This is a genomic window from Rhizobium sophoriradicis (assembly GCF_003939025.1).
In the GTDB taxonomy this organism is placed as follows: Bacteria; Pseudomonadota; Alphaproteobacteria; order Rhizobiales; family Rhizobiaceae; genus Rhizobium; species Rhizobium sophoriradicis.
Genome location: NZ_RQIH01000003.1, coordinates 113,275 through 170,945, shown reverse-complemented (window position 1 = coordinate 170,945; position 57,671 = coordinate 113,275). Strand labels below are relative to the sequence as shown.

The window sequence follows — 57,671 nt, the reverse complement described above, 5'->3', positions numbered from 1 at the left end:
TGGAAGAAGCTGGTGGCGGCAAAGGATGCCGAGATTGCGCGGCTGGAAGGGCTCTACAAGAAGGGGCTCGCCGGCGCCAATGCCGAAATCCTGGAAACGCGGGCCGAACTGGTCGATGCTCATACGGTCAGGCTTGCGAAAACAGGGCAGACGGTGACCGCAAAAACGATCGTCATCGCCACCGGTGGAAGGCCGAATCCGCATGTCGCACTTCCCGGTCACGAGTTCTGCATTTCCTCCAACGAGGCCTTTCATCTCGAGGAGCTGCCGAAATCAATCGTAATCGCCGGCGGCGGTTATATCGCCGTCGAGTTCGCCAATATTTTCCATGGTCTCGGCGTCGAGACGACGCTGATCTATCGCGGCGCCGAAATCCTGTCGCGTTTCGACGAGGATCTGCGGCGCGGACTGCACGAGGCGATGGTCGCCAAGGGCATACGCATTCTCTGCCACGACACGCTGCAGAAGGTCTCCAAAGGCGAGGGCGGGCTCACTCTGGAGACGATGAATAATGGCACGCTGCAGGCAGGCGTTGTCCTGCTGGCGCTCGGGCGCGATCCCAACACCGAGGGGCTCGGTCTGGAGGCGGCCGGCGTCGCTGTCGACGAGCGTGGCGCCATCATCGTTGATGACTATTCCCGTACCAATGTCGAAAACATCTATGCCCTCGGCGATGTCACCAACAGGGTACAGCTGACGCCGGTGGCAATCCATGAGGCGATGTGCTTCATCGAAACCGAGTACAAGAACAATCCGACGCGGCCGGACTACGAGTTGATCCCGACCGCTGTCTTCTCGCAGCCGGAGATCGGCACCGTCGGCCTTGCGGAAGAGGAGGCGGGCAAGCGTTACGGCGAACTCGAGGTTTATCGCGCTCAGTTCCGGCCGCTGAAGGCCACGCTTTCGGGTCGGGCCGAGCGGATGATCATGAAGCTGATCGTCGATGCGGCGAGCCGGAAGGTGGTCGGTGCCCACATCCTCGGCCATGATGCCGGGGAGATGGCGCAGCTGCTCGGCATCACGCTGAAGGCCGGCTGCACCAAGGATGATTTCGACCAGACGATGGCGCTTCACCCGACGGCGGCCGAGGAGCTCGTCACCATGTATGCACCGAGCTACCGCATTCGCGAGGGAAAGCGCGTCTAACTTCAGCTGGTGATCCGTGGCGCGCGGATGACCTTGAGGAAAAGCGCCTTCATCGCATCGGTGATACCTTCGGTCGGCGACACCTCGAAATAGAAACCGGGCGAAGCGCATGCTTGCATTTTCGTCGGGATCTCGCCCTGGAAGGGCTTAATCCAGGTATTGTACCAACTGTTGCTCGGCAACGGCAGATAGGTGGTATAGAGCACGGCGATCTTGACGCCGCGATCCTTCAAGGGTTTGCAAAAAGAGGTGTCGATCGGCTCCTGACAGCGGCCACCGGTCGTCTTCTTGGTGCATGTGGACGGCTTGTAGCTGTCGCCGACGCCATCGGATACGAAGAACAGGATTTTTTCGGCGCTGATATTCGACGTGCCGTCACCGGCCTGGTCGATGATGGTGTTCATCTGCGTCATGGCGCTGTCAAAGTTGGTGATCTGGTCGTTATTGTAGTTCTGATAGGGAATGGTCATCAGATCGACCGCGTCGGTATAGTTCTTCACCTTTGTCAGGTCGGAGGTAAGGCCGGAGATCGTCGTCAGCTTCGCGTCCTCGGCCTTGGTGCCGAAGGTGTAGACGCCCATACGGAACTGGTCGCTGCTGACGCGCTCGGTCTTGGCCGTGTCGGTCAGCGCTTGGGTCGCCTGGCGCACCACGTCGATGCGCATGGCGACACCGAGGCTTTTGGCTATGGTGTAGTTGTTGATGGTCTTGTCCATCTGGTGGCAGGCAAAGGCGCAGCCTGCCTTGGCCTCCAGCTTGGAAACGTCGTCCGGGGTCGCGCCGACGCCCATGGACGGCGTATTGTCGAGCAGAATATAGAAATCCATGAAGGCGGCGGTCTGGTATTCGGCAGTCGCCGTGCCGGAAATGGTGATCGAGTCCCGGCCAAGAATCTGCATGAAGGTCGTTGGCACCGTCGCAGTGAATGAAACCTGCGAATTCAGCTTGTTGGCGGTCTTGGTGACGTCGATGCCGAGATCGACCTGGACCTCGGCCAGTTCCCCTGACATCTGCGACATGAAGATGTTGCGCGCGTCGGTCTTGCCGAGCGAGACCGTGCCGTTACTGTTCATCGCCATCGCTGCTGCGACCGCGCCGGATTTTTCGGCGATCGAACCGACGGCGGCGGCATCGGCAGCGGCATAAAGCTGGGTTCTCAGGCTCAGCGCATGGGCGAAATCCACCGCCATGCCTGCCGTCCCGAGAAGCGGCACCATCAGCAATGCCGTCATGATGCCGAAATTGCCCGAGCGGTCCGATATGAAACCGGACGGAAGGATCGCCATGCCATGTCCCCGATGTGAAACTCCTTTCGGTTCTACCTGCAAAGTCTAAAATATGGGGAAAGCGACATGGTATATGCCGGTTTAACCGGGAAATGGCCGACTGCGGCGGCCAGACGAGACGCTTTGGGCGATTGATCTTTGCAAGCCGGATCTAAAGGTCTATAAGCCGCCGGATTATCAAGGGTAGGCCGCATTCCAGGAACTGGGGCGAGAACAGGTGAGTGAGATGGCAGAGAATTGGACCCCGAGCAGCTGGCGGCAGAAACCGATCCTGCAGGTTCCCGAATATCCGGATGCAGCCGCTTTGGCGGCAACGGAGGCCACGCTCGCCAGCTATCCGCCGCTCGTTTTTGCCGGCGAGGCGCGCCGCCTGAAGAAGCATCTCGCCAGTGTCGCCGCAGGCGACGGCTTCCTGCTGCAGGGCGGCGACTGTGCCGAAAGCTTCGCCGAACACGGCGCCGACAATATCCGCGACTTTTTCCGCGCTTTCTTGCAGATGGCTGTTGTCCTGACCTTCGGCGCACAGTTGCCGGTCGTCAAGGTCGGCCGCATCGCCGGCCAGTTCGCCAAGCCGCGTTCGTCGAATGTCGAGAAGCAGGGCGACGTGACGCTGCCGGCCTATCGCGGTGACATAATCAACGGCATCGAGTTCACCGAGGAGTCGCGCATTCCGAACCCGGAACGGCAGGCCATGGCTTACCGCCAGTCGGCCGCGACTCTGAACCTTCTGCGCGCCTTCGCGATGGGCGGTTACGCTAACCTCGAAAACGTGCATCAGTGGATGCTCGGTTTCGTCAAGGACAGCCCGCAGGGTGAGCGTTACCGCAAGCTTGCAGCCCGCATCAGCGAAACCATGGATTTCATGAAGGCGATCGGCATCACCTCGGAAAACCACCCGAGCCTGCGCGAGACCGATTTCTTCACCAGCCATGAGGCGCTGCTGCTCGGCTACGAGGAGGCGCTGACCCGCGTCGACTCCACCTCGGGCGACTGGTACGCCACATCAGGCCACATGATCTGGATCGGCGACCGCACGCGTCAGGCCGACCATGCGCATATCGAATATTGCCGCGGCATCAAGAACCCGATCGGGCTTAAATGCGGCCCCTCGCTGCAGGCCGATGATCTGCTGCAGCTGATCGATATCTTGAATCCGGCTAATGAAGCCGGGCGGCTGACGCTGATCTGCCGTTTCGGCCATGAGAAGGTCGCCGAAAACCTGCCGCGCCTCATCCGCGCCGTCGAGCGCGAAGGGCGCAAGGTGGTCTGGTCCTGCGACCCGATGCACGGCAACACGATCACGCTCAACAACTACAAGACTCGTCCCTTCGAGCGGATTCTTTCGGAAGTCGAAAGCTTCTTCCAGATCCACCGCGCCGAAGGCACGCATCCGGGCGGCATCCATGTCGAGATGACCGGCAAGGACGTGACGGAATGCACTGGTGGTGCGCGCGCCGTCACCGCCGACGACCTGCAGGATCGATACCACACCCATTGCGATCCGCGCCTCAACTCCGACCAGGCGCTCGAACTGGCCTTCCTGCTTGCCGAGCGCATGAAGGGCGGCCGCGACGAGAAGCGCATGGTCGCCAACGGCTGAGACAGCCGAAAGGAATGACAAAAACCCGGCGTGATGCCGGGTTTTTTATTGTCTTCAGATGCTGGCCTGAACGCTGTGCAGATTGGCGTAAACGCCGCCTTGCGCCATCAGATCGTCATGCGTCCCCTGTTCGACGATGCCGTCGCCCGTCAGGACCAGGATGCGGTCGGCATGGCGGACGGTCGAGAGGCGATGGGCGATGACCAGGGTGGTTCGGCCGTTCGCCAAGCTCAGCAGCGCCTGCTGCACCGCCCGTTCGCTTTCATTGTCGAGCGCGCTGGTCGCCTCGTCGAAGATCAGAATCTCAGGATTCTTGAGGAAGGCGCGGGCGATGGTGATGCGCTGGCGCTGGCCGCCGGAGAGCTTGACGCCGCGCTGGCCGATATCGGTATCATAGCCCTGGGGCAGGGCGATGATGAAGTCGTGCGCATTGGCGGCCCGGGCCGCCGCTTCCAGCTCGGCATCGCTGGCGTCGGGCCTGCCGTAGCGCAGGTTTTCCGCAACCGAGCCGGCAAAGAGGTAGACATCCTGCTGCACTACCCCGACATGGCGCCGGAGCGAGGCCAGTGTTACATCTCTTACATCGGTGCCGTCGATCCGGATCGTCCCGGCCGCGACATCGTAGAAGCGCGGGATGAGGGCGCAGAGCGTGCTCTTGCCGACGCCGGAAGGGCCGACCAAAGCGACGAACTCTCCGGGGGCGATGGTCAGCGACAGCCGGTCCAGTACACGCGGGCCATCGGCCTCGTAGCCGAAGGAGACGTCGGAGAAACTGATCTCGCCCCTTGGTGCCGGCATCGGCCGGGCGGCCGGCCGGTCGGTGATATCAGGGGCAATTTCCAGGATTTCCATGGCCCTGATGAAACCGGTATAGCCCTCCTGCCAGAGCCGCACGAAATTGGCGAGTCGCTGCACCGGATCGACCAGCACGGCGACGCAAAGCAGGAAGGTCAGCATGTCCGGAACGGTGAGATCCGCCGACAGGATACACAATCCCCCGACGATGATCACCAATATCGTCACGAGCTGGGCGAAGGTTTCCGTGCCGACCGAAAACCAGGCCTCGCTGCGGTAGCCTTCGGCGCGGCTTTGCAGGAAGCGCTGGTTCTGTACGTCGAAGCGCTGCCTTTCCAGTGCCTCGTTGGCGAATGACTGGACGACACGAATGCCTGCCAGAGCGTCCTCGACCCGCTCGTTGACGGCAGCGATCTGCCGCTTGCTGGCTTCGAGCGCGCTGTTCATGCGCCGGTTGAAATAAAGGGCATAAGTCACTGCCACAGGGGTCAGCAGCAGGATAAGGCCGGCCAATGGCGGATCGATGAAGAACAGCACCAGCATGGCGCCGCCATATTTCAGCACGGCGATGGAGAGATCCTCGGGGCCGTGGTGAAAGAGCTCTCCCAGCCAAAGGGAGTCGTTGGTGATGCGGCTCATCAGCTGGCCGGTGCGCTGGCGGTCGTAGAAACTGAAGGAGAGTTTCTGGCAGTGCTCGAAGAGCTCCCGCCGGACCGTCGCCTCGATGCGGGCGCCCATGACGTGGCCGCGATAATCGACGAAGAAGATCGCGGCGATCTGGACCGCCAGAACGGCCAGCATGACGCCGCCCATCACCAGGATCTGGGTGAAGGCCTGCGGCGCATCGGGCAGGGCCAGAAGCCGGCTGGTGACGATATTGGCGCAGAGCGGAAGGGCCACCGCCGCGCCTGCGACGAGGATGGCGCAAAGCAGATCCGCCAGGAGCAGAGGCAGATGCGGGCGGTAGTAGGATAGAAATTTTCGCATGCGCAACCAGCGCCGGCTGCGGTCGGCGGCGGGGTCGTTGAGGAGGAGTTTGAGGAAGGCGTTATGTCGTCGCGAGCTTTTCCTCGCGCGGGAGAACGGAAAATTCATGAGGCAGAATGTCCTTGTGGGCGATCTTTCCTTTCTGTTTGGACAGGGTCGCTCTCATGTCAGTCTCCCAGGCTTGAATGGTTGAGCCCTCAGTATCACCGAGAACCGGCATCAATTCAACGCGGGGACGGTTAGGAGGTCGGCGGGTGTTGTCGATGGGTAACACCAGAGGGTTGTCCCGGGACGCCAGCGAGCTTCAAGATTTCTGATCTTTCATTGAACGGAATGGATTTGACGCAGGATCCGAAGGGCGGCAACGTTCTGAAAAATGGAGGAGTGGTCATGACCGAACGGCATACAGGCGGCTGCCTTTGCGGCGCCGTGCGATATTCGATTATGGGCAAGCTCGGCCCCGTCGTCGGCTGCCACTGCTCGCAATGCCGCCGGCAGACGGGGTTCTACTATGCCGCGGTCAACGTGCCGCGCACGGCTCTTTCGGTCGAAGACGCCGATACGGTGCGGTGGTATCGGTCGAGCGGCGAAGCGCAGCGCGGCTTCTGTTCGAATTGCGGCTCGGCGCTGTTCTGGCAGGGAGACGAAGCGGTGGAGGTTTCGGTCCTGGCCGGAAGCTTCGACGAACCGAGCGGCCTTGTCTTCAGTCACCACATCTACTGCGCCGACAAGGGCGATTTCTATGAGATATCAGACGGACTGCCGCAATATGACAGGTATCCCGTCTAGGCTCAGGACCTATTCATTCCGGCCGCTCGACTGATACGTCCACACCTTCTTGTCAGCCATCCGCATCCCAGCCGCTATCGTCTGGCTGAACGAGCCCTGAACCTGAACCTTGCCCAGGTGCTTGGGCCAGAATTCCTGGTGGACTTCGGCGGCTTCGTCTTCGAGGTTTGTCGGGCCGACCACGGTGACGGTCCGCGCGCCGCTCTGCAACACCGCCCGACTGGGCACGTTCAACCCGATCCCGGCAATCTCGCCGAGCCGGGTTTCGGAGCAAGCAAACACCATATGTCCGATACCCGACCAGTAGATCGCCCCGGAGCACATGGCGCATGGCTCGGTGCTGGTGTAGAGCGTGCAGTCCGCGAGAAATGCCGGATCGTAGTGCTTCGCCGCTAGTTTAACCAGGTTCATCTCGGCGTGGTTTGTCATATCGTGGCCGGTGAAGACGCTGTTTTCGGCGCGCAGGATGACATCGCCGTCCCTTACCAGTACCGAGCCAAACGGTTCGTCGCCGTTTGCCATCGCGGATTTCGAGAGCGCAATCGCCTCGCGTAAAAACGGCTCGTGGTTTTCCATCAGAGTCCCCAAAAAGCTAGAGTGGGATGATCTTCCCCCGGATCAGATGGATTTCCAAGGGCTGCAAGCGTCCTTCTTGCTTTTTAATCAATGAGTGCCGAGCTTAGCTTCTCGCAGCAAGAGCGGCGGTCAGGCGAGCGACATCCTCGCGCAGCGCCTTCAACTCGGTCAGTACGCTCATGTCGATCTTCTGGTGTAGCGAAAGTACTTCGAGCTCGGACTTCAGATTGACTTCATAATCCTTGGCGGCCTCGAAGCGGTCGCGTTCGGCCTGGCGGTTTTGCGACATCATGATGATCGGCGCCTGGATGGCTGCGAGCATCGAAAGGATCAGATTGAGGAAAACGAAGGGGTAGGGGTCAAAGGCACCGCTTGCGAGAACGACGGTGTTGATCACGGTCCAGACGGCGAGGAAGGCGAGGAAAGCAATGATGAAGGACCAGGAGCCGCCGACACGAGCGATGCCGTCGGCGACACGCTCGCCGAACGAAGCTTCGGCGGAGAAGGCGGCATTGACGTCGGTCGAGATGATCTTGCGCTCATGCGTTTTCGCCAGCACGTGTTTTTCGACAGCGCCGAGTTCATCGGCCGGCTTGCCGAAATGATGGTGCACGAAGTTCGAAAGATTATTCATGGCCTTTTTCCGATGCCCGTTATCGATGCAGTGGATTTCGGCGCCAGTATTCTGCTCCGCCAGGAAATTGCAATGCGGATCGTTGCCGCAAGGTTTTGATGCAGCCGTTCACAAAAATTTCGTCGACGCGATGCAACGCTTTGACAGCGAACGTGTTGCGGTAACGGAAGGCGCAGGCTAAATAAATGACATGACACAGGAAAACGCTCTTTCTGGAATCTTCCGCATCGCCATCGGCCAGCTCAACCCAACGGTCGGTGATGTGGCCGGCAATCTTGCCAAGGCGCGCGAGGCCCGCGCCGATGCTGCCCGGGAGGGTGCGCATCTGCTCGTCCTGACCGAGCTGTTTATCTCCGGCTATCCGCCGGAGGACCTGGTGCTGAAGCCGGCCTTCATCCGCGCTTGCTGGAAGGCAGTTGAGAGCCTGGCCGCCGATACCGCCGACGGCGGACCTGGGGTCGTCATTGGTTTTCCCCGGCAGGACGAGACCGGGCGCTATAACTCCGTCGCTGTGCTCGACGGTGGCAAGGTCGTCGCGGTGCGTGACAAGGTCGATCTGCCAAATTACGGCGAGTTCGATGAGAAGCGCGTCTTCCATCAGGGTGCCATGCCGGGGCCGGTCAATTTCCGCGGAGTGCGCCTGGGCATTCCGATCTGCGAGGATATCTGGGGTGAGCTCGGCGTCTGCGAGACGCTGGCTGAAAGCGGCGCGGAAATCCTGCTGTCGCCGAATGGTTCTCCCTACTACCGCGGCAAGGTCGATATCCGTCATCAGGTGGTGCTGAAGCAGGTGATCGAGACCGGTCTGCCGCTGATATATGCCGCCCAACTCGGCGGCCAGGACGAGCTCGTCTTCGACGGCGCGAGTTTCGCCTTCAATGCCGACAGGTCGCTTGCTTTCCAGATGAGCGAGTTCGAGACGGCGCTTGCGGTGACGACGTGGAAGCGCGGCGAAAGCGGCTGGCACTGCGCCGAAGGGCCGATGGCGCGTATCCCCGAGGATGAGGAGGCCGATTACCGCGCCTGCCTGCTCGGCTTTCGCGATTACGTCAACAAGAACGGCTTCAAGACCGTCGTGCTCGGCCTTTCCGGCGGCATCGACTCGGCGATCTGCGCGGCCATCGCCGTCGATGCGCTCGGCGAGGAGCGGGTGCGCACCGTCATGCTGCCCTACCGCTATACATCGGAGGATTCGCTGAAGGACGCGGCCGATTGCGCCAAGGCGCTGGGCTGCCGCTACGACATCGTGCCGATCGAGCAGCCGGTGACGGGTTTCAGCAGTGCGCTTTCCGATCTCTTCGAGGGCACTGAGAGCGGCATCACCGAGGAGAACCTGCAGAGCCGCGCGCGCGGCGTCATCCTGATGGCGATCTCCAACAAGTTCGGCGCGATGGTGGTGACGACGGGCAACAAATCGGAAATGTCGGTCGGTTACGCCACGCTCTATGGCGACATGAACGGCGGCTTCAACCCGATCAAGGACCTCTACAAGATGCAGGTCTATGCGCTGGCCCGCTGGCGCAACGAGAATGTGCCGCCGAGTGCGCTGGGGCCATCGGGCGAGGTGATCCCGCAGAACATCATCGACAAGGCGCCGTCCGCCGAGCTGCGTCCCGATCAGAATGACCAGGATTCGCTGCCGCCCTATCCTGTTCTCGACGATATCCTCGAATGCCTGGTCGAGAAGGAGATGGCGGTCGAAGAGATCGTCGCACGCGGCCATGATGTGGCGATCGTTCACCGCGTCGAGCACCTGCTCTATCTGGCCGAATACAAGCGTCGGCAGTCGGCGCCGGGCGTGAAGATCACCAAGAAGAATTTCGGCCGCGACCGGCGTTATCCCATCACCAACCGGTTCCGTGATCGCTGAAGCGATCGAGACCGTTACCCAATCGAGATCGTTAGGATGATCGGGATCGCTAGCACGATCGAGAGGTCAGGAGGAGCATTGATGCGCAGCTCGGTCGAGATCTACAATGTCAGGACGGGCAGGGCGCGTGAGGTGTGGCAGACAGATCGGCTGGTGGAAGCGCCGAATTATGCTCCCGACGGCTCCTATCTGCTGCTGAACGGTGACGGGCTGCTCTTCCGGCTGCCGCTCGATGACGGCGAGGTTGTTCAGGTCGATACCGGCTTTGCCGTCAACTGCAATAATGATCACGGCATTTCGCCCGACGGGACCGAGATCGTCATTTCCGACAAGAGCGAGTTCGGCAAGTCAGCGATCTATATCCTGCCGATCGACGGCGGAACTCCGCGGCTCGTCACCCGGAACCAGCCATCCTACTGGCATGGCTGGTCGCCTGATGGCCGCCAGCTCGCCTATTGCGGCATCCGCGACGATCTCTTCGACATCTATACGATCTCCGTCGACGGCGGCGCCGAAACGCGGCTGACGCATGGCGAGGGCCGCAATGATGGGCCGGATTATTCCGCCGACGGGCAATGGATCTATTTCAACTCCAGCCGCACCGGCCTGATGCAGATCTGGCGCATCCATCCCGATGGCACCGGCCTCGAACAGGTGACCTCGGACAATTACGGCAACTGGTTCGCGCATCCATCGCCCAAGAACGACAAGGTGCTGATCCTGTCCTACGACCCCAGCGTTTTCGACCATCCGCGTGATCTCGATGTGCGGCTGCGGCTGATGGACATGGACGGCGGCAATCTGAAGACACTGTTCGAGCTTTTCGGCGGGCAGGGCACGATCAACGTGCCCTGCTGGTCTCCTGACGGCGAAGAATTCGCCTATGTCAGATACTTCCCGGCCGGTTAAGCTGCGGCCGCCGCCTTGCGCCGTTCGCGGGCGGAAACGGCGAGGTCTTCCAGCACGGCGACCGACATATCCCAATCGATGCAGCCGTCGGTGATGGACTGGCCGTAGACGAGCGGCTTGCCGGGGACGAGATCCTGGCGGCCGGCGACGAGGTTGCTCTCGATCATCATGCCTTTGATGTGGCGATTGCCTGCGGTGATCTGTGCGGCGACGTCCTTGACCACATGCGGCTGGTTCATCGGGTCCTTGTTGCTGTTGGCATGGCTGGCATCGATAAGGATGCGCGGGAGAACACCGAGCTTGACGGCTTCGCCGACGACAGCTTGAACATCGGCCGCTTCATAGTTCGGCCGCCTGCCGCCGCGCAGGATGATGTGGCAGTCCTCGTTGCCCTTTGTTGAGGCAATGGCAGCCTGCCCGTCCTTGGTGACGGCGGGGAAGTGATGCGGCTGCGAGGCGGCGAGGATGGCATCGAGCGCGACGCGTGCGCCGCCATCCGTGCCGTTCTTGAAGCCGATCGGGCAGGAGAGGCCGGAGGCGAGCTGGCGATGGATCTGGCTTTCGGTCGTGCGGGCGCCGATCGCCCCCCAGCTGACGAGGTCGGTAATGTATTGCGGCGTGATCGTCTCGAGGAATTCGACACCGGCGGGCAGGCCCATCGCATTGATGTCGAGCAGCAGGCGCCGGGCAATCCGAAGCCCTTCCTCGATGCGGTAGCTGCCATCGAGATGCGGGTCGTTCATCAGACCCTTCCAGCCGACCGTGGTGCGGGGCTTTTCGAAATAGACGCGCATGACGATTTCGAGATCACCGGAGAAGCGCTGCCTCTGTCGCACCAACCGCTCGGCATATTCGCGGGCGGCGGCAGGATCGTGGATAGAGCAGGGGCCGATGACGACGATCAGGCGGTCGTCCTTTCCCTCCAGAATCTTATGGATCGCATTGCGGTTACTGGTCACCGTCTCGCTGACGTCAGCGGTTCGGGGAATTTCCGCGAGGATATCGGCGGGTTTGGTCAGTGGGGTGATTTCGAGGATACGCAGATCGTCGATGGTATCGGACACGGTGTGGCTCCTGTTTGGTCATACCGTGCGGAAACAAAAAAGCCGCCAGGTAGACTAGCGGCTGTTCGGGTTGTCGTCGCGTCGACTTCAGTTACGCATGGACCCGCATCCGCTGGGAGCAGCGGTACCAATAAAATCGCGAGGCGTAGACGGAAGTGATCGACATGCGGCGTGTTTAGCGTGGCGGCCTCCCGTTGTCACGCAGAATCTGGCGGCCTGAAAGAGGGCTCCGGCGTGCAGCAATCCGTCTTCTGGCGGCAAGTTTCTTCAATGCATTTGCAAGCGTGGTCGTGACCAGCTGCTGGCTGTGCACTGGCCCGTCAGCGGGCAAATCGCTGTGCTGCCGGCGCTTGCCCGCGAAGTGCTTTCCTGAAATAGATGCTTCGTCAGGTGCCCGCTTTCGCGCGGGAGAATCGGGAATCCGGTGGAAGACCGGAACGTGCCCAACGCTGTAAGGCCGACGCCTGCCGCTTCATCATGCCACTGGCTTTTGCCGGGAAGGCTGCGGCAGACGGATGACGCCGAGTCAGAAGACCGGCCTGGCAAGATAGACCCAACCCGCGCGGACGGCGGGCGGTTGCGTTGTTGGGGATTTGACGATGCGACCCTTTGATGAGGATGCCATGTCGGCGGCATCCGGTTTTTCTCTGGCCGAACGCGAGGCCGTGTATCACGCGATCATGACGCGACGCGACGTGCGCAGCCAGTTCCTGCCCGATCCCTTGCCGGACGATGTCGTGGCGCGGCTCTTGACGGCCGCCCATCACGCCCCCTCCGTCGGCTTCATGCAGCCGTGGAACTTCATCCTGGTGAAGAGCGAAGCCGTGCGGGCGCGCATCCGGGACGCTTTTGCACAGGCCAACGAAGAGGCGGCACTGATGTTTGACGGCGAGCGGCGGCAGGCGTACCGCTCTCTCAAGCTCGAAGGCATCGTCGAGGCGCCGCTCGGCATATGCGTTACCTGCGATCCCACGCGCAGCGGCAGCGTCGTGCTGGGCCGCACGCACAATCCGCGGATGGATAGCTATTCGACGGTGTGCGCCATCCAGAACCTCTGGCTTGCGGCGCGCGCCGAAGGAATCGGCATCGGCTGGGTCAGCATCTTTCGCGAAGGCGAGCTGAAAACCATTCTCGGCATACCCGATCATATAGAGGTGGTCGCCTGGCTCTGCGCAGGCTTCGTTGACCGGCTGTATGACGAGCCGGAGCTTTCCGTCAAAGGCTGGCGCCAGCGCCTACCGCTCGAGGAGCTCGTCTTCCACGATGGCTGGGGACGGAGCGAGCCGTAGCGGTCACTGCTGTTGCGGCTGCGGGCCAGGTGTTGCCGGGTTGGCAAGATCGATCGAACCCTGGTCGCCTGCGAGGAATTGCGGGCCAACCTGCCGGACCTTGTTTTGCGCAGGGTCATAGGGACGCTCCGGGACTGACGGCCGGGGTGCCGTTGGCGCAGCCGCGGTATCTTTCGCCGGCGGATTGGTGCGGATCGTCGTGATCGAGCTCTGCTGCTGCGGTTCGCTCAGGGCCTGCTTGCCGCGCATCTCTTCGTAATAGGCGGCGAGATTGCAGGCGCAGGCATTTTTCTCGCCGGGCGCGCGGTTCTTATAGGCGAAGGCGTTCTGCATAGCGCTGTAGGGTGTGCCGGTTGCCACCGAAATCATGTTCGCGGCTTCCGTGCTCCTTACGTCGCGATAGAAAAGCTCGGTCTCGATGCCGGGGCACATCTTGGCGCAGGTCTCAGCATCGCGGCCGAAATCGACCGAAATGGCGTTCGAGCTGATCGGGAAGAAGCCGCCGTCGCAGCTGCGCACGCAGATGGTGCTGACCGGCGACATCATCTCGGCCCGCGGCAGGTCATAACGCGGATCGAACTCTTCACCGCCGCCGAGCGGAATGAAGGTATCGCCGCGCATCGCCTGTTCCTCGATGCTCGGGGCAGGATCGTTGGCGCTGCGATCGGACGGGGCGTAGAAATTCTCGCTGTTGCAGCCATTGCGCTCAAGAGCTGCCATCAGTTCGCGGCGCCCGCCGTCATCACCGCCCTGACTGCGCAGTTCGGCGCGACGATCCTGGAGATAGCGGATATTGTCGATCATCCGGGCTTCGGCCTGCGAGAGCTCGTCGCAATAATCGGCATTCTCGCCGCCGATCACCACCATGCTGCCCGAGGTGCAACCGTAGCTGCGCAGGTCGTTGCGGACCTTGCGCAGCTCGAGGTTCTGCTCGGCGATGGCACCAGCAAACTGGCGCGCTTCCAGACCATTGCCGTTGCCGATCGATCGCGGCAGGTCGGCGAGGCGACCGCGCAGGTCGTCGCAGATGGCGCTCGTCTGCGCGGCGACGGGCGTCGCGAAGGCAACGAGAAGCACAAAAGACAGGTTTCGGCGTTTCACGGCGTCGTCCCGGAATGAGCAAACGGTTGGTGGTCGATGCGACGTCACTTCGCCGCGCGTTTCCTCTTAGCGTGTTTCTCTTAATAAGCTCAGAGAAATTCTTAGCGTATTTTCGCGATCTTATCCAGCAGAGGCCGGCGATTCCACGCGTCGCGCCAGACGTCGCTCGCGGACAGATCCGGTCGCGGACTGTCAGATCTGCTTCGAGCGCGCCATTTCGGCGTGCATCCAGCTTGAGTCTCCCCATGTCGAGAGCCAGATCATCAAATCGGTGAGTGCGGCGATGACGGGCAGGAGCAGTGTGTGGCTCATTCCGCGTGCGGTCTGGTTTTTCTCGGCCTCCCTGAGATGAGCCAATTCTTCCTCTTGAATGGAGGCAATAAGGCCATGAAGCTCGGGGTCTCCGGCCGCCAGAAAGGCCAATTGACCCTCAAGGTGACGGTGAACAGTGCTTTCAACCGCCTCGGTACAGATCCAGACCATGTTACGTCCACCGAGGGCAGTCAGGAAACCCAGCAGGTAACCGCCGAGGCTCCAGAATGCCATGACGCGGCATGGCCTGGCCTTCCTGGACGGCATCGCGTCGCGAAACAGGCGGCAATGCTTGATCTCGTCATCTCGCATATCGCGGAGTGCAGGAACGATGTCGGGAAACAGCCTACGGGCCATCCAGATCTGTGCGCCATAAATGCGTATTGCGCCGAATTCGCCAGCATGATTGACCTTGAGAATACGACGTACGGTTACGGTTCGATCGCGCTTACCGGCGTTGCTCAACGGATTGTCCATGATCCACGCTGCCCCATAGTTCCCCCCTCGGCAATAGGCACCACTGCCGCTACTATCGTCAATGGTCGACACAATCGACGGGGTGCATTCCGCGTCAAGCGGCGCGCAGACCGTCGCGATAGGCGCTGGTCTGGGCGGCGAGCGTAGCAAAGGCGGGAGCGAGGCGAGAATGATAGGCATCTTTAACGAACTTAGCTTGCCTGGAGCAACCGGCCGGATGCGCGAAGCTCAACACGGCCTTCACATCTTCGTAGACGGTTGTTACGAACCCGGTTCCCAACACGGCGGCTGGGCATTTGTCACCTATCGCGATGCAGTGGAGATCGCCTCCGGATTCGGTGGCGTCCAGGAGTCGGCCAATAATTCGATGGAATTGACCGCCGTCCTGAAGGCCGCAATCTGGATCAATAGCGAAGCAGCCGGCGAAGCTGCGACCATCTGGTCCGATTCCGTCTATGCCGTCAAAGGCTGCAACAGCCGGCGACATATCTGGAAAAACAACGGCTGGAAGAAGAGCAGCCCGAATGGAAATGCTCGAAGGCGAACGATCGACAATGCGGAACTGTGGAAGGCAGTCGATCTTCAACTATCCCAGAACGCCCTGGTGACCGTTACCTGGTGCAAAGGCCATTCCGGTATTGCCGGCAACGAACGCGCCGATGCGCTCGCGGATAAAGGGCGCCTGTCGATCCGGGCTGCCTGATATTGCCGGGTTGCTAGCAGCCGGCTTAAGCCGGCTGCGATGCCTCGACGACGGCCAATGCCGCCATGTTGACGACGCCGCGGGAGGTGACCGAGGGCGCGAGGATGTGGGCGGGCATGGCGGCACCCAGCAGGATCGGTCCGACATGCAGTCCATCCGTCATCGATTTGACCACGCCAAGCGTGATGTTGGCGGCATCGAGGTTCGGGAAGACCAGCAGGTTCGCCTCGTCGTGCAGCGTCGTGTGCGGCATGACGCGCTTGCGCAGGGCTTCGGAGATGGCGCTTTCACCGTGCATTTCACCATCGACCTCGAGATCGGGGGCGGCGTCGCGCACGAGCTGCAGGGCATTGCGCATCTTGGTGGCGCTTTCGGATTCGCGCGAGCCGAAGTTGGAATGCGAGACGAGGGCAGCGCGCGGGGTGATTCCGAAACGGCGGATTTCCTCGGCCGCCATCACCGTCGCCTCGGCGATCTCTTCGGCGCTCGGATTGAAGGTGACGTAGGTGTCGGTGAAGAAGGTGGCGCCGCGCTGCGAGATCATCAGGCTGAGCGCGGAGAAATCGCGCACGTCCTTGCGCTTGCCGATGATCTGGCGCACATCGCGCAGATGCTTTTCATAGCGGCCTTCGAGGCCGCAGATCAGCGCATCGGCCTCGCCGCGCCTCAGCGCCAGCGCGCCGATGACCGTCGTGTTGGTGCGCACGATGGTGCGGGCGGCTTCGGGAATGACGCCGCGGCGGCCGACGAGCGAGAAATAGAGATCGACATATTCGCGGAAGCGCGGGTCGTCTTCCGGATTGATCACCTCGAAATCCTGCAGCGGCCGAATGCGCAGGCCGTAGCGCTTGAGCCGCGTTTCGATGACCTGCGGACGGCCGATCAGGATCGGTTTGGCCAGGCCTTCCTCAAGCAGCACCTGGGCGGCGCGCAGCACGCGCTCGTCTTCGCCTTCGGAGAAGATGACGCGCTTGCGCTCGGCGGCCTTGGCCGCAGTGAAGATCGGCTTCATGACAAAGCCGGAGCGGAAAACGAAGCGGTTCAGCTGATCCAAATAGGCGTCGAAATCCTGGATCGGGCGGCGGGCGACACCGCTCTGTTCGGCGGCCTTGGCGACGGCCGGCGCGATGCGCAGGATGAGGCGCGGATCGAAAGGCGAGGGGATCAGATAATCCGGGCCGAAGACCGGGGTCTCGCCGGAATAGGCGCGGGCGGCGACATCGGACGGCTCTTCGCGGGCAAGCGCTGCGATGGCACGCACGGCCGCCATCTTCATTTCCTCGTTGATCGTCTCAGCGCCGCAATCGAGCGCGCCGCGGAAGATATAGGGGAAGCAGAGGACGTTATTGACCTGGTTGGCGAAATCCGAGCGGCCGGTGCAGATCATCGCATCCGGACGGGCGGCGCGGGCGAGATCCGGCATGATCTCCGGCGTCGGATTGGCAAGCGCCATGATCAGCGGCTTGTCGGCCATCTGTGCCAGCAGTTCCGGCTTGAGGACGCCGGCGGCGGAAAGGCCGAGGAAGACATCGGCGCCGCCAATGTTTTCAGCAAGTGTGCGCGTATCGCTCTTCTGGGCGTAGACGGCCTTCCACTCATCCATCAACTCGGTGCGGCCCTCATAGACCAGGCCTTCGAGGTCATGGACCCAGATGTTTTCGCGCTTGGCACCGAGGGTTACCAGCAGGTTCAAGCAGGCAAGGGCGGCGGCACCCGCGCCGGATGCGACGATCTTGACGTTCTCGATCGCCTTGCCGGCAAGTTCGAGCCCGTTCAAGATCGCGGCGGCGACGATGATTGCCGTGCCGTGCTGGTCGTCGTGGAAGACCGGGATCTTCATCTTCTCGCGCAGACGCCGCTCGACCTCGAAACATTCCGGCGCCTTGATGTCTTCGAGATTGATGCCGCCAAAGGTCGGCTCCAAGGAGCTGACGGTCGAGACCATCTGTTCGACGCTCGCCGCGTCGATCTCGATGTCGAAAACGTCGATGCCGGCGAATTTCTTGAAGAGCACGGCCTTGCCCTCCATGACCGGCTTCGAAGCCAGCGGGCCGATATTGCCGAGGCCGAGCACGGCGGTGCCGTTGGAGATGACGGCGACGAGATTGGCGCGGGATGTGTAGTCGGCCGCCGTTTCGGGGTTGTCGCGAATGGCAAGGCAGGGGGCGGCAACGCCCGGCGAATAGGCGAGCGCGAGGTCGCGCTGGTTGCCGAGCGGCTTGGTCGCCTGGATCTCCAGCTTGCCGGGGCGGGGATAGCGATGGAAGAACAGCGCCTGCTCGTCGAGATCGCCGCTCGTCAGGTTCTTGTCCGTCTTGGATTTATCCTGGTGATCCATTGCCGCCTCCGTGCACGTCTTTTTCTGGAGTTCCCTCCATACATCAATCGGATACTGGCGACAGTATGGAAATGGGGGATGGACGAAGTTTTCGTCGAGAGGGTATGCCGTGGATACCGCCCTCTGCCCTGCCGGGCATCTCCCCCACAAGGAGGGAGATCGGCAGGAGGCTGGATCATCGTTCCCTCTCTACGCATCGGCATATTCGTGCGGTAATTGCTTGAGCAAGCCATCGCGCCCATTCAATCTCCCCACCTGTGGGGGAGATGCCCGGCAGGGCAGAGGGGGTATCCACGGCACACCTAAACCTTCTTTTGCGTGGAGCCTCATCGCGGCGGTGGCAACGAGCTAATCCTTTTGGAAAACTTGTTTGGCGACCACTGCGGGCGCAATATGCCGGCCGCGACGGTGCGGGGCGCCGGTCGCAGGGAGGAAATCATGGACAATTTGAACCTGACGACCCTGCAAAGCGGGCAGACGATGGTCAATGACGTGGCCATGGATGCTTTTGCCGCTGGATTTCGCGGCAATCTTCTGACCAGCAAGGATACGGATTACAACGAGGCTCGGGCGATCTGGAACGCGATGATCGACCGTCGGCCTGGGTTGATCGCGCGTTGCGCCGGGGCGGCCGACGTCGTGCGCGCGGTACGGTTTGCCCGCGACAACAATCTGCTCGTTTCGGTGCACGGCGGCGGCCACGGCATTGCCGGCAACGCCATGTGCGAAGGAGGCATCGTCATCGATCTGTCGACGATGAAGTCGGTCCGGGTCGATCCCGAGATACGCCGCGCCAGAGTCGAGCCGGGCGCCACGCTTGGCGACGTCGACAAGGAAACGTTGGCCTTCGGGCTGGTGCTGCCGACAGGCATCAATTCGACGACCGGCATCGCCGGCCTGACGCTCGGCGGCGGTTTCGGCTGGCTGACACGGAAATTCGGGCTGACCCTCGACAATCTGGTTTCGGTGGATGTGGTGACGGCCGACGGCGAACTGGTCAAAGCGAGCGAAACGGAAAGGCCGGATCTCTTCTGGGCGCTGCGTGGCGGCGGCGGCAATTTTGGCGTCGTCACCTCCTTCGAATTCCAGCTCAACCCGCTGCATTCCGAGGTTCTTGCGGGGCTGGTCGTGCATCCCTTCGCTGATGCGGAGAAGGTGCTGCGGGAGTATCGCCAGGCGCTGGACGCGGCACCCGATGAACTGACCTGCTGGGTGGTGATGCGCCAGGCGCCGCCGCTGCCTTTCCTGCCGGCCGAATGGCACGGTAAGGAGATCGTGGTCCTCGCCATGTGCTATTGCGGAGATATAACGGCGGGGGAAAAGGCGACGGCCAGATTGCGGGCGATCGGCAAACCGATTGCCGATGTCGTCGGTCCGGTGCCGTTTACCGGCTGGCAGCAGGCATTCGATCCGCTTCTGACAGCTGGCGCGCGCAATTACTGGAAGAGCCAGGATTTCGCTTCCCTCTCGGATGCGGCGATCGACGTCCTGCTCAACGCCGTGCGCAAGCTGCCGGGGCCGGAATGCGAAATATTCATCGGCCATGTCGGTGGGGCCGCCGGCCGTATTCCCACCGAAGCCACCGCCTTTCCGCAGCGCAGCTCGCATTTTGTCATGAACGTGCATGCGCGCTGGCGGGAAGCGGGAATGGATGCAAGCTGCATTGGCTGGGCGCGCGAGCTCTTCGAGGCAACCAAGCCGCATGCTGTGGGTACGGCCTATATCAACTTCATGCCGGAGGATGAGACGGATCGGGTCGAGATGGCTTATGGCGCCAAATATGCGCGTCTCGCTGAAATCAAGCTGCGCTATGATCCGAACAACCTGTTCCGCATGAACCAGAATGTGAAACCGCTGGCGGCTGTGCGGGCCGCCTGATTGGTGCAGTCAGGCGACTGTCAAAACCCTTCCCCACACGGGGGGAGGGACTAGTTGTGCGCGCCAGCTTGAGCAGACATCGGAAAGATGAAATGGATCCGAGCCTCATCTTTCCACTCAGCTAACTAGCCTCCAAGCCTCGGCGCGAGCGTGACATCGGCACCATGGGCATCGCGCAGATCGCCTTCATGTCCAGGCAGCCGGTCGGCCGCCCGGTGCAGCAGGATCGACGCATAGCCTTGCGAGCGCGTGCCCTCGATCAGCGTGATGTCGGCATTTCCGGGATTGTCGGAGCGCTCGAACCATCCGACAGGGTGGTGCAGGAAGTTCATTTCGACCGCCCGATTGGTAACGCCATGGCCGACAATGGCGATGTTATGGTCGTCGTTCTCGCCGTCGCGCATCACCGTCTGGAGGAAGAGCCGCACCCGTTGAGCGACGTCCGCCCGGCTCTCGCCATCGGGTGGACGCGCATAAAACTTGCCGCTATTGCTGCGCAGCCGCGCCCATTTTTCGAATTCCTCGGGAAATTTTTGTTTCCTCTCGGCATGGTCGTAGATTTCGGTAAAGAGGCCGAAATCCTGCTCGCGCAGCAGATAATCTTCCCTGACATCGCCGACGAAATCTTCCGGAAGGGCATCGAGCAAAGCGTCCTTGCTCTGTCGTGTTCTTAGAAACGGCGAGTACCAGATGCGCAGCTTCTGAAATCCGTTGTCGGGCAATCCCCGCAGATAGGATGTGATCACGCAGCCGGCCTCCAAAGCCTGCCGGTAGCCCCATTGCGTCAGTGGCACGCTGTGGTCGCCGAACTGCCGATAGGCCCGTTCATCGATGTTGCCGAGGGATTCGCCGTGGCGAACGAGAAAAAGGCGCATCAGCCGTCCCCGCATTGTCGGACGTGGAATCGCCGCATCATGAACGCGAGCGATGCGCGGGGCAACATTGCAGGAAGGCGATTCCTGCCCCGACGATTGACTTATTGCCGTTGGGATAACCAGCGGTGCAGGCCTTTTCCCCAGTCTGTCATCTTCCTGAAACACGAGTCTGGTTTTGGAAGGCTATATGAAAGATGGGGCATGAGCCGTAGCTCGTGATAGACATGATGGAACCCAGACATTTCCGCACGCTCTTCATTTCCGATGTGCATCTCGGCTCGAAGGCCGCGAAGGCTGATTTCCTCCTGGACTTCCTGCGCTACCACGAAGCCGATACGATCGTGCTCGTCGGCGACATCGTCGATGGCTGGCGCCTGAAGCGCAGCTGGTATTGGCCGCAGGTCTGCAACGATGTCGTCCAGAAGCTCTTGCGCAAGGCACGCAAGGGCACGCGCGTCGTCTATATCCCCGGCAATCACGACGAGTTCCTGCGCGATTTTCCGGGCATGCATTTCGGAGGCATCGAGGTCGTCGAGCGGATGATGCATGACGGCGCCGACGGCAAGAAATACCTGATCCTGCATGGCGACGAGTTCGACGTCGTCGTTCGCAATGCCCGCCTGCTCGCCTATCTCGGCGACTGGGCCTACGATACGGCGATCCGCATCAACATCCTGCTGGCGGCCGTGCGCCGCCGCCTCGGTATGCCCTACTGGTCTTTCTCGGCCTGGGCCAAGCTGCAGGTCAAGCATGCCGTCAATTTCATCGGGGAATTCGAGCGCGTCGTCGCCGAAGAGGCGCGCAAGAGCGGTGCCGACGGGGTGATCTGCGGTCACATCCACCACGCGATCATCCAGGACATGGACGGCATCCGCTACATCAATACCGGCGATTGGGTCGAAAGCTGCACGGCGGTCGCCGAGCACGAGGACGGCACGTTTGAATTGATCACCTGGCGGGCGCTCGCCAGCACAGTGCCGGCGCTGACCGCGGTCGAGCGCGAAGAGGCGGAGCTGGCACCCCAGGCTGCCTGATTTCGGCTGATTATTTCGTGCCGGCGCGCCCGCGCCGGTACTTTCCAGGAATTTAGCCGGTTCCGTCAGGCGACACGCCCTATTTATTTTCTAAAACGTTTCAGCAGGGCTATTTCTCGCAATAGTCGTATCCGGGGTGGCCGTGGTAGGACAACGTCAGTTTCCTTCAGGTCCCCCCATGATTCCCGTTCACCATTCCCCGACGAGTGAGGGAGCGCCGCCGCGCTTCCGGCTGCTCAGCGCGCTTTCCTATTGTGCGCCGTTGCTGGTCAACGGCATCGTTCTGCCGTTCTTCCCCGTCTGGCTCGCGACCCACAGTTTCAGCGACCATGAGATCGGCATCATCCTTGCCATACCGATGGTGGTCCGGGTGCTGGTGGCGCCCATCGTCGCCATGATCGCCGACCGCTTGAAGGAACGCGCCGATGTGCTGCTGTGGTCGGGTGGCCTGTCGCTGCTGACGGCGATCGCGCTTTACTGGACGACAAGTTTCTGGCCGGTGACGATCGTCTATGCGCTGCAGGGCGCCACCTTCGCGCCGTATCTGCCGGTCGTCGAATCGATCGTCATCTCGGGCGTGCGCCGCTGGGGGCTCGATTACGGGTCGATGCGCGTATGGGGTTCGATCGCCTTCATCGCCTCGACGCTGGTCGGGGGGCAGTTGGTCAGCCGCTGGGGCGGCGGGATGGTGCTCATCGTCATGGTGTTCGGCTTTACCATGACGATCGTCATGGCGATCTTCTGTCCGCGCATCGGGCCGACGCGGCGGCGCGGCCAGCCGATAAACATTCCGGCGGCCACCGGCAGCGGCCTGCGCGAGCCGCATCTGCTGCTGCTTCTGATCGGCGTGGCCATCCAGCAGTCGAGCCATGGGGTGCTCAACACTTTTTCGTCGATCTACTGGCATCAGCTCGGCTTTTCCGGCACCGAAATAGGCCTGCTCTGGAGCGCCGGCGTTGCCTCGGAGGTGACGGTGTTCTTTCTTTCGAAGCGTCTTAACCGGCGCTTCGATGCCTGGACGCTGATCCGCTTCGGCTGCGCCGTCAGCGTCTGCCGCTGGATCCTCTTTCCCATGAACACGGGCTTTGCCGGTTTCTTCCTGCTGCAATGTTTCCACGGCTTCACCTATGCCTTCGTACATACCGGCGTGCAGCGGCGGATCGTGGCGACGGTACAGGAAACGCAGGAATCATCGGCGCAAGGCGCCTATTTCTTCTATGTCGGCATGGCGATGGCGCTGATGACCCTGGCGTCCGGTTATCTCTATGCCTGGCTGGGCGTCGTCAGCTATTACGTCATGGCGCTGGTCGCGCTCTGTGGCCTCGGCATCGTCATCGCAGCCTATTACCTTCAGCCCCAGAGGCTGCTTTCGGGCGGAAAAACCAGGGAGGCAGCGTAACGGAGGCCGGGCTGCCGGTCGCGGGCGAGCAGCAGCGGACCGTCGAGATCGACGAAATCGGCATTCTGGGCGAGCAGCACCGCCGGTGCCATGGCAAGCGAGGTGCCGACCATGCAGCCGATCATGATCGAGAAGCCGAGCCGCTCGGCCTCTGTCTTCATCGCCAGGGCCTCGGTGAGGCCGCCCGACTTATCGAGCTTGATATTGATCGCGTCATAGCGGTCGGCAAGGCTGGCGAGATCGCCGGTATGGTGGACGCTCTCGTCGGCGCAGACGAGCAGCGGGCGGCGGATCTCGGCAAGCAAGGCGTCGCGGCCAGCCGGCAGCGGCTGCTCGACGAGCGTCACACCCGCCTCCGCGGCGATGTTGAGGTGACGTTCCAGCACCGCTTCCGGCCAGCCTTCATTGGCATCGAGGATGATTGCGGCTTCGGGCGCGGCCGCGCGGACGGCGCGGATGCGGCTTTCATCGTCGCCGGTGCCGACCTTGACCTTGAGCAGGGCGCGGCCGGCATGTTCGCGCGCCTGGGCCGCCATCACCTCCGGTTCGCCGAGCGAGATGGTATAGGCTGTCGTCAGCGGTTTCGGATCGGCAATGCCCAGTCGAGACGCGACGCTTTGGCTCATCTGTTTGGCTTCCAGATCCCAGAGGGCGCAATCGACGGCATTGCGCGCAGCGCCGGGCGGCATCGCCGACAGCAGGTCGTGCCGCGAGATGCCTGCCTCGATCAGCGGACGCGCGGCTTCGATCTGGGCAAGAACGCTCTCCATCGTTTCGCCGTAGCGGCGATAGGGCACACATTCGCCATGCCCCTCAGCCCCTTCGTCCGTCAGCGTGCAGGTGATGACCTCAGCCTGCGTCTTTGCGCCGCGGGCGATGGTAAAGCTCCCGGCAATCGGAAAGGAATTCATCTGGATATCAAGGATGCGCGGCATTATTGCTGTCCTGCGAGCATGGAAATTGCACGTTGCTTCTGTATATTGACGCGCCGGGCGACGAACCGCTTCGCGAGTCGGCACTGTCGCTGTAAGCCTTGAAAGACACAAGTATCTTGAACGCCGATAATCGCAACGCTGCCTCGCTTGCCGTGGACGACCAGTCCACAGGTTCGGGACAGCGTGTGCGTCTTAGTGGTAACTGGCGCAGCGCCTATGTGCATCTTGTGCTGCGCGATTTCGAAAAGCTCCTGCACCAGAAGTCCGGTGACCTGACGGTCGATCTGTCTGATATCACCGATATCGATACGGCGGGCATCTGGTTGCTGTGCCGGCTGAAAAAAGAAGCGGAGGCGGCCGGGCGGACGGTTCGCTTCGAAGGCACCAATCCGCATATCGACGAAATGCTGGCGATGTTTTCCGAGGAGCCGGCCAAACCGGAGCCGGAGCCGAGGGAGAAGATCTCCCTTGCTGCGCGCATCCTCGCGCCGATCGGCAAAATGACCTACGACGTCTGGGACAATCTCGCCGCCGCCATGTATATCCTGGGCTCGGCGGTGCGCGGCGCGCAGATGAAATTCGGCCGCGGCAGCGGCGTTTCGCCGGCCTCCATCGTCAATCAGATCGACCATATGGGCGTTCGCGCCGTTCCGATCATCCTGCTGATGTCATTCCTGATCGGAGCGATCATCGCCCAGCAGGGCGCCTTCCAGTTGCGCTATTTCGGCGCGGAAGTCTTTGTCGTCGATCTCGTCGGCATCCTGCAATTGCGCGAAATCGGCGTGCTGCTGACCTCGATCATGATCGCCGGCCGCTCCGGCAGCGCGATCACCGCCGAAATCGGCTCGATGAAGATGCGCGAGGAGATCGACGCGCTGAAGGTGATGGGCCTGAACCCGATCGGCGTGCTGATCTTCCCGCGGCTGGTGGCGCTGACCATCGCGCTGCCGCTGCTGACGGTCTTGGCGAATTTCGCCTCGCTTGCCGGTGCGGCGGCCGTCGCCTGGGGCTATTCCGGCATCACCTTCGCCAACTTCCTGGCGCGCCTGCACGAGGCGGTGACACTGTCGACCGTCCTGTCCGGCATGATCAAGGCGCCGTTCATGGCGCTCGTCATCGGTATCGTCGCCGCCGTCGAAGGGCTGAAGGTCGGCGGCAGCGCCGAATCGCTCGGCCAGCACGTGACGGCCTCTGTCGTGAAGGCGATTTTCGTCGTCATTCTGATGGACGGGCTTTTTGCGATGTTCTATGCAGCGATCAACTTCTAGCATGGCGGACCGCGTGAACGAGCAAGCGATCGAAAGCGAAGGACAGGGCAGGGATGTCGTGCTTTCGGCGCGCAACGTCACCGTCGGGTTTGGCTCGAAGGTGGTGCTCGACAATCTGAACCTCGATATCTATCGCGGCGAAATCCTTGGATTCGTCGGCGCGTCCGGCACCGGCAAATCGGTGCTGATGCGCACGGTGCTCAGGCTACTGCCGCGCCGCTCGGGCACGATCAAGATCCTCGGTCAGGACTTCGATGAACTCGACGAGCCGCAGCGCAACGCGCTCGACATGCGGCTCGGCGTGCTGTTCCAGCAAGGTGCATTGTTCTCGTCGCTGACGGTCAAGGAAAACATTCAGGTGCCGATGCGCGAATATCTCGACCTGCCGCGCTCACTGATGGACGAACTGGCGCATCTGAAGATCCGCATGGTGGGACTGGCGGCCGATGCCGCCGACAAATATCCGTCCGAGCTTTCAGGCGGCATGATCAAGCGCGCCGCCCTTGCCCGCGCCCTGGCGCTCGATCCGGATCTCGTCTTCCTGGACGAACCGACGTCAGGTCTCGATCCGATCGGGGCGGCCGAGTTCGACGAACTGATCGCCAATTTGCGGGATAGTCTGGGACTGACCGTTTATATGGTAACACACGATCTCGACAGCCTGTTTTCTGTCTGTGACCGTATTGCCGTGCTCGGAAAGAAGCGGGTAATGGTGGAAGGCACGATCGACGACATGCTGGCCTATGATGATCCATGGGTGCAGGCCTATTTTAGAGGTAAGCGGGCGCGGTCGATCGTGCCACAGGACAATGGCGCGCGGCACGGCAGCGGCGGGAAGTGACCGGATAGATGGAAACTAAAGCCAATTACACGATTGTCGGTTTTTTCACGGTGCTGGTGATCGCGGCGGCCTTCGGCTTCGTCTACTGGATGGCCGAATATGGCCGCGGAGGCCCGATGACCGAGTTGATCGTGCGGATTCCGGGTTCGGCCAACGGCCTCAGCGTCGGCTCGCCGGTGCGCTTCAACGGTATCCAGATCGGCTCGGTGCAGACATTGTCGATCGATGCCGACGATCCGCAATATTCGCTGGCTTTCACCCAGGTGCGCACCGATGCGCCGATCTACCCGTCGACCAAGGCCGCCCTTGAAATCCAGGGCCTGACCGGGGCTGCCTATATCGAACTCTCGGGCGGTCGCAAGGGCGAGGAAAGCATCCTCCAACATGCGATCGACAATAACAAACGCGCCGTCATCGTCGCCGACCAGTCGAGCGTCACCAATCTTCTCGCCACCGCCGACAAGATCCTCGACCGCGCCAACGACGCCGTCGGCGAACTCCAGGGTTTCATCGAGGATTCGCGCGCTCCGCTGACCCAGACCTTCAAGAATGCGGAGACATTCTCGGACGCGCTTGCCAAGAATTCCGACAATATCGACGCCTTCCTGCAAAGCGTCGGCGAGCTCTCCGATACGGTGAAGGCGGTTTCGGGCCGGGTCGATTCGACTCTCCAAGCTGTGGAATCGCTGGTCAAGGCGGTGGACGCCCAGAAGATCGACCGTATCGTCTCGAATGCCGAAAGGATCACCGCCAACGTCGCCGATGCCTCAGGCGATCTCAGGGGCGCAATCCAGAAGTTCGACGAGACGGCCACCACATTCAACGATTTCGGCAAGCAGGCGCAGGCCACACTCGACCGCGTCGATACACTCGTCGCCCAGATCGATCCGGCCAAGCTCAAGGGGTCGGTCGACGATATCTCGCAGGCGACCAAGGATGCGCGCGCCGCTATCGCTTCGATCCGCGATGTCGCCAACACGGTTTCGGGACGCCAGAAAGATATCGACCAGACGATCCAGGACGTATCGCAGCTTGCCAACAAGCTGAATTCAGCCTCGACCCGCATCGACGGCATTCTCATCAAGGTCGATGCGCTGCTCGGGACCGACAATACACAATCGATGTTCGCGCAAGCGCGGGAAACGCTGGAATCCTTCAAGAAAGTCGCAGACAATCTGAATGCGCGAATCGGGCCGATCGCCGACAATCTGCAGAAGTTCTCGAGCGGCGGCTTGCGCGACGTGCAGACTCTCGTCAACGACATGCGCGGAACAGTGAACAATCTGAACGAGACGATCACCAACTTTGACCGCAATCCGCAACGCCTGATCTTCGGTGGGGACACGGTCAAGCAGTATGACGGCCGGACGCGGCGCTAATAGGGTAAGTCAGGGATAGCCTAATATGGTCGCATCGCATCTGTTGTCGCGCCGTTCATGGATCAGGGGAACGGTGATCGCGCTGCCGCTGACTGCGCTGATCCTTTCCGGGTGCGGCACCGCGGCCAAGAACGACACCTATGACCTGGCGGGCGCCGTCGACGGCGACGGACCCGCAGCCAAAACCCGCCAAATCCTGATTGCCGGTCCGACGGCGCTGAAGGCGCTGGACAGCGAGCAGATCGTCATCCGCGTTTCGCCTTCGGAAATTCAATATCTTTCGCGGGCGCAGTGGGGCGACAGGCTGCCGCGCATCGTGCAATCGAAACTGGTGGAAGCCTTCGAGAATTCCGGCAAGGTCGGCGGCGTTGGCATGCCGGGGCAGGGGCTGGCGATCGACTACCAGATCGTCACCGACATCCGCTCGTTCGAGATCGATGCTTCGAACGGCAATCAGGCGGTGGTCGAAATCTCCGCCAAGATTCTCAACGACCGCAACGGCACCGTGCGCGCCCAGAAGGTGTTCCGCGCCATGGCGCCGGCCGGCGGCGACAATGTCGCTTTCGTCAAGGGGCTCGACCGTGCCTTCGCCGCTGTTGTATCGGAGATCGTCAACTGGACGCTGCGCTCAATCTGAGATGGCGTTTGGCAATCGCTGCCTCCACATCAAGAGTTGCTAATTCTGAAAAAATCTCGTCCCCTGTGGTTGGGGCCGCCGCCGTATTCAAATTTTTCACGAATTTGTGGAACCCATCATGTTAACGCTATCAGGAGGCACGCTGCATGGTGGTTGCACGAGTGTTCGGGAAGTCGTCGCCGGAGGCGATCCAGCGCGAAAACGACCGTTTGGCTGCGCTGCAGCAACTCGATCTCCTCGATACGCCGAGGGACGAAGGCTTCGAGCGGATCGTCCGTCTGATAAAGCAGATCTTTTCCATCGACATCGGCATCATATCCCTGATCGACGGGCACCGGCAGTGGTACAAGGCCTGTTCCGGCCTCGCGGCCGACGAGGTGTCGCTGGAAGATACGTTCTGCCGCTGCGTGGTCGACTGTGACGAACCTGTCATCGTGCAGGATGCCACCAAGGACGCACGATTTTTAAAGCATTCCGCGGTGACCGGCGAGGATCATATCCGGTTTTATGCCGGTGTGCCGCTCAGAACCAAGGCCGGGCATATGATCGGAACAGTTTGCGCGATCGACCGCCAGCCACGATCGTTCGGCAGCAGAGACCTTAGCATTCTCCTGGAACTCGCGGGGGCGGCGATGGACCGCATTGATCTGATGCAGTCGGCCGCTACCGACAGCCTGACCGAGGCGATGACCCGGCGCGCCTTCAAGCAGGAGGCCGATCAGCTTATCTCGCTCGCCCTGCGGCACCAGCACGACCTGTCATGTATCGTCTTCGACATCGACCATTTCAAGCAGGTGAACGACAGGCATGGGCATGCCGCCGGAGACGCAGTCCTCAAGGCGGTGGCATCCGCTTGCAAGGCGACCCTTCGCGCCGGTGATTTGTTCGGACGGATCGGCGGGGAGGAATTCGCCGTCGTGCTGCCGCATGTCGACCGTGAGGGTGCAGTCGCCGTCGCCGAAAAGATCAGAGCCGCTATCGCCTCGCAGCCCTTCCGCAGCGATTATGGTGTCCTGCACGTCACGGCGAGTCTGGGCAGCTCAGCGCTCTCTATCGTCAGCAAGGACATCGAGACCTTGCTGGGGCAGGCGGATGCCGCCATGTATCAGGCCAAACACGGCGGCCGGAATCGCTGCGTATCTTGGAGCTCCATTCACGCCGATCACGCGATCGGCGCTCGCCGGCGGGTGCTGAAGGCAGGTTCGATCCTGTTCAACGATCGGCGCTCGACCATCGACTGCACCGTCAAGTCCATCGGCTCGGAGAGCGCCGGTATCTCGGTTTCCAATACATCGGGCATTCCTGCTGAATTCGTTCTTGCCATTAAAGGAGAAGGCTTCGAAACGAATTGCAGGGTAATTGCGCAAGACCGGCAACACCTGGAAGTGGCGTTCAAATAGATAGCGGCCTATTTCGTCGGTTGCGAATCCGTCATCGTCGCTCCGGGCTGGCTGCCCGGTGTGGTGTACGCCGTAGCGGTCGATGACAGGGTGCTGTCCAGTAGTCCGGCCATCTTGTCGTCACGCAGGCCAGCAGTCTTTTCACCCATGACGACGCCAACCACGCGGCGGCCACCCTTCAGCGCTGACGTCACGACATTATAGCCGGATGCGTCGGTATAGCCGGTCTTGATGCCGTCGACGCCGTCATAGCGATACATCAGGTTGTTGTGGCCGCGCAGTTTCATGCCGCGGAACTGGAAGCCGCGCATGGAAAAGAGTTTGAACTCCTCGGGGAAGTCCCGCATCAACGAGACGCCGAGGGTCGCCATGTCACGCGCCGTTGTGACCTGCTCCGGATCGGGAAGGCCCGAGGGATTTTTGAAGACCGTGTCCTTCATACCAAGCTGGCGCGCCTTGTCGGTCATCGTTCTGGCGAAAGCCTGTTCGGAGCCGCCGAGCTGTTCGGCGATCGCCACGGCAGAGTCGTTGGCAGACAAGACCACGATGCTTTCGACCGCTTCACGCAGGGTTACCTTGCGACCGGCGCCGACGGCAAGCTTGAAGGGCTCCTTGCTCTCGGCATTTTCCGACATGGTGAGCTTCTGATCCCAGGTGAGGCGTCCGTCGTGCAATGCCTCGAAAGCGAGATAGAGCGTCATCATCTTGGTCAGCGACGCCGGATAGTTGAGATCGTCCTGATTGGAGGCTTCGAGCACCTGGCCGGACTGTACATCGAGGACGAAGCTTGCCTGGCCGGCCTCGGCCGGAATGAAAGCACCCACCAGTAAGGCGAATGGGAGCGCGGAGGCAAGAAGCCGGGATGTCGTCTTGCTCATCGATGTTACTGTCTCTGTCGTTGGGCGTCGGTGGGCTGTTGGCTAAACGCAAGCGGATCTATAAAGTTTGTGACAAAATGAAGGACAGGCGGCAATTAAAAGGCCCTATCCACTGCTGACTCCTTTTGTCCCGTCTTCCTCGTGCTGGAAATGGCCGTCGGTCTCGATCGGTGCGTTTACAATTGAGGCATGGCAGCCGATCGATAGGACAGGGCAGGGCAGCAATGGTGCCGGTTCGCGTTGAAATACTACTTACGCTTGCTTTGCGAAACATCTCCTCTACAAAGAAGTGATGGACGACGCTGGACTTGTCAGTCCGGCTTCGCTGCGCATTCGCAAACGGGCGAGAGACGATGCTGGTGATCTTCGGCGGCTTGCCGGGTAGTGGAAAGACGACTATTTCGCGCGCCCTCGCGAGACGGCTCGGAGCCGTATATGTGAGGGTCGATACGATCGAGCAGGCAATCAGAACGTGGGTTGATCCTTCCACGGACATCGGCGCGGCAGGTTATGTCGTGGCCTACGGCATTGCCGCGGACAATCTAGCGCTCGGCAGGGTCGTGATCGCAGATTCGGTCAACCCGCTGATGATAACCCGCGAGGCATGGCTGGCGGTCGCTCAGCGCTCCGGCGTGATCGCGGCCGAGGTCGAGGTGATCTGTTCCGACAAAACCGAACATCGCCGCCGGGTCGAGACACGGAAAACGGATGTGGAAGGTCTGGTCAAACCGACGTGGCAAGAAGTCGTCGGGCGAATATATGACGACTGGGGGCAGACGCCGATCATTGTCGATACGGCTGCGAGGGATGTGCCGGAGATCGTCGAGGCGCTGATCGTCAAGCTGAGGACCGAGCGCCTGCTTCCGATATGATATCGGCTGTTGCTACGGTGCTTTATGAAAAGGCGATGTCGGCCGCGGGGCGGATTTCCACCGCCGCCTTGCCCGCGTCGAACCCGTCGAGCGTTTCGTTGTGGTGGGCGACAATCTCGGAGAAGGTGAGGGTCGCAGTATCGCCTGTGGTATGGCCGTCCGCAACCAGCGTCACATCATAGCCGAGCGAAACGGCGCGCCTGACGGTCGTGTCGACGCAGAATTGCGACATGCAGCCGCCGATGACGAGATGGGTGACCGCCCGTTCGTTCAGGCGTTCGGCGAGATCGGTCTCGAAGAAGGAGTCGGCGCTTTGCTTACGGACGACGACCTCGCCTTCCCGCGGCGCGATCTCCCGGCGCAGTGCCCATCCCACCGTGCCGACCGCCAACCGATGACGGCTGTCGCCGTCATGTTGGACCAGCACGACCGGCGCGCCTGCCTGTCTCGCCTGCTCCTGGAGCGATGCGAGGCGAGCGACGGTTTGATCCAGTGCTGAATCGACGAGAGACTGCCGCTCCGGCTTGGCCTTGCCGGAGAGAATTGCATTCTGCACATCGATGATCAGCAGGGCCTTGGTCATTTGGTTCGCGGTTCCATGGCTGAGAAGCAGATAATATCGGCCGCATAAGTGAAGCCGCCTGAGACGTTCAGGCGGCTTTTGATCACTGCTATCGAACAGGCTTAGCGGAGCCTGCCGGCTGCATGGGCGAGCATAGTGTAGACCTTGCCCGTATCCGAGGTCAGGTAGGACTGGGTGACAGTCTGGTTCGGGTCGGTGCGGGCGACATCGGCGAGCAGCTTTTCGAAATCACCGATATAGCGGTCGACGGCGGTGCGGAATTCCGGCTCGCGGTCGTATTTGCGCTTGATCTCGTCAAAGGTCTGCTGGCCCTTCAGCGTGTAGAGACGACGGGTGAAGACGTCACGCTCGCCGCGCTGGTAGCGGCGCCAGAGATCAACCGAGGCATCGTGGTCGATGGCGCGGGCGATATCGACGGAGAGCGAGTTCAGCGATTCTACGACGTGGCGCGGATTGCGGCTGTCGTTGCTGCGCGCCGCCGGTGCGGCGGATTCCGCCGGGCGAGCCGGAGTCCGGGCAGGCGCCTCGTCCGCGGCCTCGTCACGCGAAGCGCCGCGCAGAAGATCGCTGATCCAGCCGCCGCCTTCCCGGGTCGGTTCCTGACGGGCTGCTTCCTGGCGAGCGGGGGCCGGCTGCGGGGCGGCGCGCTGAGCGGCGACAGCCGGAGCGGAGGGCGCGATCGATCCGCGCAGCCCCGTCGCTTCGATCGGCGGCGGTGCCGCGGGCTGCGGCGGTTGAGCGGCCGGCTGGGTGGGGCGCGGCGCCGGCTGTGCCTGGGCAAGCGAGCGGGCGACGGGCTGGGAAATCTCGAGCTGCTGGCTGGAGCGGCCGACGAGCTGGGAGATATCCTGAAGCGCCTTGATCTGCTCGGCGACGGCGCGGCGCATGGCCGAGGCGCTTTCCTTGGCTTCCTCGGGCAAGTCGAAGGCGCCGCGCTTCAGTTCGGCGCGGGTGGCGTCGAGCTCGCTGCGAATGTCAGCGGCGGAGCGGCGAATATCCTCGGTGGCGCCGGAGAAGCGTCCAACGGCATCCTCGATCGCCTCGCGCAGCGATTCGCGCATGTGCTGAGCGGCACCGTCGGAGGCGCGGCCGGCCTCGCCGAGCATGCGCTCGACTTCCGACAACGAGGCGGTGAGGCCGCCGCGAATACGATTGGAGAGGTCGCCGGAACGGCGCTCGACATTGGCGAAAGTGCCGTCGATGGTCGTGTTGGCTTCCTCGCCCGCGCGGGTGATCGCCTGGCGCATCGTCTCGGCCGCCTCCTGGGCGCGCTTCTCGGTTTCGGTGAGAATGCGGCCGATATCGGCGAAGGAGGACTGGACGCCCTGGCGCAGATTGCCGGTGACCTGGTTGGAGCGCTGCTCGGCCCGCTCGAACACGGTCTCGATCATGCCGCCGAGGCCCTGCATGGTCTTTTCGATCTCGTCGGAGCGCTGGACCAGGCTGACGGAGAGCGCCTGCAGCGCGCCTTCACGCTCCTCGAGCGTCGAGGCAAGGTTGGACTGGGCGGCACCCAGAAGCTGTGAGGCCTGGGTCAGAACCTTGGAATGTTCGTCGAAGCGGCCGATGATGCCGCCGACCTGGGCCAATGTCTGGCCTGATATGTCGGAGAGGCGGTCGACCTTGCCTTCGAGAAGCCGGGTCGAGGCATTGACCATTTCGGCGGCCTTGGTGGCGGAGTCGGCAAAGCGCGTCGTGGTTTCGCCGAGACGTCCGTCGACGCTCGTCAACTGCTCGGCGGCGCGGTTCATCATCATGGCCATCGCCGCGCTGCTTTCCGACATGCGCTGGACCAGACCGTTGACATTGCCGACCAGGCTGCTCTCGATGGCGCTGACGGCGTTGGCAACATTCTCGGTGCGGGCGGCAACGGCGCTGGCGAGCGCTTCGTTTTCGGCGCGCAGACGGTCGGCACTCAGGTTGGCGGCGGCGGTGATGCGGGCGGCGGCCTGCTCACCGGCATCGGTGTAGCGATCGATGATCGGGCGGGCCGTTTCGTCGAGGATACGGGTCAATTCGACAGAGCGGCCCGATAGCATCGAGTTGAGATCGCGGGTGCGTTCCTCGAGCGTCGAGCGGATCGAGTTGCCGCGCGCTTCGAGCGCCCGGTCGATGTCGGAGAGGGTGGTATCGATCTCGCGGCTGCGCTCCTCGAGATTTGTGCGGATGGCGCTACTGCGGGCTTCGAGCGCCCGGTCGACATCCGCCATGGTGGCGGAAATCTCGCTGCCGGCCCCCGACAGCGTCGTGCGGATGGCATTGCCGCGCGCTTCGAGAGACTGGCCGGCATCCGACAGCGCCTTGGAAATGGCATTGACCTGCGTGCCGACGATGGTCTCGGCCTCGGCGACTTTGTTGACAATGGCATTGCCGGCTTCCGAGAAAGTCTGGGCGACGGCAGCGGCCTGGGTTGCCAGGCGGTTCTGGGCTTCGGCGACGCGGGTGACGATCTGCGACGAACGTTCATCCATGGTGCGGGTGAATTCGTCGCTTTTTGCATTGAGTTCCTCGGCGAATTGCTGGCCGGTCTTGCCGAGCAATTCGGTGGTTCTCGTCGCTTCGCCTTCCATTCCCTGGGCGGCTTCTGCCACGGCGCTGCGTAGCGTCGAAGCGAGGCCGGCGGCCTTGCCCTCGATGGTGCGGTTGACGGCTTCGAGGCCGACAGTCAAAGCGCGATCCATCGTCGAGAGGCGTTCCTCGATGCGCTCGTTGCCGCGGTCGAGAGTTTCGCCGAGACTTGCCGTGCGGCCCTCAATGGCGCCCGCCAGCGTCGTCGTGCGGCTGTCCAGGGTGTCGGCCAGATTCGCGGTGCGGCTGTCGATCGCCTGGGTGAGATTTGCGGCGCTGCCTTCGAGCGTCGCCGAGATGCGGCGGGTGGTGTCGTCACCAAGCGCGCCGAGACGGGATATGCCGTCGGCAAGCACGCCGGACAGCTGGCTGCTGGCAGCTTCAACCTTGTCGGCAACGCCGCCGACGCCGTCACGGATGCGGCTCTCGATCGCCGTCAGGCCGGCTTCCATGCGAGAACCGGTTTCTTCAAGACTGCCCGCAAGGTTTGCAACCGACTGGTCGAGATGGGTGGAAAGGTTCTGGGCGGAGTTCGAAATTGTGTTTGCCGCCTCCTGGAAGCGGCCGGCGATCTGGCCGGCGCCGGCATGCATGCGATCTTCCAATGTCTGAGCGCCGGCATCGATCGCCTGACGGATCGAGGCTTCACGCTGCTCCAGCGACATCTCGAGCATGCTCACGGTCGTCGCCACCGATGTGCCGATGCTGGTCGCCTGTTCGGTCAGCGTATCGCTGATCAACGTATGGGCCTGGTTCAGCGACAGGTCGATGGCGTTGGCGCGATCCTCCAGCGTCGTGCGGATGCGCTCATGGGCAGAATCCAGTCCGCTCTCGATGCGCGCCGCGGCCTCCTCGGCAAGACCTCCGAGCCGCGCATGGGCATCGCTCAGGCGGCCTTCGATGCGGCCGGTCAAGCCGCCGACGATATCCTCGAAGCGGGCGCCGCCGGCATCGAGAACGCCCGAGAGGGTCGCACTGTGCTGGGAAAGCGCATTTTCGAGCCGCTGCTGATTGTCGGCATAAGCGTTATGGATCGCATCGGTCTTGTCGGCAAAGGCGCCGGCGACGCGCGCCTCGGCACTGGCGACGGCTTCCATGATGGAATTGCTGCGGGCTTCGAGCGCGCTGTCGAAGCGGCTCTGATTGTCGTCGAGCGAAATGGCGAGCGCCATGGTCTTTTCGTCGAGCGTATCGGTGAGCCGGTCGTGGCTTGCCGTCACGGCGCCGATGATCGCCGCGGTTCGGTGTCCCAGGGCTTCCTCGATGCGGACCTGGCCTTCGTTCAATGAGGCGGCCAGCGCGGTGGCCTTTTGGTCGAGCACGCCGTTCAGGCGTTCATGCGTGCCGGAGACCGCGTTGGTGATCGCATCGGCACCCGATGTCAGCGTCTCCTCGAGGCGGCTCTGGCTCTCGTTCAGCGAGATGGCCAGCGCCATCGCCCGATCGTCAAGTGTCTCGGACAGCCGGTCATGGGTGGCGGAAACCGCATTGAGGAAGGATTCCGAGCGCGTCTCCAGCGTGTCCTGCAGTCGCCGCTGGCCCTCGTTCAAGGAAGCGGTGAGCGCCGATGTATTCTGGTCGAGCATTTCGGCGATACGCTCCGGCGTGCCAGACACGGCCTTGAGGAAGGTCTCGGACCGGGTTTCCAATGTGTCTTCGAGCCGTGCCTGGCTCTCGCTGAGCGAGATGGCAAGCGTCATCGCCTTCTCGTCGATTGTTTCGGAGAAACGGTCGTAGGTGCCGGAAACGGAATTCAGCAAGGCCGTGGAGCGGCTTTCCAGCGTATCCTCGATGCGAGCCTGGCTCTCGTTGAGCGAGATGGCAAGCGCCATCGCTTTTTCGTCCAAGGTTTCGGCGAGGCGGTCATGCGTGCCGGAAACCGCATCCATCAGGGCGGCGGAGCGGGTTTCGAGCGTATTCTCGATACGCGCCTGGGTCTCGCTCAGCGAGGCGGCAATAGCCGACGCCCTACCGTCTAGCGCCTCGGCGAAGCGGTCGTGGGTGCCGGAGACAGCGTTCAGCAGGGCTGCGGAGCGGGTTTCCAGCGTGTCCTCGATACGGGCCTGGCCTTCGTTCAAGGAAATGGCAAGCGTCATAGCCTTTTCATCAAGCGTTTCGGCAAGGCGGTCACGCGTGCCGGCTATGGTGCTGAGCAGGGCTTCCGCGCGTGTCCCGAGCGCATCCTCGATGCGCGCGTGCCTCTCGTCGAGGGACGTCGTCAGCGCAGCTGCCTTCGTATCAAGTGTTTCCGACAGCCGCTCATGCGTGCTGGACACGGCATTGAGGAAGGCTGCGGAGCGGGTTTCGAGCGTGTCCTTGAGGCGGCTCTGGCTTTCGTTCAAGGAGATGGCGAGCGCCATTGCCTTCTCGTCGAGCGTCTCCGACAGTCGGTCATGCGTGCCGGAAACCGCGTTCAGCAGGGTGGCGGAACGGGTTTCGAGCGTATCTTCGATCCGGGCCTGGCTCTCGTTCAACGAAATGGCAAGCGCCATGGCCTTCTCGTCGAGCGTTTCGGCGAGACGGTCGTGGGTGCCCGCGACAGCGTTGATGATCGCGTCGGAGCGAGTGGACAGCGCTTCCTCGAAACGACCGTGATGGCTGGTCAGCGCATCCACGAGCGCGCCGCCGCGCTCTGCCATGACGCTGTCGATGCGTCCATGCGCAGCGCCGAGCGCCTCGCTGATTTCGGCAGTGCGTGCCGTGAGCACGCCGCTCAACGCCTCGGCGCGGCCGCCGAAGGCGGTGGTCACCTCTTGCGTGCCGGCGGCGACGGCGGCGGTCAGCTCGGTGGTGGTGGCGCGCAGCGTGTCGCGGAACTCGGCTGAGCGAGCCTGGAGATTGTTCTGCAGGTCGGAAGTGCCTGATGCAAGCGCTAGCGAGATGTTGGACGTCGCGTTCTGCAGCGCCGAGGTCAGCTCGCCGGTGCGGCTGGTCAGCGCGGTGGTGATTTCCTCGCTGCGAGTGCCGAGCGTGTTTTCCAGCACTTCGTGGCTGGTGGCGAGGGCGGTGGCGAGCGCCAGCGAGTGATCCGTCATCGAGGAGCCGATGCGGTCGATGCCGGAATTAAGGATGCCATCGATCGAATCCGAGCCGCCGGTCAGCGTCTCGTTGATGCGGGCAAGGCTTTCCATCAGCTTCGTGTCGAGCGAGCCGGTGCGTTTGTCGAAAGCGCTGGTGAATTCGGCGACGCGCTCATCGAAGGCGGTCGAAAGCTGAGCGACGGTCGTCTGCAGCCGCTCCTCGAAGAAGCCGGAGCGAAGGTCGAGATCCATGACGGCGTCGTCGGCGGTGCTCTGCAGGCTCTGGCGGAAGCTTGCGCCCTTTTCGTCAAGCGCGCTGTTCAGTTTCGACAAGACGTCGTCGAGCGTACCGCCGATGGTGCGTTCGCCTGATATCAGGCTTTCGTTGATCTCGCGGGTGCGGGCGATCAGGATTTCGTTGAGCTGATGCGTGCGCTCGTTCAGTGCTGCGTTGAGCTTCTCGGTGCTGCTGTCCATGGTCGAGGCGCGCGTCTCGAACTGGCTGAGCAGTTTTTCGCCATGCTCGTTGAGATTGACGGTGAGCGCTTCGAGGCGGTTGTCGAATTCGGTGGCCAGCGCAAAGCCGGACGCGTTGAGCGTCTGGAGCAGGCTGTCGGTCTTGGCGGCAAGCAGGCTGCCCATCGACTGCAAAGCGCTGTCCGATTTTTCCAGGATCGTCGCTGCGCGCGTGTCGATCAGCGAGGCGAAGGCTTCGCCCGACGTCGCGAGACGCACGGCGATCTCTTCGGTCGCCAGCGACAATTCTTCCTTCAATTGATCGTGGACGCTGCCGATCGAGGTGCGGATGCGGTCGGCATGGTTGACGATCGCCTCGCGTTCGGAGCCGAGTTCATGGACAAGGCCGCGCACGCGCAATTCGTTGTCCGCATAGGAGCGTTCCAGCGCGTTGACTTCGGAATGGACCAGCGTTTCCAGCTCGGTAGCACGCGCAATGGTGCGCTCGATGCCTTCATTCATGGCCGAGACCTCGCGGCGCACCGCCTGGCCAACGGTCATGATGCGTTCGGAGGCGATGGTTTCCGGCTCCGCCAGGCGCAATGCCACCTCTGCCATGGAACGGGCGGCGTTGCGCATATCCTGGGCGCGGGAGATCATGACCGCAAACGCATAGAACATCATCACCGGAATGATGATGCCGACCAGGCCGGCAATGACACCGGGCAGGGCGACGAGGTCGGCAATCGAACGGATCTGCCAGATCTGCGGCGCGTAAAGCAGCGACATCAGGCCGAGGCCCGCCATCACCCAGAGCACGGAAAACAGGGTGGCGGTGCGCATTGCCGAGCGGCTGGAGGCGCCGTCGAAGGATTTCAGGATCGAGGCGGGCGTATTGCGGCTGGCATCATTGGCGGGCGCAAAGGCCGGAGCCCTGGAAGCCTGCTCGCCATTGGCGCTGCGGCGGTTGCGGCGCTGCATTTCTTCCTGGGCTTGCTGATTACGCGCATTCGATGGATCAGACACATTCCCCTCCGGCGCCTCAGGCGCGTCGCCGCGGCGAGACGGCACATTATCCTTGCCGAAATCGATCTGGAGCGCCTCGTCCAATGCCTTGAACGCCTTGTCCTCTATCGACTCATTGTATTTGTTATTCGCCATTCGGTTACGCCTCGTTACTGTCGGCCGGTCCGCCAGCGCTGCCCAGGCTTCCGCCTTATCCCGGAACAACTTTGCCGTTATGCCCTCCATCCCAACCGCGGACGGATAAGCATGTCATTTCAGAGTAGATAGCCGCTTTTTCAAACGGAAGGTATCAAAACACTACCATTATCCACTCACTCGGCAAAGGCGCGTACCATAAACCCGCTCCACCAGTATCGTAGTGACACATCTGGGCTCGTCACACAATTAATGAAGGCTTGAGATTTCCGGCTCGTTAACCCGTTGTTAACAATTTTGAATCCGAGAGCCGGCTTAAAAACCAATAATTTAGGGATATTTAACGGACGTTAACCATATGCCGAGATTTCCGCGCCCGCTGTGCCGGAATTTAACGGGATGGCCACCCTCGTGACGCAGAACTGTTGCAAGTGCGGACGACGTGAGACGGAGAATTGGCTGATGGCGGCCCAGATGGCAGCATTGAATATCGTATTCGAGGCGCCGGACAATGCAAAGGGACCTTGTCCCTCGAAGGTCCGGCCGATCGACCTGGTTCACCTCGCAAAGCAGACGATGGGGGACAAGACGCTGGAAATCGAAGTCCTTCAGATGTTTGCCCGCCAAGCCCGCGCCTGTCTTCAGGATATTGCGAGCGGCGAAACCGTCCGTGTCGGCGCCGCCGCGCACAGGCTGAAAGGCGCGGCTAGTTCGGTCGGCGCATTCCGCGTGTCGCAGACGGCGGAAGTCATCGAGGAGACCGGCGGCGATGCCGGTGCGATGGCGGCGCTGGGCGCTGCCGTCCTCGACGCGGAGAATTTCATCCTGAAGCTCTGCCGCGGCTGATCTCTCTTTCACCGTTGTTCGAACCACAGCGCCGCGCGTCTTTTCAGACCTGTAGCAGTTTGAACGGCCATTAATTAAGGAATTAGGCAGCGGGCCGCTGTTCCATTGCGGAACCACGGGTCTTTTTGCGACCTCCGATATGACGCATTGAAGACGACGGGCGACGGCCCGATCTGCGAGGTTATGGCGAATTTCGCAATGTTGACTGATGCGTCGAATTGTCTGAAGTAGAGCCGCCCACCCATTTCAAGACCGGAAATAGTCCTGATGCCCAAACTTACCATCGTCGCCTTCGACGGCACGCGCTTCGACCTCGACGTCGATCAAGGCTCAACCGTGATGGAAAATGCCGTGCGCAATTCGGTGCCCGGCATTGAGGCCGAATGCGGCGGCGCCTGCGCGTGCGCGACCTGTCACGTCTATGTCGACGAAGAATGGACGGAGAAGGTCGGCCAGCCCGAAGCGATGGAAGAGGACATGCTCGACTTCGCTTTCGATGTGCGCCCGACCTCGCGGCTCTCCTGTCAGATCCGGATGAAGGCCGCCTATGACGGGCTCATAGTGCACGTGCCTGAACGCCAAGCCTGAGGTCGGCCTTTCGCCGCTATAACCACAAAAAAGACGCCTCGCGCGCTGGTGCGAGCGAGGCGAGGCGGGCGCATTACCTACGGATGAGGGAGGACCATCCGCGGCTTCGGAACGCGCCAGGAGAACCCAGCGAGGAAGTCCAGATGCCGTAGCTGAACTTTCGAATGCGTTCATATTAACGCGTTCCGGTTGAGTCTGCCAGGATGAAAAATGACCATTAAGACGCTGGGGAGCGCGCAAGTTTCGCACAAGTTTCGTTGCGCAGCTAAGTTTTTCCGCTCGCAAGCAGCTTGAAAAATCCTTATTTTGCGCCGGCTCGACCTTTGATTCGATTATTCAGCAATCGCAACATGCGCTTCTGGAAATTGACCGCCTCAACCCGGTCGAATCGCGCCTGCAGCCGATCGTGCTCCTCTATACCGCGAGCTGACTCGTTGGAGACGAGCTCCTGCATGGCCTCGCAGCTGCGCTGCTGCGGCAGGGCGCGGATGGCGCGCTCCATGGCGCGGGCCTGATCTCTGGCGATCTCCGCATGGCGCTCCTCGTGGCGCTTGATGTCGCTCGACAACGCGTCCCAGATCATCGACAGTTCCTTGCTGGCACCACGGCGGCTGTTCCAGCGCGGCAGAATGATCTGGGTGTGGACCGTGACCTTGACGTTGCCGACGCGGCAGCGGCCGTCATCCTGAATATAGGTGGCCTCGCCGCCGAAGCGGATCTTGGTGGCGCCGGGATGGCGCGCCGACGAGCCGCTCGCCGTCGGGCCGCGCCGGCTGAGTTCCTGGTCGAGCTCCTCCGCGGTTTTGCCGCGGATGTCGAAATAGGAATAGCTTTTCGTTGCGATCACTTCGGCTGCAGCTTCGCCGCTGAGAGACAGAGCAATGGAAAAGGCGACAGGAAGGACCATATAACGCACTGCAAGCGGCATTCTGAACGCAACCCATGTTGAAATCGACAGGAGCTTGGGGCATAGCCACCGCAAGCGCAATATCGGATGGCGGCTTTTTTCGTCATCAATAGGACAAGTCTGGTGACAGGGCTCGAAGGCAGTTTATGGCGTGTCGGCCATGGCCGGGAGATCGAACTCGGCCGTCGTTCTCTCATCATGGCGATCATTAATGTGACGCCGGACTCCTTTTCCGATGGCGGACGCTTCAAAACCGTCGATGCCGCCGTCGAACACGCGCTGCAGGCGGTGAGCGATGGCGCCGCGATTGTCGACATCGGCGGCGAATCGACCCGGCCGGGCGCAGCATCGGTCAGCCCTTCGGAGGAGCAGGCGCGGGTATTGCCGGTGATCGAGGCGCTGCGCGGCCGCACCCAGGCGCTGATATCCATCGACACCTATCGCGCCGAGACGGCGCGGCTTGCGGTCAGCGCCGGCGCCCATATCGTCAACGATGTCTCCGGACTGCAGAAGGAGAGCGGTATCGCGGAGCTGGCTGCGGCGACAGGGGCGGGGCTCTGCATCATGCATACCGGCCGCGACCGGATCAAGCTTGCCGATGTGATCGCCGACCAGGTGCACTTTCTCGAACGGTCGCTTGCGATCGCCGCTGCGGCAGGTGTCAACAGCGACCGCATCGTGCTCGATCCGGGCTTCGGCTTTGCCAAGGAGACGGCGGAGGAGAATCTGGAACTGATGGCGCGGTTTTCCGAACTTTCGCGCTTTGGCCTACCGTTGCTTGCCGGCACCTCACGCAAACGTTTCCTCGGCACCGTGACCGGGCGGGATGCTTCGGACCGGGACGTGGCGACGGCTGCGACGAGCGTGCTGCTGCGCCTCCAAGGAGCTGCGGTTTTCCGGGTGCACAATGTCGCAATCAACAGGGATGCGCTTGATGTCGCCGATGCTATGCTCAATGCGCGCCAGGAATTCGAGAGGAAGCGGCCGACATGACCACCTACACGATCACGCTGCAGAATTGCGCCTTCTTTGCGCGCCACGGCGTGCATGATGAGGAGGAATTCCTCGGCCAGCGGTTCTTCGTCGATGCCGAGCTCGATGTCGTCGCCGGCGAGGCGCTGAAAAGCGACTCGATCGACGATACCGTCAATTACGGCATCGCTTTCACCGTGATCGAGCAGATCGTCACCGGCAAGCGGCGCTATCTCATCGAGGCCCTGGCGCTCGATATCGCCAAGGGGCTCTGCGAGACGTTTCCGCAGGTCCGGCGGGCGAAGATCACGGTGCGCAAGCCGAACGCGCCGGTGCCCGGCGTGCTCGATTTCGTGCAGGTGAGCGTTGAGCACTTTGCCTGAGGCCGCATCGCGATCCGCCACCCTCGGCCTCGGCGGCAATATCGGCGAGCCGGTAAAGGCGATGGCAGCGGCGCTGCAAAGGCTCGACGGGCACGACGAGTGCCGTATTACCGCCGTGTCACGGCTCTATCGGACGCCGCCCTGGGGCAAGACGGACCAATCCTTCTTCTTCAACGCCTGCGCCGTCATCGAAACCTGGCTTCCTCCGGAAGCTTTGCTCGATCTCTGCCTGTCAATCGAACGCGAGATGAAACGCGAGCGTGTCGAACGCTGGGGGCCGCGCACGCTCGATATCGACGTGCTGACCTATGGCGACGTCGCCCAGGACGCGCCGCGGCTGGAACTGCCGCATCCGCGGATGACGGAGCGCGGTTTCGTGCTGATGCCGCTTGCCGATATCGCGCCAAGCCTTCTCGTCAGGGGGCGGCCGGTCAGCGACTGGCTGCTCGACGCCGACGTGACTGGCATCGAGGTGGCCGATGACAGAGGCGACTGGTGGCGGAGCGCCTGAAGCCGGGATCCTGAAACGCGAAACGGCGGGAAACCCGCCGCTTCAGGAAAATCCGTTATGCGATCTGTCTACTGGATGGAGCCGACGGCCATTTCGTCGACCTGACGCGTCAATGTCAGGCCGATAACAGGGATCATCTGGCTTTCCACCTTGACCGAAACGGTGACGTTCATCGTCTTGTCGTCGCGCACGCGGGCGATCATTGCTCCGTTCAGCTTGGCGCGGTTGATGCCGACCACGACGGTATCCTCGGTGACGGCGCCGGAGACGACGTCAAGACCTTTGCCGGCGGCGCCATCGAGAAACTTGCCTTTATAGCTGGAGCCCGACTGGGAGATGACAGCGGTCATCGGCTGCTTGAAGACGCCGACGCGGCAGGTGCCATCGAGTTTGATGCCGGCATTGCTGTCGCCGGTGGGCTCACCGATCAGGTTGCAGGTGAATTTCGTGCCCTTGTACTTACCGGCGACGATCTCGCCGGGGCCCTTCCAGGAGCCCGCGACGGATTCGAAGAAGGCCTTGTCACGGGTTGCGGCGGTGGCTGCCGGAGCGACATCTGCGACCGGAGACAATGCCGCGGCGGCGAGGCCGCATACGAAGAGAAACTTGCGCGAATACATGGATTTTCCTTGGCAAACACCACTCACGAACTGGTGCCAAGTTTTGCCGAAGAATGGTTAATCCTTCCTTTCGACTGTGCCGAAATGCAAGGGATTACAGGCGTGCCATGCCTTACGGATTCTAAAATCCTGCCGCTAACCCGTTGAACTGGATAAATTTTTATAACTTGACGCTGAGGAAGGCGAAAGGTGCGGAATTGCTTCGTCGATTAAGGATTGTTGCTGCGCGGTGACATGGAAGGCGTGAGATCGCCGATGAAATCTCCGATTCCCGGCCGTTTCAGCGCGCGGAAGCTTAGCGGGCGGCAAAGATCCATGGCTGCGATTCCGATCCGGGCGGTCATCAGGCCGTTGATGACACCCTCGCCGAGTCGGGCCGAGAGCTTCGAGGCCAGCCCATGGCCGAGCACCTGCTGGACGAGGCTGTCACCGACGGCGATCGAACCGGTGACCGCCAGATGCGCCAGCACGTCTCGCAGAAGGCGGAACATGCCGAGCGTGCCGGGACGGCCGCCGTAGAGTTCCGCCATCGCGCGAATGAGGCGGACGGCCTCGTAAAGTACATACAGCAAGTCGACGACCGCGCGCGGGCTGACGGCGGTGACGATCGAGACGCGTTTGGAGGCATTGACGATGAGGGCGCGGGCCTTGCGGTCGAGCGGGGCGAGCAGTTCTCGTTCGGCCAAGGCAATCAGATGCGGGGGGTCGATGACCTCACCCTCGGTCGCCTTCAGCGTCGCACGTCCCTTCGATGTCTCGGGGTTGGCGGCAAGCAGCGTGGTAAGGCGCGCAACGACGGCGCGCGCCTTCGCCGGCCGGGTTTCGAGAATCGCGGCTTCCGCTTCGGCCTTGATCGTCTGCACGGCGGCAAGGCGCATCATGCCCGCGGTCTCGCGGATGATGAGGGCAAACACGGCGAGGATGCCGATCGCGAGCACACCAAGGGCTGCGTAACCCAACCAGTCGGCGCGGGTGAAGAGATCGCGGATCAGCCGGTCGGTCCAGAGACCGATGCCGAGCGACAGCAGGATGCCGAAGGCGCCGGCGGCGATCTTGCCGAAGGAGGTACGCCGCTTGCGTGGCGTCGCGACCGGCAGCGCGCTCAGATCCCCTTCAGGATTGATGAAGGGGTCATCCTCGTCGGGCGTCACGAGGATATTCTCAGAGAAGCTTTCGGGTTTGCGCCGGCCTTGCTGCTGGCGGCCGCTATCGCGCGGCTCGGATGCCTCATCTTCATAAGCGAAGGCTGCGGGTGGGCGGCGCGGCGGATCGGACGGGGGCTTGCTCATGCGAGACGGTCTCCGAACAGGAACTGCATGGCGCGGTCGAGGCGGATATGCGGCACCGACAGCTTGATGCCGCCGCCGGTTTCCTCGAGATGCGGCGGACGGAACCTGACGACATTGACTTCGGGCAGGGTTCCACCGTTGTCGCCCGAGGCGATACGGTCAAACAGCCCTTCCGGATCCTGCGGCAGGTCGCCGGGGAAGATCGCGGTCTTTCTCTGGCCGTCGAAGCGCTCGCCGGCAATGGTTTCACCCGCCATCGGCGTCCCGACAATAACGGGCAGGTCATGGCCGTCACGTTTGACCAACGCCTCTCGAGTTGCTCGCACGGAGGCAAGCGCCATCACATCGATGCCGGCGCCGGCCATGCCAATGCGGGCGATGGCGCGATCGACGAGGCGGCGGGTCAATGCGTCGAGTCGGTCATGGCTCTCATGATGGAGATGATCGGCCTTGGTGGCGGCGACCAATACGCGGTCGATACGGCGGCCAAGCAGCGAGGAGAGCAGCGAATTGGTGCCCGGGCGGAAACAGGCGAGCACATCGGTCAGTGCGCGTTCCAGATCCTGAACGGCTTCGGGGCCGCGGTTCATCGCCTGCAGCGCGTCGACCAGCACGATCTGGCGGTCGAGCCGGGCGAAATGCTCGCGGAAGAAGGGTTTGACGACCACCGACTTATAGGCTTCGTATCGCCTATCCATCATCGCCCAGAGCGAGCCGCGATCGGGACGTCCGTCGGGCGGCAAGGCGAGCGGAGCGAAGGTCAGCGCCGGCGAGCCGTCGAGATCGCCGGGCAGAAGCAGGCGCCCGGGCGGCAAGGTGGAGAGCGAGCGTTCGTCGGCCTTGCAGGCCTTGAGATAATCGGCAAAGGCGGTGGCAAGTTCGCGGGCGACCATCTCGTCGGCGCCGGCATTTATATCGGCGGCACGTGTCAGCGCCAACCATCCCTGCGACAAGGCGGAGCGGACGCCGGTTTGCGCCAGCGCGATCGTCTCCTCACTGAAGGTGCGATAATCCTTGCCGAGCAGCGGCAGGTCGAGCAGCCATTCACCGGGATAATCGACGATATCGATCGACAGCCGGCCGGGCGAGAACAGGCGATTCCACCCGCTGGCGCTCTGATAATCGAGCGTGATGCGCAACTCGGAAATGGCGCGGGTCGAATCCGGCCAGATGCGGTCCTTCACCAGCGCCCGGATATGATCCTCGTATTGGAAGCGGGGCACGGCATCATCAGGCTGCGGCTCGAGCCGCACGGCGGAAACGCGCCCCGATTGCACCGGCTCGAACAGCGGCAGTCGGCCGCCATGCAGGAGATTGTGGACAAGCGAGGAGATGAAAACCGTCTTGCCGGATCGCGAGAGGCCGGTGACGCCGAGCCTTAAGGTCGGATTGACCAGGCCGGTCGCCCGGTCGGCGAGATTGTCGAAGGCGATGCGGGCGTCGTCCGCAAGGGATGTCAGGCGTGGCGGCAAGGCGCGATTCCGATTGATGACTGCCGGCAATATAGGAAGGCGACGTTGTCCGCAAAAGAAGTGGCGCGAACGCATTTCCGTTTCCCGCAGAAAACGAAATTATCTGCCGCTCTTCCAATTGCTCCGACGACTTCAGACGACAACGAAATCGGTCAGGCGCCAGGCAGTGACGGACACATCGAAATCGATCACGGCAAGGCCTGCCGTCGGAAAGCCGCCGGGAAGGGCGCTGACCATCGCCTCGGGGCCGATCAGTGCCTCCAGCGCCTGCTCCATGGTCGGATTGTGGCCGACCAGCATGACGGCCGCCTGATCCTGCGCGTCGACGATTTCGAGATAGGTGTCGACGGTGGCGTTGTAGAGCGCATCGACATAGCGCACGTCGAGGCCGCTGCCGACCGCCCGGTGGACGGCATCGGCGGTGTCGCGGCAGCGCAGCGCCGTCGAACTGATCAGAAGATCCGGACGGTAGCCCTTGTCGGCTGCCTTGTCGGCGATGATCTGGGCATCGCCATAACCTTTTTCGTTGAGCGGCCGGTCGAAATCGCGCTGTCCGGGCTCGGCCCAGGCGGCCTCGGCATGACGCAGGAGGTAGATGCGATTGGGCGGAGGCAGCGGTACGGTCATGGGCAAATCCAGGATCGGGCGGGTCTTTTCAGTAGCGGCTGCGGTCGGCAGCCGTCAATCGCCAGCCATGCCGCAACTGCCTAAAACGTGGCTGACAACACGGCGTTTTGAGGGCGAAGCCAAAAACGACAGCCGGAATAACCATGACAAAATAGGCCGTTAGCTTAAAATTGTAACAGATTTAAAAATCTGTTTACCTGTCGTATTTGGCTTGAATCGCGGCTAGCGCTTGGGATATACACCCGCCCAGATGAGATGTTCTTCAGGAGAATCGCGTTGAGTGAGAAGATCGATCTTAGCAATTACGTTCCCTCGGAAGAGGAAGAGTTCATGAACGTAAACCAGCGTGCCTATTTCAGGGCGAAGCTGGTCGCCTGGAAAAACGATATCCTTAGAGAAGCGCGCGAAACACTCGACCATCTGGCCGAGGAAAGCGCAAACCATCCCGATCTCGCCGACAGGGCGTCGTCGGAAACCGACAGGGCGATCGAACTTCGCGCCCGCGACCGGCAGAGAAAGCTGATCTCCAAGATCGACGCGGCCCTGCAGCGGATCGAAGACGGCACCTACGGCTATTGCGAGGAGACCGGCGAACCGATCGGTCTCAAGCGCCTCGACGCCCGCCCGATCGCGACGCTGTCGATCGAGGCGCAGGAGCGCCACGAACGTCGTGAAAAAGTCTACCGCGACGAATGACGGATTCCATATAGGCAGAGATATAATCGGCGCCGCGATCTGATCGCGGCGCCTTTTTGTTAAGTCCCACTCCCCGGGTGTCGATCGGTCTTCCTGCGACGCGCTTCAGCTGTTGTTTTTATGCATGTCGTAGTCCCGGAACCGCTGCACACTTCCGGGAGACATGCGTTAGAGCGGGCCGCTTGTCGCCAGTGGTTCCCACAGTCGCTCCCGCTCTGCCTCCATGGCGAGATCGATCGTGACGCGCGTGCCACTCCTGATCCGCCGCCGCATGATGTCTGCCCCGCCGGGGTCCGTTCGACATAGGCCCTGATCGTGCAGAGCCTGCAGGCGCGAGCGCGACATTTTCAACTCCCCGGCCAACAGCCGATCCAGGCGTATCGCTGTTGCGAACCGGGCTGTCAGTTCGATTTCCAGGCTTGTCCAGCCTGCGATCTCGTGGCGTATCTCCTTGGCGATGTCGAATTCGGCGAACTCGTCCACGCGCTGTGATTTGCGCCGCAGCCCATCGAGATTGAAGGTTTCCGCGCAAATCCAATCCGGGTCGTTCGACTGCAGCGCCTCGAGCGTCAGCGGATCGATGTCGCGGATATTCCGGCGCTCGAAGATCGGCCGGTTCCATGTCCTTTCGCAGATCAGGCATTTGTAGATCAGCCAGGCGTCGAGCTTGCGACCGTTGGCATTCACCCGGATCTTGCCGCTGGATCGGAAAGCTCTGAGGCCTCCGCATCCGCTACACGCAATCCATGGCTGGGGGGCTGTCTTGGGCGTGATGGTCCATCGGACCCGAAGCGTCTTGCACATATCGTCTTGGTCTTCCGTTCGGAAGTCCACCAAGATGGTGCATGAGAAAGCCTTGCGGGCGCGGTGTGGCGATGTTGTCGGCGGTTGAAGAGCTGAGCAGCGGAGCTGCGCATGGCACATTCTAACAATGCCAAACCGGTCTCTCGCCACCACCCGATGAACATGGTCGCATGCCGCCAGCGTCGCTGTGCGGCAGTACGGGGTGAAACTGGGTGAGACCGGTATTTACTTAGGCAAAGTGTGACCTCGATGCGCCAAAGCTCTTCGCGTCCAGTGATAACAAATGATCGACGCGGTGGGGAGGCCCGAAGGACACCAGGACTAAAAAGCCGCGGCATTGCGGCAATTTTGCAACTTCATGATGAAGTCACGTATGCAGGCAACCAACCTTGCGGGTGCGACTATCACTTGTCGCGGTTGACGCTCATTTCACCGAAAATACGGGCAACTTCCTTCTGCAGCTCCGTGTCGGCGCCGGTGATCGGGGCAAGCTCGGGATCGCGGCGCGGCAGGTTGGCGGGCTGCGGCGCGGCTGGGCGCTGGGTCTGGTTTGCCGGCGCCGGCACGATGCGCTCGGCCGTCAGATTGTTTGCCATTTCCTGTTCCAGCACCCGCTGGAAATCGCGGCGAATCGCCGCTGCCGATTGCGCAGCCGCTTCGTCCTCGGGCGTCGCGGGCGCGGTGCGCGGCGCCGGCCTGTCAGGGGCGGAGACTTCCGGATCGATGCGCTGCTGCGGCAGGACCCGCTGGCGTGCGGCGTCAAGGATTTCGGCGGCACTCGCCCTATCGTGATACGGTGCGGGCTGCGCGACCGGCGGAGCAACCGGTTGTTCCGGTGGGCGCGGCTGGGGCGGAGCGGGGCGCGGAGAATGGTCGCGTTCGGCCGACAGCGGAACCGTTGTGGGCTCCGCCGGAAGCGGGCTGGTGGCCACCGGCGGCGGCGCGGCCGGCTGGGCCGGCAGTTCGGGGCGAGGCCGAGGCTCCGGGACGGCTGGGGCCGCGAAGGCGGGCTCGGCGGCCGGCTCGGTACGGGCAGCAAGCGGTGGACGGCTTACGGAGACGGCCGATGATTCGGGGTTCGACACTTTCGACGGCCACTCCCCGGCCGGCTCTGGCCCTTTGACGCTTTCGGGCTGTCCGGCCGTCTCGGCCAGGATACGGCTTTCGATGACGATGTCGGTCGGACCGCCGATCATGATCAGATGTTCGACGTCGTCACGACGCACCAGCACCAGCCGGCGGCGGGTATCGACGGCTGCAGCATCCAGCACCTGCAGGCGGGGCTGACGGTTGCGGCCGCCGCGCACGAAGGGCGAGGGGGCGCGGCTGCGGATCACCCAGAGCACGAGGATGAGCAGGAGAAGCGCCAGGCCGACGCCACCGGCCGCAAGCAGGAAACGGCTGCCGTAAGCTCCGACAAGATCATCGAACATAGTCACTCACTCCATTTCGCATTCGGCACATATTGACGACTTTTCCGTTCCTTAAACAAGGGCCGAAGGTCTTGTCCAGCGACGCACGAAGGCGATTCCCGATTGTGCCGGATGACGGCTGCCGGCTTGCGCACGGGCAGCGGCGGCGGCCCGAGAGGCAGATGGCGCTCTAGCCTGTGAATTCAAGCAGTCTTGCCGGCGGCCGGTGTTTTTGCCGGCGTGGCAAATTGCTAAGAAGGAAAGAGTGCCTGATTCCTGCTTCGTGTTCGTGCTATGAAATGGGATGGGCTTATGCGAGGAATACATGACGAAACCGCGTCAGGCCGACGACTATAACGCACCGCTTGTGGATCGTGGGGGGCGTTCTGGCACGGTTTTGCGCATCCTCCTGTTGGCGCTCGTGCTGATCGCGGCAGCCGGTGCCTTCGTCGTCTTCAAAAGATCACTCGACAACGAGATGGTGCTCGGCGGCCTCGGCGTGCTCGCCATGGTTGGCATCTTCTTCCTGGTCTCCTCGGTCATCGGCTTCATCGAGGTGATGCCGCAGCACCAGTCCGACAGCCTGGCGCGCGCCTTCCTCAACAGCCATCCGGACGGCACCCTGATCACCGACGACAAGGGCCGGATCATCTATGCCAACGCTGCCTACGGCGCGCTGACCGGGGCGCGCAAGGCGACCGAAGTGCAGACGCTCGAAACGCTGCTGTCGCGCCATCGTGAGTCCAACGAGGCGCTCTACCGGCTGGTCAACGGTCTGCGCGAGGGCAAGGAGGGCCGCGAGGAATTCCGTCTGCTGCGCGCCGTCGGCCCCGGCTCCAGCAGCTCGGGCGCGCATTGGTACCGGCTGAAGGCGCGGCTGCTGCAGCAGGAGGATAATGGCGCCAAGCCGCTGCAGATCTGGCAGATCACCGACATCACCGCCGAACGCGACGATCAGGAGCGATTCTTCAAGGAGCTGCAGAACGCGATCGACTATCTCGATCACGCACCCGCCGGCTTCTTCTCCGCCGGCCGGAAGGGCGAAATCTTCTACCTCAATGCAACGCTTGCCGAGTGGCTGGGCCTCGACCTGACCAAGTTCCTGCCGGGCTCGATGTCGATCGGCGACCTGGTGGCGGGCGAGGGGCTGGCGCTGATCCAGTCGGTGCAGGCCGAACCCGGCTTGAAAAAGACCGTTACCCTGGATCTCGATCTGCGCAAGACCAACGGCCAGAGCCTGCCGGTGCAGATCATCCACAGCGTCACCTCGATGCGCGACGGCGCGCCCGGCGAAAGCCGGACGATCGTGCTGGCGCGCGAAAAGAGCAGCGAGAGCGGCCAGTCCGCTTCGGCCGCCGCCATGCGCTTCACGCGCTTCTTCAACAATACGCCGATGGCGATCGCCTCGGTTGATGGCGAAGGGCGCATTCTGCGCACCAATGCGCCGTTCCTGAAACTGTTTTCCGGTGTCGTGTCCCGCGACGATCTCGAGAAATCACCCTCACTCGAAACCATCGTGCAGGAGAGCGACCGGCCACAGCTGGCCGCGGCGCTGGCGGCGGCCAAGGACCGGCAGGGCGACATCGCGCCGCTCGACACCTGCACGCCGACCGACGAGGCGCGCTATTTCCGCTTCTATGTCAATGCGGTCATCGACCAGAGCGACGAGGCGCCGGAGGAGGCGGCGATCGTCTATGCTGTCGAGGTGACCGAGCAGAAGGCGCTGGAAGCTCAGATGGCGCAGACGCAGAAGATGAACGCTGTCGGAACGCTTGCCGGCGGCATCGCGCACGACTTCAACAATGTGCTGACGGCGATCCTGCTTTCGTCCGACCATCTGCTGCTGCAGGCCCGTCCTTCCGATGCGAGCTTCGCCGACCTAATGGAGATCAAACGCAACGCCAACCGCGCCGCCGTGCTGGTCCGCCAGTTGCTTGCCTTCTCGCGCAAGCAGACGATGCGGCCCTCGGTGCTGAACCTGACGGATGTCGTCGGCGACCTGCGCATGCTGGTCGACCGGCTGCTCTCCGGCACCAACGTCAAGCTCGACGTGCAATATGGCCGCGATCTCTGGCCCGTCAAAACCGACCTGTCGCAGTTCGAGCAGGTGCTGATCAATCTCTGCGTCAATGCGCGCGATGCCATGCCGGAAGGCGGCACGCTGACGCTGCGCACCCGCAATCTGACGGCTGACGAGGTCTCCGCCTTCAACTATTCCTACATGCCCGCCGAGGACATGGTGCTGGTCGAGGTCACCGATACCGGCACCGGCATCGCGCCTGAGATCATGGACAAGATCTTCGAACCCTTCTTCACCACCAAGGATGTCGGCAAAGGCACCGGGCTTGGTCTTGCCATGGTCTACGGCATCGTCAAGCAGTCGGGCGGTTACATCCAGCCGGAATCCGAAGTCGGCAAAGGCACGACCTTCCGCGTCTTCCTGCCGCGCCATATCCCCGAGCCGGCGGTTGCTGCCGAAGCCGGCGCGATCGACAGTGCCATTGCCGCAATCGGCACGCCCCCCGAGGCGCCTGCCGCGCAGCAGCCCGAGGACCTGACCGGCTCCGCCGTCGTCCTGCTCGTCGAAGACGAGGAGGCCGTGCGCCGTGGCGGCAAGCGGATGCTGGAAACGCGCGGCTACACCGTGCATGAGGCGGGCTCCGGCGTCGAGGCGCTGAGCATCATGGAAGAGCTCGAGGGCAAAGTCGACATCGTCGTTTCCGACGTCGTCATGCCTGAAATGGACGGCCCGACGCTGCTGCGCGAGTTGCGCAAGAACTATCCCGACCTGAAATTCATCTTCGTCTCCGGCTATGCCGAGGACGCCTTTGCCCGCAACCTGCCGCCGGATGCGAAATTCGGGTTCCTGCCGAAGCCGTTTTCGCTGAAACAGCTTGCTGTGGTGGTAAAGGAGACGCTGGACGGGTGAGATGTCGCGCCGCGCAGGCCCCCCTCTGCCCTGCCGGGCATCTCCCCACAGGTGGGGAGATTGGCTAGACGCGAGGGCTTCCCCAAACAATTAGCGTCGCAGTTCGGCGAAACGTTGATGTGGCGGGAAGGTTCCGCCACTTGTCATCTCCCCACCTGTGGGGGAGATGCCCGGCAGGGCAGAGGGGGCTTACTCGGCACGCCCTGTCTGCGAAGGCGATCCCCGCGGTCGATCAACCTCACTCCCCAAGCGCCACGGCAATCTCTGCCGCCAGCCGCGCATTGTTCTCCACCAATGCAATATTCGTCTTGAGACTCTGACCGTCCGTCAGATCGAAGATGGTCGAGAGCAGATAGGGCGTCACCGCCTTGCCGGTCACTTCGTCGCGCTCGGCGCTGTCGAGTGCGCGCTCGATATAGATCTCCATCTCTTCGCGCGGGATCTCGTCAGCCTCGGGCACCGGATTGGCGATCAGCATGCCGCCATTGATGCCGAGCTGTTCGCGCGTCGTCTGGAAGTTGGCGATGGCCGCCGGGCTGTTCAGTGACAGCGGGCTGCGAAGCCCCGAGGAGCGCGACCAGAAAGCGGGGAATTCTTCGCTCTCATAGGTGACGACGGGCACGCCGCGGGTTTCCAGCACTTCCAGCGTCTTCGGAATGTCGAGGATCGCCTTGGCGCCGGCGCAGACGACGATGACGCCGGTGCGGGCCAGTTCCTCGAGATCGGCCGAGATATCGAAGCTTTCCTCGGCGCCGCGGTGCACGCCGCCGATGCCGCCTGTGGCAAAGACGCGGATGCCGGCGCGGGCGGCCGCGATCATCGTCGCCGCGACCGTGGTGGCGCCGGTGCGGCGCTCTGCGATCGCAAAGGCGAGATCGGCGCGCGACACCTTCATCACGTCGGTCGCTTTGGCGAGCTGCTCCAGTTCGCCGGCTTCAAGGCCGATATGCAGCGTGCCGTGAATGACGGCAATCGTTGCCGGCACCGCACCCTGTTCGCGAATGATCGCCTCGACGCTGCGGGCCATCTCGATATTGCCGGGATAGGGCATGCCATGGGTGATGATGGTCGATTCCAGCGCCACCAGCGGCGCGCCGCGCTGCTTGGCGCTGGCGACTTCCTTCGAATAGGCGATCGGCAGAAGGGGGGAGATGGGCTGGGTCATGATCTTGTCCTGTCGTCGATAGAGCATGATACCGAATGTGCCGGCGGTTTTGCGACGACATCATGCTCGATTATTTCATTTGGCCGCTTCAATGCAGAATTCTGATCTGGGGAACAAGGGCAAGCGCCTCATTCAGCAGATCCGGCGTGAGATTTTCGTTTACGGCATGCGGCGACTGCACAGTCAGCGCTGCTGCCGCGGTGCCGTGGCGGACGGCTTCCTCGAGCGGCAGGCCACGCATCAAGGCGGCGAGCGTGCCGGCGGCAAGGGAATCGCCGGCGCCGGTGACATCGGCGAGGGTCTCGGCGATCGGCGGCTGCAACGTCACGGCGCGGCCGCCGCAAAGCGCGACCAGCTCGCGCTGGCCGCGGGTGACGACGGCGCTGCGGATGCCGATTTCTTTCAGAAGCGGCGGCCAGCCGCCGGCGTTGTCCGGCCGTTCACCAGCAAGGGCTGCCGCTTCGGCTTCGTTCAGGAACAGGTAGTCGATATCGCCGATACAGGATTTCAGCCTGACGACCTTGGCCGGCGAAATTGCGATCGCCGCGACGGGCTTGGCCAGCGACCGTGCCCTGGCGACGATTGCCGCGATCGTCTCTTCCGGCAGATTGGCATCGAAAAGGATGAGATCATGCGCGGCGAAGGCTTCGCGCACCCAGCGGATGGATAGACGCCGCGGCACGAAGAAGCGGTAGAGATCCATGTCGGCAAGGGCGATCACCAGGTTGCCGTCCCTCTCGATGATCGCGGTGTAGCTCGGTGTCTTGCGGTCGAGGAAAACGAAGGGCCGGTCGTCGATGCCGGCGAAATCGGCGGCTTCGCTGACCATCTCGCCGATGGGATCGCCGCCCCGCGGTGAAATCATCGTCACCTGAAAACCGAGCCTTGCAAGGTTGCGCGCCGCATTGAAGCCGCCGCCGCCCGGCTCCTCGAACCAGGTGCCGGGATTGCTGGCGCCCGGCGCCGTTTCCCCAGAAATGCGGCCGCGCCGGTCGATATGGGCGCCGCCGAGAACAAGAATCTTTTTCTTCATTTCAACCGCCTTCCGACGCCCGCAAGCGCGAATCGAGACGGTGCCGCCTGACGCGACCAAGCCGCCGCATCTGGCCTAAGCCGTTGCTTTGCATCGATAAAACAAATATAGAACACGAGCTGTTTTACCTTTTTCTTTCAATCGTTTGATCGCCTATTGCGAGTATGGAACAAATAGGGTACAAACTCGACATTGCTTGGGCGGCTTCAATAACCTAAAGGTGGATCAGATGTCTCAGAATTCATTGCGGCTGGTAGAGGACAAATCGGTGGACAAAAGCAAGGCGCTTGAAGCGGCACTCTCACAGATAGAGCGGTCGTTCGGCAAGGGCTCGATCATGAAACTCGGTTCCAACGAGAACGTCATCGAAATCGAGACGATTTCCACGGGTTCGCTTGGGCTCGATATCGCGCTTGGCGTCGGCGGCCTGCCGAAGGGCCGCATCATCGAAATCTACGGGCCGGAAAGCTCGGGCAAGACGACGCTTGCGCTGCAGACCATTGCGGAAGCGCAGAAGAAGGGTGGCATCTGCGCCTTTGTCGACGCCGAACATGCGCTTGATCCCGTCTATGCCCGCAAGCTGGGCGTCGATCTCCAAAACCTTCTGATTTCGCAGCCCGATACCGGCGAGCAGGCGCTTGAGATCACCGATACGCTGGTGCGCTCCGGCGCCGTCGACGTTCTGGTCGTCGACTCGGTCGCCGCACTGACGCCGCGCGCCGAAATCGAAGGCGAAATGGGCGACAGCCTTCCAGGCCTGCAGGCGCGCCTGATGAGCCAGGCGCTGCGCAAGCTTACCGCCTCGATCTCCAAGTCGAATACCATGGTGATCTTCATCAACCAGATCCGCATGAAGATCGGCGTCATGTTCGGTTCGCCGGAAACGACGACGGGCGGCAATGCGCTGAAATTCTATGCCTCCGTGCGCCTCGACATCCGCCGCATCGGCTCGGTCAAGGAGCGCGAAGAGGTGATCGGCAACCAGACCCGCGTCAAGGTCGTCAAGAACAAAATGGCGCCTCCCTTCAAGCAGGTCGAATTCGACATCATGTATGGCGAAGGCGTATCGAAGACCGGCGAACTTGTCGATCTTGGCGTCAAGGCCGGGATCGTGGAAAAGTCGGGCGCCTGGTTCTCCTATAACAGCCAGCGTCTCGGCCAGGGCCGCGAAAACGCCAAGACTTTCCTGCGCGACAACCCGGATCTCGCCCGCGAGATCGAGCTGGCGCTGCGCCAGAATGCCGGTCTGATCGCCGACCGCTTCCTGCAGAACGGCGGACCGGATGCGGATGACGGCGATTCTGCCGCGGAAATGTAAGCTTCGCGCCTGATTTTGTCGGATATCTCAGCCGGCCGCATTCCTGATGAGAATGCGGCCGGTTTCGTTTGTCGGCTGGACAGTGGCGGGGGCGAACGTTAAAAGCCGATGGATTTGTATTATCTGCCTCCGGCAGCATTGAAGGGCATAGAATGAGCGGCGTGAACGATATCCGGTCGACATTTCTCGACTATTTCAAGAAGAACGGCCACGAGATCGTTCCGTCGAGCCCGCTCGTGCCGCGCAACGACCCGACGCTGATGTTCACCAATGCCGGCATGGTGCAGTTCAAGAACGTCTTCACCGGCCTGGAGAAGCGTCCTTATTCGACGGCGACGACCTCGCAGAAATGCGTGCGCGCCGGCGGCAAGCATAACGACCTCGACAATGTCGGCTATACCGCGCGCCACCTGACCTTCTTCGAAATGCTCGGCAACTTCTCCTTTGGCGACTATTTCAAGGAGAATGCGATCGAGCTTGCCTGGAAGCTTGTGACCGAAGGCTTCGGCCTGCCGAAGCATCGCCTGCTGGTGACCGTCTATTCCGAAGACGAGGAGGCCGCGGCGCTGTGGAAGAAGATCGCCGGTTTTTCCGACGACAAGATCATCCGCATCCCGACCTCCGATAATTTCTGGCAGATGGGCGATACCGGCCCCTGCGGCCCATGCTCTGAAATCTTCATCGATCAGGGCGAGAACGTCTGGGGCGGCCCTCCCGGTTCGCCGGAGGAAGATGGCGACCGGTTCCTGGAGTTCTGGAACCTCGTCTTCATGCAGTTCGAGCAGACCGAGCCCGGCGTTCGCAACCCGCTGCCGCGTCCGTCGATCGATACCGGCATGGGGCTGGAGCGCATGGCCTGCATTCTGCAAGGCGTCCAGAGCGTCTTCGACACCGACTTGTTCCGCACGCTGATCGGCACCATCGAAGAGACGATGGGCGCCAAAGCGGAGGGCAGCGCCAGCCACCGCGTCATCGCCGACCACCTGCGCTCCTCGGCTTTCCTGATCGCCGATGGCGTGCTTCCGTCGAATGAAGGCCG

Annotated in this window: 46 protein-coding genes, 1 pseudogene and 1 riboswitch (2 of these 48 only partly in view); of the genes and pseudogenes, 25 read left to right on the top strand and 22 right to left on the bottom strand. The window is 62.2% G+C overall.

The genetic code is table 11. The features are described 5' to 3' along the window. A protein-coding gene (gene gor / locus EFR00_RS05425; RefSeq protein WP_077989259.1) for a glutathione-disulfide reductase crosses the window boundary here: on the top strand, positions 1-1,146 show its 3' portion. It extends 240 nt beyond the left edge of the window; 1,146 of the gene's 1,386 nt are visible here — the last part of the coding sequence; its start codon lies beyond the left edge, outside the window; it ends in the stop codon at positions 1,144-1,146. A gap of 2 nt (positions 1,147-1,148) precedes the next feature. On the opposite strand, the gene EFR00_RS05420 is transcribed toward gor, so the two are convergent. Further along, the gene (locus EFR00_RS05420) at positions 1,149-2,432 is read right to left on the bottom strand and encodes a vWA domain-containing protein (RefSeq protein ID WP_077989258.1); all 1,284 of its coding nucleotides are present in this window, start codon (positions 2,430-2,432) and stop codon (positions 1,149-1,151) included. 226 nt (positions 2,433-2,658) lie between these two features. Here EFR00_RS05420 and EFR00_RS05410 point away from each other — a divergent pair, with 226 nt between their 5' ends. Further along, positions 2,659-4,032 carry a class II 3-deoxy-7-phosphoheptulonate synthase gene (locus EFR00_RS05410; RefSeq protein ID WP_009994390.1) on the top strand — a complete coding sequence of 458 codons (1,374 nt, stop codon included), beginning with the start codon at positions 2,659-2,661 and terminating at the stop codon, positions 4,030-4,032. 54 nt (positions 4,033-4,086) lie between these two features. On the opposite strand, the gene EFR00_RS05405 is transcribed toward EFR00_RS05410, so the two are convergent. Continuing rightward, positions 4,087-5,922 carry an ABC transporter ATP-binding protein gene (locus EFR00_RS05405; protein WP_077989257.1) on the bottom strand — a complete coding sequence of 612 codons (1,836 nt, stop codon included), beginning with the start codon at positions 5,920-5,922 and terminating at the stop codon, positions 4,087-4,089. A gap of 282 nt (positions 5,923-6,204) precedes the next feature. On the opposite strand from EFR00_RS05405, the gene EFR00_RS05400 reads away from it, so the two are divergent. After that, on the top strand, positions 6,205-6,603 hold the full coding sequence (locus EFR00_RS05400) for a GFA family protein (RefSeq protein ID WP_077989422.1): 399 nt from the start codon (positions 6,205-6,207) through the stop codon (positions 6,601-6,603). A gap of 108 nt (positions 6,604-6,711) precedes the next feature. Here the strand turns inward: EFR00_RS05400 and EFR00_RS05395 are convergent. Further along, positions 6,712-7,179: pseudogene (locus tag EFR00_RS05395) on the bottom strand (nucleoside deaminase); the annotation flags it as partial. Positions 7,180-7,282: 103 nt separating this feature from the next. Beyond that, positions 7,283-7,813, bottom strand: coding sequence for a DUF1003 domain-containing protein (locus EFR00_RS05390; RefSeq protein WP_077989256.1), 531 nt, complete (start codon positions 7,811-7,813; stop codon positions 7,283-7,285). 190 nt (positions 7,814-8,003) lie between these two features. On the opposite strand from EFR00_RS05390, the gene EFR00_RS05385 reads away from it, so the two are divergent. Together EFR00_RS05385 and EFR00_RS05380 are read left to right on the top strand one after the other, a co-directional pair. Beyond that, a complete protein-coding gene (locus EFR00_RS05385; protein ID WP_077989255.1) occupies positions 8,004-9,683 on the top strand; it encodes an NAD+ synthase in 1,680 nt (559 codons plus the stop codon). 81 nt (positions 9,684-9,764) lie between these two features. Further along, the gene (locus EFR00_RS05380) at positions 9,765-10,592 is read left to right on the top strand and encodes a TolB family protein (protein ID WP_077989254.1); all 828 of its coding nucleotides are present in this window, start codon (positions 9,765-9,767) and stop codon (positions 10,590-10,592) included. On the opposite strand, the gene EFR00_RS05375 is transcribed toward EFR00_RS05380, so the two are convergent. After that, a complete protein-coding gene (locus EFR00_RS05375) occupies positions 10,589-11,656 on the bottom strand; it encodes a 3-deoxy-7-phosphoheptulonate synthase (protein ID WP_009994771.1) in 1,068 nt (355 codons plus the stop codon). The two genes, EFR00_RS05380 and EFR00_RS05375, sit on opposite strands and share 4 nt — an antisense overlap. 371 nt (positions 11,657-12,027) lie before the next feature. Continuing rightward, positions 12,028-12,213, top strand: a riboswitch (cobalamin riboswitch). A 42-nt stretch (positions 12,214-12,255) separates the two neighbouring features. Between EFR00_RS05375 and bluB the strand changes: the two genes are divergently transcribed. Beyond that, positions 12,256-12,945, top strand: a complete 690-nt coding sequence (gene bluB, locus EFR00_RS05370) for a 5,6-dimethylbenzimidazole synthase (protein WP_077989253.1) — start codon at positions 12,256-12,258, stop codon at positions 12,943-12,945. A gap of 3 nt (positions 12,946-12,948) precedes the next feature. On the opposite strand, the gene EFR00_RS05365 is transcribed toward bluB, so the two are convergent. Together EFR00_RS05365 and EFR00_RS05360 are read right to left on the bottom strand one after the other, a co-directional pair. Beyond that, positions 12,949-14,046, bottom strand: a complete 1,098-nt coding sequence (locus EFR00_RS05365; RefSeq protein ID WP_077989252.1) for a DUF2865 domain-containing protein — start codon at positions 14,044-14,046, stop codon at positions 12,949-12,951. A gap of 192 nt (positions 14,047-14,238) precedes the next feature. Beyond that, the gene (locus EFR00_RS05360; RefSeq protein WP_077989251.1) at positions 14,239-14,835 is read right to left on the bottom strand and encodes a demethoxyubiquinone hydroxylase family protein; all 597 of its coding nucleotides are present in this window, start codon (positions 14,833-14,835) and stop codon (positions 14,239-14,241) included. A 169-nt stretch (positions 14,836-15,004) separates the two neighbouring features. Between EFR00_RS05360 and EFR00_RS05355 the strand changes: the two genes are divergently transcribed. Then, entirely contained in the window at positions 15,005-15,538 is a 534-nt protein-coding gene (locus EFR00_RS05355) for a ribonuclease H family protein (protein ID WP_077989421.1), read from the top strand. A gap of 25 nt (positions 15,539-15,563) precedes the next feature. Here the strand turns inward: EFR00_RS05355 and EFR00_RS05350 are convergent, their stop codons facing one another. Further along, the gene (locus EFR00_RS05350) at positions 15,564-17,876 is read right to left on the bottom strand and encodes an NADP-dependent malic enzyme (RefSeq protein ID WP_038689294.1); all 2,313 of its coding nucleotides are present in this window, start codon (positions 17,874-17,876) and stop codon (positions 15,564-15,566) included. A 438-nt stretch (positions 17,877-18,314) separates the two neighbouring features. Here EFR00_RS05350 and EFR00_RS05340 point away from each other — a divergent pair, with 438 nt between their 5' ends. Then, complete coding sequence (locus EFR00_RS05340; protein WP_077989420.1) at positions 18,315-19,754, top strand: FAD-binding oxidoreductase; 1,440 nt, start codon at positions 18,315-18,317, stop codon at positions 19,752-19,754. A gap of 125 nt (positions 19,755-19,879) precedes the next feature. On the opposite strand, the gene EFR00_RS05335 is transcribed toward EFR00_RS05340, so the two are convergent. Next, the gene (locus tag EFR00_RS05335; protein WP_077989250.1) at positions 19,880-20,629 is read right to left on the bottom strand and encodes a histidine phosphatase family protein; all 750 of its coding nucleotides are present in this window, start codon (positions 20,627-20,629) and stop codon (positions 19,880-19,882) included. A 224-nt stretch (positions 20,630-20,853) separates the two neighbouring features. Between EFR00_RS05335 and EFR00_RS05330 the strand changes: the two genes are divergently transcribed. Both EFR00_RS05330 and EFR00_RS05325 read left to right on the top strand, forming a co-directional pair. Next, positions 20,854-21,663 carry a UDP-2,3-diacylglucosamine diphosphatase gene (locus EFR00_RS05330; protein WP_009996812.1) on the top strand — a complete coding sequence of 270 codons (810 nt, stop codon included), beginning with the start codon at positions 20,854-20,856 and terminating at the stop codon, positions 21,661-21,663. A 178-nt stretch (positions 21,664-21,841) separates the two neighbouring features. Then, on the top strand, positions 21,842-23,062 hold the full coding sequence (locus EFR00_RS05325; RefSeq protein WP_009996814.1) for an MFS transporter: 1,221 nt from the start codon (positions 21,842-21,844) through the stop codon (positions 23,060-23,062). Here EFR00_RS05325 and dgcA read toward each other — a convergent pair. Then, positions 23,014-23,997, bottom strand: coding sequence for an N-acetyl-D-Glu racemase DgcA (dgcA, locus tag EFR00_RS05320; RefSeq protein WP_077989249.1), 984 nt, complete (start codon positions 23,995-23,997; stop codon positions 23,014-23,016). The genes EFR00_RS05325 and dgcA overlap by 49 nt on opposite strands. A gap of 98 nt (positions 23,998-24,095) precedes the next feature. Between dgcA and EFR00_RS05315 the strand changes: the two genes are divergently transcribed. The 5 genes from EFR00_RS05315 (at position 24,096) to EFR00_RS05295 (ending at position 29,522) form a co-directional block, all read left to right on the top strand. Beyond that, entirely contained in the window at positions 24,096-25,265 is a 1,170-nt protein-coding gene (locus tag EFR00_RS05315) for an ABC transporter permease (protein WP_183597634.1), read from the top strand. 1 nt (position 25,266) lies between these two features. Then, the gene (locus tag EFR00_RS05310; RefSeq protein ID WP_038689284.1) at positions 25,267-26,106 is read left to right on the top strand and encodes an ABC transporter ATP-binding protein; all 840 of its coding nucleotides are present in this window, start codon (positions 25,267-25,269) and stop codon (positions 26,104-26,106) included. A gap of 8 nt (positions 26,107-26,114) precedes the next feature. Beyond that, on the top strand, positions 26,115-27,485 hold the full coding sequence (locus EFR00_RS05305) for an MlaD family protein (protein ID WP_077989247.1): 1,371 nt from the start codon (positions 26,115-26,117) through the stop codon (positions 27,483-27,485). Positions 27,486-27,510: 25 nt separating this feature from the next. After that, the gene (locus tag EFR00_RS05300; RefSeq protein ID WP_009992459.1) at positions 27,511-28,122 is read left to right on the top strand and encodes an ABC-type transport auxiliary lipoprotein family protein; all 612 of its coding nucleotides are present in this window, start codon (positions 27,511-27,513) and stop codon (positions 28,120-28,122) included. A gap of 146 nt (positions 28,123-28,268) precedes the next feature. Next, on the top strand, positions 28,269-29,522 hold the full coding sequence (locus EFR00_RS05295) for a sensor domain-containing diguanylate cyclase (protein WP_077989246.1): 1,254 nt from the start codon (positions 28,269-28,271) through the stop codon (positions 29,520-29,522). 8 nt (positions 29,523-29,530) lie between these two features. On the opposite strand, the gene EFR00_RS05290 is transcribed toward EFR00_RS05295, so the two are convergent. Next, positions 29,531-30,400 (bottom strand): D-alanyl-D-alanine carboxypeptidase family protein, encoded by an 870-nt coding sequence (locus EFR00_RS05290; RefSeq protein ID WP_077989245.1) that lies wholly within the window; start codon positions 30,398-30,400, stop codon positions 29,531-29,533. A gap of 353 nt (positions 30,401-30,753) precedes the next feature. Here EFR00_RS05290 and EFR00_RS05285 point away from each other — a divergent pair, with 353 nt between their 5' ends. Then, the gene (locus EFR00_RS05285) at positions 30,754-31,272 is read left to right on the top strand and encodes a P-loop nucleotide/nucleoside kinase family protein (protein WP_077989244.1); all 519 of its coding nucleotides are present in this window, start codon (positions 30,754-30,756) and stop codon (positions 31,270-31,272) included. A 22-nt stretch (positions 31,273-31,294) separates the two neighbouring features. Here EFR00_RS05285 and EFR00_RS05280 read toward each other — a convergent pair whose 3' ends face one another. Next, positions 31,295-31,855 carry a cysteine hydrolase family protein gene (locus tag EFR00_RS05280; RefSeq protein WP_077989243.1) on the bottom strand — a complete coding sequence of 187 codons (561 nt, stop codon included), beginning with the start codon at positions 31,853-31,855 and terminating at the stop codon, positions 31,295-31,297. Between the two features lie 101 nt (positions 31,856-31,956). Continuing rightward, positions 31,957-39,060: an apolipoprotein A-IV repeat region-like domain-containing protein gene (locus tag EFR00_RS05275; protein WP_077989242.1), complete on the bottom strand. Its 7,104-nt coding sequence runs from the start codon at positions 39,058-39,060 to the stop codon at positions 31,957-31,959. Between the two features lie 462 nt (positions 39,061-39,522). Between EFR00_RS05275 and EFR00_RS05270 the strand changes: the two genes are divergently transcribed. Beyond that, positions 39,523-39,906 carry an Hpt domain-containing protein gene (locus EFR00_RS05270; RefSeq protein ID WP_010060336.1) on the top strand — a complete coding sequence of 128 codons (384 nt, stop codon included), beginning with the start codon at positions 39,523-39,525 and terminating at the stop codon, positions 39,904-39,906. Positions 39,907-40,173: 267 nt separating this feature from the next. Further along, the gene (locus EFR00_RS05265) at positions 40,174-40,494 is read left to right on the top strand and encodes a 2Fe-2S iron-sulfur cluster-binding protein (RefSeq protein ID WP_009993280.1); all 321 of its coding nucleotides are present in this window, start codon (positions 40,174-40,176) and stop codon (positions 40,492-40,494) included. A gap of 301 nt (positions 40,495-40,795) precedes the next feature. Here EFR00_RS05265 and EFR00_RS05260 read toward each other — a convergent pair whose 3' ends face one another. Then, entirely contained in the window at positions 40,796-41,422 is a 627-nt protein-coding gene (locus EFR00_RS05260; RefSeq protein ID WP_077989241.1) for a DUF922 domain-containing Zn-dependent protease, read from the bottom strand. Between the two features lie 102 nt (positions 41,423-41,524). Between EFR00_RS05260 and folP the strand changes: the two genes are divergently transcribed. From folP to folK, 3 genes are read left to right on the top strand one after another with little or no spacing between them, the layout of a single operon-like run. Further along, positions 41,525-42,394 carry a dihydropteroate synthase gene (gene folP / locus EFR00_RS05255; protein ID WP_077989419.1) on the top strand — a complete coding sequence of 290 codons (870 nt, stop codon included), beginning with the start codon at positions 41,525-41,527 and terminating at the stop codon, positions 42,392-42,394. Further along, on the top strand, positions 42,391-42,756 hold the full coding sequence (folB, locus tag EFR00_RS05250) for a dihydroneopterin aldolase (RefSeq protein WP_009986496.1): 366 nt from the start codon (positions 42,391-42,393) through the stop codon (positions 42,754-42,756). The genes folP and folB overlap by 4 nt, the downstream gene beginning before the upstream one ends. Then, positions 42,749-43,267 carry a 2-amino-4-hydroxy-6-hydroxymethyldihydropteridine diphosphokinase gene (gene folK, locus EFR00_RS05245; RefSeq protein ID WP_077989240.1) on the top strand — a complete coding sequence of 173 codons (519 nt, stop codon included), beginning with the start codon at positions 42,749-42,751 and terminating at the stop codon, positions 43,265-43,267. Before folB ends, folK begins: the two co-directional genes overlap by 8 nt. A gap of 68 nt (positions 43,268-43,335) precedes the next feature. Here the strand turns inward: folK and EFR00_RS05240 are convergent, their stop codons facing one another. The 4 genes from EFR00_RS05240 to EFR00_RS05225 form a co-directional block, all read right to left on the bottom strand. Further along, entirely contained in the window at positions 43,336-43,887 is a 552-nt protein-coding gene (locus tag EFR00_RS05240; RefSeq protein WP_038689266.1) for a hypothetical protein, read from the bottom strand. A 209-nt stretch (positions 43,888-44,096) separates the two neighbouring features. Continuing rightward, positions 44,097-45,176 carry a YcjF family protein gene (locus EFR00_RS05235; RefSeq protein ID WP_077989239.1) on the bottom strand — a complete coding sequence of 360 codons (1,080 nt, stop codon included), beginning with the start codon at positions 45,174-45,176 and terminating at the stop codon, positions 44,097-44,099. Then, on the bottom strand, positions 45,173-46,648 hold the full coding sequence (locus tag EFR00_RS05230; RefSeq protein WP_077989418.1) for a YcjX family GTP-binding protein: 1,476 nt from the start codon (positions 46,646-46,648) through the stop codon (positions 45,173-45,175). The genes EFR00_RS05235 and EFR00_RS05230 overlap by 4 nt, the downstream gene beginning before the upstream one ends. A 132-nt stretch (positions 46,649-46,780) precedes the next feature. Next, positions 46,781-47,275 (bottom strand): SixA phosphatase family protein, encoded by a 495-nt coding sequence (locus EFR00_RS05225; RefSeq protein ID WP_009993107.1) that lies wholly within the window; start codon positions 47,273-47,275, stop codon positions 46,781-46,783. A 276-nt stretch (positions 47,276-47,551) separates the two neighbouring features. Here EFR00_RS05225 and dksA point away from each other — a divergent pair, with 276 nt between their 5' ends. Further along, positions 47,552-47,971, top strand: coding sequence for an RNA polymerase-binding protein DksA (dksA, locus tag EFR00_RS05220; RefSeq protein WP_008525884.1), 420 nt, complete (start codon positions 47,552-47,554; stop codon positions 47,969-47,971). 168 nt (positions 47,972-48,139) lie between these two features. Here the strand turns inward: dksA and EFR00_RS05215 are convergent, their stop codons facing one another. Together EFR00_RS05215 and EFR00_RS05210 are read right to left on the bottom strand one after the other, a co-directional pair. Then, a complete protein-coding gene (locus tag EFR00_RS05215; protein WP_077989238.1) occupies positions 48,140-48,775 on the bottom strand; it encodes a DUF1062 domain-containing protein in 636 nt (211 codons plus the stop codon). A gap of 404 nt (positions 48,776-49,179) precedes the next feature. Next, positions 49,180-50,208, bottom strand: coding sequence for a flagellar biosynthetic protein FliO (locus tag EFR00_RS05210; RefSeq protein ID WP_179363767.1), 1,029 nt, complete (start codon positions 50,206-50,208; stop codon positions 49,180-49,182). A 304-nt stretch (positions 50,209-50,512) separates the two neighbouring features. On the opposite strand from EFR00_RS05210, the gene cckA reads away from it, so the two are divergent. Then, positions 50,513-53,116 carry a cell cycle histidine kinase CckA gene (gene cckA / locus EFR00_RS05205; RefSeq protein WP_077989236.1) on the top strand — a complete coding sequence of 868 codons (2,604 nt, stop codon included), beginning with the start codon at positions 50,513-50,515 and terminating at the stop codon, positions 53,114-53,116. 238 nt (positions 53,117-53,354) lie between these two features. Here the strand turns inward: cckA and EFR00_RS05200 are convergent, their stop codons facing one another. Then, complete coding sequence (locus EFR00_RS05200; protein ID WP_077989417.1) at positions 53,355-54,281, bottom strand: pseudouridine-5'-phosphate glycosidase; 927 nt, start codon at positions 54,279-54,281, stop codon at positions 53,355-53,357. 88 nt (positions 54,282-54,369) lie between these two features. Continuing rightward, entirely contained in the window at positions 54,370-55,314 is a 945-nt protein-coding gene (locus tag EFR00_RS05195; RefSeq protein ID WP_077989235.1) for a carbohydrate kinase family protein, read from the bottom strand. A 229-nt stretch (positions 55,315-55,543) separates the two neighbouring features. Between EFR00_RS05195 and recA the strand changes: the two genes are divergently transcribed. Then, entirely contained in the window at positions 55,544-56,632 is a 1,089-nt protein-coding gene (recA, locus tag EFR00_RS05190) for a recombinase RecA (RefSeq protein WP_009997055.1), read from the top strand. A 152-nt stretch (positions 56,633-56,784) separates the two neighbouring features. Then, a protein-coding gene (gene alaS / locus EFR00_RS05185; RefSeq protein WP_077989234.1) for an alanine--tRNA ligase crosses the window boundary here: on the top strand, positions 56,785-57,671 show its start. 1,768 nt of this gene lie beyond the right edge of the window; 887 of the gene's 2,655 nt are visible here — the first part of the coding sequence; its start codon is at positions 56,785-56,787; its stop codon lies beyond the right edge, outside the window.

Bases quoted from the DNA above. Each gene is read 5' to 3' on its own strand.
- EFR00_RS05420 (WP_077989258.1), bottom strand. From the start codon at position 2,432: ATGGCGATCCTTCCGTCCGGTTTCATATCGGACCGCTCGGGCAATTTC.
- EFR00_RS05410 (WP_009994390.1), top strand. From the start codon at position 2,659: ATGGCAGAGAATTGGACCCCGAGCAGCTGGCGGCAGAAACCGATCCTG.
- EFR00_RS05405 (WP_077989257.1), bottom strand. From the start codon at position 5,922: ATGAATTTTCCGTTCTCCCGCGCGAGGAAAAGCTCGCGACGACATAAC.
- EFR00_RS05400 (WP_077989422.1), top strand. From the start codon at position 6,205: ATGACCGAACGGCATACAGGCGGCTGCCTTTGCGGCGCCGTGCGATAT.
- EFR00_RS05390 (WP_077989256.1), bottom strand. From the start codon at position 7,813: ATGAATAATCTTTCGAACTTCGTGCACCATCATTTCGGCAAGCCGGCC.
- EFR00_RS05385 (WP_077989255.1), top strand. From the start codon at position 8,004: ATGACACAGGAAAACGCTCTTTCTGGAATCTTCCGCATCGCCATCGGC.
- EFR00_RS05380 (WP_077989254.1), top strand. From the start codon at position 9,765: ATGCGCAGCTCGGTCGAGATCTACAATGTCAGGACGGGCAGGGCGCGT.
- bluB (WP_077989253.1), top strand. From the start codon at position 12,256: ATGCGACCCTTTGATGAGGATGCCATGTCGGCGGCATCCGGTTTTTCT.
- EFR00_RS05360 (WP_077989251.1), bottom strand. From the start codon at position 14,835: ATGGACAATCCGTTGAGCAACGCCGGTAAGCGCGATCGAACCGTAACC.
- EFR00_RS05355 (WP_077989421.1), top strand. From the start codon at position 15,005: ATGATAGGCATCTTTAACGAACTTAGCTTGCCTGGAGCAACCGGCCGG.
- EFR00_RS05350 (WP_038689294.1), bottom strand. From the start codon at position 17,876: ATGGATCACCAGGATAAATCCAAGACGGACAAGAACCTGACGAGCGGC.
- EFR00_RS05340 (WP_077989420.1), top strand. From the start codon at position 18,315: ATGGACAATTTGAACCTGACGACCCTGCAAAGCGGGCAGACGATGGTC.
- EFR00_RS05335 (WP_077989250.1), bottom strand. From the start codon at position 20,629: ATGCGCCTTTTTCTCGTTCGCCACGGCGAATCCCTCGGCAACATCGAT.
- EFR00_RS05330 (WP_009996812.1), top strand. From the start codon at position 20,854: ATGATGGAACCCAGACATTTCCGCACGCTCTTCATTTCCGATGTGCAT.
- EFR00_RS05325 (WP_009996814.1), top strand. From the start codon at position 21,842: ATGATTCCCGTTCACCATTCCCCGACGAGTGAGGGAGCGCCGCCGCGC.
- dgcA (WP_077989249.1), bottom strand. From the start codon at position 23,997: ATGCCGCGCATCCTTGATATCCAGATGAATTCCTTTCCGATTGCCGGG.
- EFR00_RS05310 (WP_038689284.1), top strand. From the start codon at position 25,267: ATGGCGGACCGCGTGAACGAGCAAGCGATCGAAAGCGAAGGACAGGGC.
- EFR00_RS05305 (WP_077989247.1), top strand. From the start codon at position 26,115: ATGGAAACTAAAGCCAATTACACGATTGTCGGTTTTTTCACGGTGCTG.
- EFR00_RS05300 (WP_009992459.1), top strand. From the start codon at position 27,511: ATGGTCGCATCGCATCTGTTGTCGCGCCGTTCATGGATCAGGGGAACG.
- EFR00_RS05295 (WP_077989246.1), top strand. From the start codon at position 28,269: ATGGTGGTTGCACGAGTGTTCGGGAAGTCGTCGCCGGAGGCGATCCAG.
- EFR00_RS05290 (WP_077989245.1), bottom strand. From the start codon at position 30,400: ATGAGCAAGACGACATCCCGGCTTCTTGCCTCCGCGCTCCCATTCGCC.
- EFR00_RS05285 (WP_077989244.1), top strand. From the start codon at position 30,754: ATGCTGGTGATCTTCGGCGGCTTGCCGGGTAGTGGAAAGACGACTATT.
- EFR00_RS05280 (WP_077989243.1), bottom strand. From the start codon at position 31,855: ATGACCAAGGCCCTGCTGATCATCGATGTGCAGAATGCAATTCTCTCC.
- EFR00_RS05275 (WP_077989242.1), bottom strand. From the start codon at position 39,060: ATGGCGAATAACAAATACAATGAGTCGATAGAGGACAAGGCGTTCAAG.
- EFR00_RS05270 (WP_010060336.1), top strand. From the start codon at position 39,523: ATGGCGGCCCAGATGGCAGCATTGAATATCGTATTCGAGGCGCCGGAC.
- EFR00_RS05265 (WP_009993280.1), top strand. From the start codon at position 40,174: ATGCCCAAACTTACCATCGTCGCCTTCGACGGCACGCGCTTCGACCTC.
- EFR00_RS05260 (WP_077989241.1), bottom strand. From the start codon at position 41,422: ATGCCGCTTGCAGTGCGTTATATGGTCCTTCCTGTCGCCTTTTCCATT.
- folB (WP_009986496.1), top strand. From the start codon at position 42,391: ATGACCACCTACACGATCACGCTGCAGAATTGCGCCTTCTTTGCGCGC.
- EFR00_RS05240 (WP_038689266.1), bottom strand. From the start codon at position 43,887: ATGTATTCGCGCAAGTTTCTCTTCGTATGCGGCCTCGCCGCCGCGGCA.
- EFR00_RS05235 (WP_077989239.1), bottom strand. From the start codon at position 45,176: ATGAGCAAGCCCCCGTCCGATCCGCCGCGCCGCCCACCCGCAGCCTTC.
- EFR00_RS05225 (WP_009993107.1), bottom strand. From the start codon at position 47,275: ATGACCGTACCGCTGCCTCCGCCCAATCGCATCTACCTCCTGCGTCAT.
- EFR00_RS05215 (WP_077989238.1), bottom strand. From the start codon at position 48,775: ATGTGCAAGACGCTTCGGGTCCGATGGACCATCACGCCCAAGACAGCC.
- EFR00_RS05210 (WP_179363767.1), bottom strand. From the start codon at position 50,208: ATGTTCGATGATCTTGTCGGAGCTTACGGCAGCCGTTTCCTGCTTGCG.
- cckA (WP_077989236.1), top strand. From the start codon at position 50,513: ATGACGAAACCGCGTCAGGCCGACGACTATAACGCACCGCTTGTGGAT.
- EFR00_RS05200 (WP_077989417.1), bottom strand. From the start codon at position 54,281: ATGACCCAGCCCATCTCCCCCCTTCTGCCGATCGCCTATTCGAAGGAA.
- EFR00_RS05195 (WP_077989235.1), bottom strand. From the start codon at position 55,314: ATGAAGAAAAAGATTCTTGTTCTCGGCGGCGCCCATATCGACCGGCGC.
- recA (WP_009997055.1), top strand. From the start codon at position 55,544: ATGTCTCAGAATTCATTGCGGCTGGTAGAGGACAAATCGGTGGACAAA.